The organism is Belliella kenyensis (assembly GCF_022549675.1).
Classification (GTDB): domain Bacteria; phylum Bacteroidota; class Bacteroidia; order Cytophagales; family Cyclobacteriaceae; genus Belliella; species Belliella kenyensis.
Genome location: NZ_JAKZGR010000006.1, coordinates 57,672 through 115,342, shown reverse-complemented (window position 1 = coordinate 115,342; position 57,671 = coordinate 57,672). Strand labels below are relative to the sequence as shown.

The following is a 57,671-nucleotide window of genomic DNA, read 5'->3' as shown; positions in this document are numbered from 1 at the left end:
TGTTCACCACTAGGACTACCCTACCTTTGTATTGTTCCATTGATTGCTTTTGACCTTTAATGTCCTCAGCTGTGAAATCATAAAATTTATTTTCCATAAAACTAGAAAGGTTTAGTTGTCTCAAAGAATAACAATTCATTTTAATGAAAGTTATCAATTCTTCAATTAAATATTCAAATGAAAAGCAAAATGAATCTATCTCCTCATTTTCTTAGTGAAATCTTTAAAATCATGTTCATATATTAGGGTTTTCTGTTGCATCAGCATCAAACCTAAAAAGTACCAAATGAAAAATCATAAATCCACACCACCTTACTTCTGGAAAGGCAGACATGCTGACACTCTTCAATATTGGCATCAAAAAGTACGCTGCGTGGAAGACTTCAACACAGAATTTACAATTGATAATCAATGCATTGCACTACTTGGGTATGCTGTGGATGAGGGAGTGAGAAGAAATCAAGGTCGAATCGGAGCATCATTAGGGCCTGATGGTATCAAAAGTGTGATGGGAAGTATGGCTTATCACTTACCACAGGATATTGGCATACATGATTATGGAAATATAGTTTTGGAAGATGGTGACTTAGAAGAAATGCATGCACTTACCAAAAGGACTATATGTCAACTTTTAGAAAAAGGTTATTTCCCAATCATTTTGGGTGGAGGACATGATTTGTCTTTTCCACATGGGTCAGCTTTGATGGATCATATGCAGCATTCTAACTTAAAGTTAGGTGTATTAAACCTTGACGCTCATTTCGATTTGAGACCTTTAACAAACGGAATGACCCATTCAGGTTCTCCTTTCCTTCAGCTTCATAAGTATGCTACAGAAAAAAACATCAAGCTCAAATATGCCTGCATGGGCATTCAAAGTGCTGCCAATCCTAAATCACTATTTGAATTAGCAAAAAACCACAATGTTTCTTGGTTGACATCTGATTCTTGCCATTTGTTTCACTTCGACAAGACAGTTGATTTTCTAGAAGAATTCTTAGAAGAGGTAGATAAAGTGTATCTCACCATAGATTTAGACGGCTTTTCCTCGGCATTTGCACCGGGAGTAAGTGCAAGTTCCCCCATGGGTTTTGAGCCAAGATTTGCATTTCAGGTATTGGAAATACTTGCTAAAAGTGGCAAATTAGTCAGCATGGATGTAGTAGAATACAATCCAAACTACGATATTGATCAGATTACAGCCAAGCTAGCAGCCAGATGCGTAGAATACACGCTTAGGAAAATCTATGAATGATCGGTAGACTAAGGAAATTCTTGTATTTTTGCGCCTTGAAGTTTTAAAACAAGCGCATTAATTATACTTATGTCATTAGCTACGAAATACAATCCAGAAGAAGCTGCATCAAAATGGTATGCTTACTGGATGGAAAATGGTTTTTTCTCCTCTAAAGTAGATCACAATAAAGAGCCTTATACCATAGTCATCCCTCCACCCAATGTCACTGGAGTCTTGCATATGGGACACATGCTCAACAATACCATTCAGGATGTATTGATCAGAAAAGCTAGGATGCAAGGGAAAAATGCCTGCTGGATACCAGGCACAGATCATGCTTCTATAGCTACTGAAGCCAAAGTAGTAGCAATGCTCAAAGAAAGAGGTATTGATAAAAAGTCTCTCTCTCGTGAAGATTTTTTAAAGTATGCTTGGGAATGGAAAGAAAAATATGGCGGCATCATTTTAGAGCAATTGAAAAAACTTGGAGCGTCATGTGATTGGGACAGGACCAAGTTTACCATGGATGCAGACCTCAGCAATGCAGTGATTTCCGTTTTTGTAGACCTCCACAAGAAGGGTAAAATATACCGTGGAATTCGAATGGTCAATTGGGATCCTCAAGGAAAGACCGCTCTTTCTGACGATGAGGTGATCATGAAAGAGATACAGTCTAAATTATACTATATAAAGTATCAAATCCAAGGTTCCAATGACTTCTTGACTATAGCTACCACTAGGCCTGAAACCATCATGGCTGATGTGGCTATTTGTATCAATCCTAACGATCCAAGATTCAGCCATCTCAAAGGAAAGAATGCAATCATTCCTTTAATTAATCGTGCCATCCCTATCATTGAAGATGAATATGTCGACATGGAGTTTGGTACTGGATGCTTGAAAGTAACACCTGCACATGATATCAATGATTACGAACTTGGCATCAAGCACAAGCTGGAAGTCATTGACATCCTTAACGATAACGGTACGCTCAATGAAAAAGCACAAATTCTAATCGGTGAAGACAGGTTTGTAGCTAGAAAAAAGATAGGCAAAATGCTCGATGAAGTCGGGCAACTTGAAAAAATCGAGGAATACAAATCGAACGTAGGTCACTCTGAAAGAACTGACGCTGTAGTTGAGCCTAAGCTATCTTTACAATGGTTTCTAAAAATGGAAGATATCACCAAGCCAGCATTGAGTTCCGTGATGGAAGATGTGATCCAGCTTCACCCTCCGAAATTCAAGAATATGTATCGCTCTTGGATGGAAAATGTGAGAGATTGGTGTATCTCTCGTCAGCTGTGGTGGGGACATCAGATTCCAGCTTACTATCTTCCAAATGGTGAGTATGTTGTGGCCAAAACAAAAGAAGAAGCTTTGGAAATCGCACAAAAACAACATGATGCCTCCTATACCATCTCCGATCTCATTCAAGACGAAGATGTATTAGATACTTGGTTTTCTTCTTGGCTTTGGCCAATTTCAGTATTTGACTCAGATGTATTCTCCACAGGTCAGCAAAACGAAGATCTCAAATACTTCTATCCAACCAATGACTTGGTGACAGCACCTGAGATTTTGTTCTTCTGGGTAGCTAGAATGATCATCGCAGGATATGAATATACTGGTGAGAAGCCATTTAGAAATGTATACCTCACTGGGATAGTGAGAGACAAGCAAGGCAGAAAAATGTCAAAGTCTCTAGGCAACTCTCCCGACCCACTAGAGTTGATCAAGCAATATGGGGCAGATGGGGTTCGTACAGGAATGTTGTTTTCCTCTCCTGCTGGAAATGATCTTCCATTTGATGAAAAACTAGTAGAACAAGGAAGAAATTTCGCAAACAAAATCTGGAATGCTTACCGCCTAGTAAGTGGATGGGAGATCGATCATAACCTTACTGGCAAAGAAAATGAAGCTTCTATCCAATGGTTTGAAAACAGATTCAATCAAGCACTCACGGAGATTGAAGACCATTTTGATAAATTCAGAATTTCTGATGCCTTGATGTCTACTTATAAACTGGTGTGGGACGATTTCTGCTCTTGGTATCTGGAAATGATCAAGCCTGCTTATCAAGCACCTATTGATCCTCATACTCACGCTAGAACAGTGCTGTTTTTCGAAGATATACTGAAAATCCTGCATCCTTTTATGCCTTTCCTTTCAGAAGAATTGTGGCATCAGATCAAAGAAAGAAATACGGAAGAAGCATTGATAGTTGCATCTTGGCCTAAAGCAGGTTCTTATGATTCTCAAATCATCTCTGAAGCTATTCAGGTATTCGATGTTGTATCACAAGTAAGAAACACAAGGGCTTCAAAAGGTATATCTCCGAAAGAAACTTTCTCTTTGACGATCAAAACTTCCCAACCAGATCTTTACAAAAGATTTGATATAGTTTTGAAAAAACTTGCCAACTTAGATGAAGTAAACTTTGGAGATGGCCTAGACAATGCAGTAAGCTTCGTTGTAAAAGCTGATGAATGCTTTATCCCAATGGAAGGCCAAGTCAATCCTGAAGAGGAGAGAGCAAATATCGAAAAGGAGCTTTCCTATACAAGGGGCTTTTTGAGCTCGGTAATGAAAAAACTCAGTAATGAGAGATTTGTAGCTGGTGCACCCGAGGCAGTAATCGAAAATGAAAGAAAAAAACAAGCTGATGCAGAAGCCAAAATTAAAACCTTGGAAGATGCTTTAGCGAAGCTAGGTTTATAATATTAAAAACCATCGACCTTTACAAAAACGATGACTTTAATTAAAGAAATGGTTTTTGTAAAGGTTTATATTTTTAAAAAAACATCAAATCAATAGGCTAATGACACTTATCAAATCGATAAAAGGCAAAAAACCAAAATGGGGTGAAAACTCATGGTTTGCTGATAACGCAACGATTGTAGGAGATGTAACCATGGGAGATAATTGCACTGTATGGTTCAATGCCGTAGTGAGAGGTGATGTGCATGAAATCATCATTGGCAATGACACCAATATACAAGATGGAGCTGTGATTCACTGTACTTATCAGAAAGCAGGTACCTACATTGGGAACAAAGTATCTATTGCTCACAACGCCATAGTTCACGGTTGTACAATTCACGACAATGTGCTGATTGGTATGGGAGCTATAGTAATGGATCACGCTGTGATTCATTCAGGGGCTGTAATAGCGGCAGGTGCAGTTGTATTGGCTGGAACTATTGTCGAAGCGAATTCGATTTATGCAGGTACTCCAGCCAAAAAGGTGAAAAACACAGGTCCAGAAATGCTAGAAGTAATCGAAAGAACTGCCAAAAACTACCCTATGTATGCAACCTGGTATAAGGAGACATGAGATTTGAGATTCTCATTAGCCTCACTGTTGGTCCAGATTTCGCCGCACCTGTCTACCCAAAGGTAGAGGCATATTTCAACTATATTTCGCTTTAGCTTATTTCAGTGGTAAAAATCAAGATACGAGTCACTTAAATGATCAGTCTCTCGTGAAGCAATCATATTTCGTTGCGGGCATGTTTCAACTATATATCGCTTCAGTATATTTCATTTCTCATCCTTCTTACTTTCTTCATTCTTATTTCTAATCTCAGCCCCCTCCCTTTCCCCCATAATTTTTCATTACCCTTCCACAAAATCCCCAAAAGTTATTTGATTTCATTGTCATTTTTATAGTTTTGTCAGCTATTCATTGAAAATAAAACAATCATGACATCAACTCAAACCCAAGGTTACCAATCTATTTTAGATAGAAGAGCTACAGAAGCTGCCATAGATTATATCAAAACAAGTTTTCCTAAAAGACTTTCTGAAAAACTAAACCTATTCAAGGTAAGTTGCCCAGTTGCAATCATTGATGGTACAGGCATCAATGATGATTTGAATGGAATTGAAAGACCTGTAAGATTCCCCATCAAAAATCAAGGAGATAAATCTGCTGTGGTAGTCCATTCTCTAGCTAAGTGGAAAAGATGGACGCTTTCACAATTGAGTTTTCCAAAAGGTGAAGGGATCATCACTGACATGCGTGCCTTAAGGCCTGATGAGGACTATTCTCCGATTCACTCTCTGTACGTAGACCAATGGGACTGGGAAAAATCAATAGATGCCAATGATCGCAACTTAAACTATCTCAAAAGGACTGTGGAAAGTATATATGAAACGATCAAAGAAATCGAAGTGAGCTTATTTGAACAATACCAAGGGCTCATTCCAACTTTGCCTGAAAAAATCCATATGATGCATAGCGAAGAGCTACTTCAAGACTATCCTAATGCCACTCCAAAAGAGCGAGAATATGAAGCTGCAAAAAAATATGGTGCAGTTTTTTTAATGGGGATTGGTGGTAAGCTATCCAACGGAGATGCACATGATGGAAGAGCTCCAGATTATGATGACTGGAGCAGTCAAAATGCTGATGGATACTTTGGATTAAATGGTGATATCCTTGTTTGGAATCCCGTTCTACAAAATTCATTTGAATTAAGCTCCATGGGAATAAGAGTAAATGCCGAAAGCCTTATAAATCAATTAGAAATTGCAAACGCTACTTCTAGAAAAACACTTCTTTTTCACAAATCCTTATTGGAACGAAAACTTACAGAAAGTATAGGTGGTGGAATCGGTCAATCAAGACTTTGTATGTTTTTATTGCAAAAAACACACATTGGAGAAGTTCAGGCTGGTATTTGGCCAGAAGAAATCATCACATCATGCAAGGAAAACGGAATTGATTTAATTTAAATTTTGGTGATTCTAAAGATTTACAAAAAAATATTCTCCAAATTAATTTTTATTGAAAAAACTATGCGTACCTTTGGTTTATAATTAATTCAATACAATATCATGAACACAGGAAAAGTTAAATTTTTTAATGAGTCCAAAGGATTCGGTTTTATCATCGAAGATGAGTCTTCTAAAGAGTATTTTGTACACATCTCAGGATTGGTTGACGAAATCAGAGAAGACGATGCAGTAACTTTCGACCTTAAAGAAGGTAGAAAAGGTCTTAACGCAGTGAATGTAAAATTAGCATAATACATATTCATTGACAACCAATAAAATGGCTCGAATCGAAAGATTTGAGCCATTTTTATTTTGCCCAAATCGTATTGGGATCGTAGATCAAAGTCCCAGAAACTATTTCAAGCGGAGAAGCAATATTGTTATGATACAGCTGCCCAGTGCCTAGACCTTGTGGAAGCTTGTTGTTTTTGATGGCTGTGTATTGTGCTATTGCATTGAGCCCGATATTACTTTCTAAAGCTGAGGTCATCCACCATCCAATATTCAACTCCTCAGCAATACCGATCCATTCATTGCATGATGCAAACCCTCCCAAAAGCGTAGGTTTCAAAATTACAAACTGTGGCATGATTGACTCTAACAAGCTCCGCTTATCTTCTAGACTATGAACGCCAATCAATTCCTCATCCAAAGCAATAGGTAAGGGAGACTTTTTACATAGCTCGCTCATTGCCTCCAATTGCCCTTGTCTGATCGGTTGCTCTATGCTATGCAAAGCAAACTGAGATAATATGTCCAATTTATTCATGGCTTCATGACTGCCAAAAGCCCCATTGGCATCTACGCGTAGGGTTATTTTTTCTTGCCCAAAATGCTGGCGTATATATCCTAACAATTCGCATTCTTGGACAAAATCTATAGCTCCTATTTTCATTTTGATACAGTTGTACCCTGATTGAAGCTTTTGATCAATTTGTTCAAGCATAAATGCCTTATCACCCATCCATATCAGTCCATTGATTTCAATTGCTTGCTGACCTTTTACAAAATCACTTGGGAAAATCGTACGATTGCCACCATGTAATAAATCTAAAATAGCCGTCTCGATTCCAAACCTTATGCTCGGAAGACTAGCAGGTACAAAATGCTTGACTAACTCATCAATTTCCTCAAAATTAACTGATATATTAGCCTTAGTCAATTGATCAAGCACTCTTGACAATATCATTTCAAAATCCACTAAGTCATCCAAGCTCAAATTTGGCAATGGTCCAGCCTCTCCAAGTCCTACTGTATTTTTTTTTATCTTTTCATTCACCGCTATGATATAGCTGTCTTTGTGTTTCAATACACCTCGTGAGGTTCCTGCTTCAAATTTGAAGTCAAGCGTCAACTTTTCATAACTAAACTGCAAGTTCTGTATATTCTTCATAAAATATCCTAAATTTCATTGATGAGTCATTTTAACTTAAAATCATGTATATCAATTTTTCTTGACTAAATGCATGAAATTATTTTGATTCTCATCGAGGGCGATTTTCTATCTTTTATATTTGCATTCTATTTCACACAAAGATAGCTACAAACGGAATGCATAAAGATATTATTGATAGTTTACAACTTTCCGACTACGAATATACCCTTCCTGAAGAAAAAATAGCCAAGTTTCCCTTAGAAAAAAGGGATGCTTCTAAACTACTACATTATAAAGATGGGAACATCAGCCACTTCAGCTTTGTAGAGATCAGTAAACTAATTCCCGCTGGGAGTCTGATGGTATTCAATAATACCAAGGTAATCCCCGCAAGATTAATTTTTCAAAGAGATACTGGTGCAAAAATTGAAGTATTTCTGCTTAAACCTATTTTGCCCACCACAGTGATCAATGAAGTCATGCTTCAAACAGAGTCAGTGACTTGGGAAACAATGATAGGAAATTTGAAAAAATGGAAAGATGGAGAAATCCTTTCTGGTGAAATCATTCATCATGGCACATCCATCAAACTATCTGCAAGTCTTGAAAACAGGAATAGCAAAGTGGTCAAATTTTCTTGGAATGGCAATGTCCCATTTGTAAATATCGTGGAAGCTTCGGGAGAAGTCCCTCTCCCACCCTATCTCAACCGCAAAGCTACTGAAGAAGATAAACCTAGATATCAAACCGTTTATTCAAAAAAAGAAGGAGCTGTAGCAGCACCGACCGCAGGTCTTCATTTCACAGATGAAGTCCTCCATGAATTGAAAAAAAACAAAGTGAAGCAGGATTTCCTGACGCTTCATGTGGGAGCAGGCACATTCCAACCTATCAAAGCTGAAAAAATTACTGATCATGATATGCATAGTGAGCAAATCGTCGCTACAAAACATATCATCGAACAGATAGCCATTCAGAAAGACAAAATCGTCGCCGTCGGTACTACATCAATGCGTTCCCTTGAAAGCTTATATTGGTATGGGGTGATGCTACTGCGAGGTGAGGGAGAAATATTCATGATTCCGAAACTATATCCCTACATAGACCATGATTCTCTACCTACTCGACAAGAAAGTTTTGAAGCAATATTGGAAATGATGAATTCTAAAAATTTAGAAGAAATCACTGGTAGTACAGAAATCTTCATCATGCCTGGGTATGAATTTATGGTATGTGATGGTCTAGTTACCAACTTTCACCAACCAGGCTCTACGCTTATTTTGCTTATTGCAGCATTTACTCAGGGATCTTGGAAAAAAATATATCATCAGGCTTTAGAAAAATCATATAGATTTCTAAGCTATGGAGATAGTAGCTTACTTTGGAAAGGAATTAGTTAAAGTTTAATCTTTTACCCAGTAATGACGCTTCTACTCATTACCGCCAGAGGACAATTTGTTGATGCCGTTGATAAGGTTTTGGTAATAAGTCCTACCTACAGGAACGGTATCTTTTCCCACAGTGAGCTCTCTTGGGTTGATAGCTACTATTTCATCTAATCTGACGATATAGCTTTTGTGAATTCTTATAAAATCTCCATCAGGAAGTACTGACTCAAAATCCTTCAGTATATTTCTCAAAGAATAAACACTTTCTCTAGTCACCAGTGTAGTATAATTGCCATCACCTTTCATCCAAAGAATATCATTGAATTTGACTTTTACCAAACTACCTTTGTTTCTTACAAATATGGCATCTTTGATCAATAGATTTTGATCTAAGTTTCCTTTTATGCTTTCTATTTCCCTTTCTTTTGTACCGTTTCCATTGGAACGATGATTTTCAAATAACTCTTTCATATTTCTCACCTTTGACTTACTCTTAACTTTTTCAGTCAGAAATTTGATTTTATACTTCTAACAAGCACTTAACCCTTTAAATGATAATAAGTTTTGATTTTGAATAAAAATCTTGGAATTATTTTAAAATTTTTTCACAAACTCTGACTTTAAAGCCATAGACCCAAATCCATCTATTTTACAGTCTATATTGTGATCCCCATCTGTCAGCCTTATATTTTTGACCTTTGTTCCTGCCTTGATAGGTTTAGGGGCTCCTTTTACAGGTAAATCTTTAACTATCAATACTGTATCACCATCTTTCAGCTCAGTACCATTAGCATCTTTTACTTGAAGTCCTTCCTCCGAATCTACTTCTATAATCCACTCAAAAGCACATTCAGGACATACAAATTTATCATTCAGTTCATATACAAAAGGTGAACTACATGATGGACATAAGGGCATATTTTTCATCTCGTAAAGATAACCCAGATTATTTATCACATGTAAAACTTGATCCAAAATTTCAATTTATTGATTATAATACATTTATCTGATTATACGCTTTTTTGCCAGTAACTTCAATTCATTGGCTCAATCGGTTCTTAATGGTCAATATCCATAAGTATCCAATATCAATTTATATCGGAAGTCAGATAAATCGGAATTTTGTAATGTTATTGGCAAAGTTCCGTATATCCATATACTTTTATATTGCTTCCATTCAAATTGCCGTATCTTTGCAATAATTAAATGAAAAATCTAACAAAATGTCCCATATTGATATCTATATCCAGGAACTCAAGCAAAATACCCTGACTGTAAAAGATAGATTTGGCACCTTAAGTATTGAAATACTTTATGCGAAACCCTCTCCATCAAGCTGGAGTGTTGCAGAAAACTTGGATCATTTGATTACTTTGAACAGCAGCTATTTCTCGATTTTCAAAAAATTGAAATCTGGTACTTTCCAAGCGGCATTTGTAAGCAAAATAAGTTTTTTCCCAAAGATCCTTGGAAATATGATCATGAAGTCGGTTGATGTAAACAATTCGAAGAAAGTTAAAACTTTTCCTCAATGGCAACCCAAAGTACAAGCAGATTCTAAAGTAGATATCATCAGAAAGTTCGAAAAGCATCAAGCAGAATTGATCAAATACATTAAAGAAATGGAGAATTTTATCGAAAAAGGAACTATAATCCATTCACCTGCAAACAAACTAATCGTATACTCCCTTGAGCAAGCTATTGAAATCATAATCGAACACGAAAAAAGACATATTAATCAAGCTGAGCTCGTCTGGAGTCAAATAAAAGATAAAGAAATTAAAAAAGGCTAGTCCAGTTACGGATTAGCCTTTTATGTTTCTATTCATTTTCGCAATTACTTCAATTGAGCAAGTCCATCTTTTGCAAGCTTAAAGTTTGGCTCAAGTGCTATTGCCTCTTGATAAGCTTTTCTTGCATCTTCTTTGCTCCCTTGTTCGATATATACCAATGCTTTCAAGTTCAAAGCCGCCGCTCTCATACTTATTTCTTGATTCTCAGTTTCAGAAATAGGAAATCCAAGTTTTTCCTCTGAAGACTTTGCATTTTTCACAAGCATATTGATAGAATTCATCGTCTCATCATACTTCTTCAAGCTAAACTGCAAATAAGCCGATTTATATAAGGCAAAAATATCATCTGTAAGCAAATAAAGTCTTTCGAACTGGGTCAATGATCTTTCCAATGCCCCAATTTGTTCTAAAGAATAAGCTGCAATTTCTAAAGCTTCAATGCTTCTATCGTTGATTTGTAATACATCTAGAGCAGAAATCGCCGCAGAGCTGAATTGATTTGTATCGAAATAAAGTGTCGCCAAAAGCTCTCCATATCTTGAGTTTGTAGGATTCCTCTCTAGCAATTCCATCAATTTTGTTCTTGCTACAGCCATGTCGTTGTATCTGATAGCCAACTGGTACACTCTTTGGTCTATTTCGTTTCGCTTTCTTAAAGATTCGGAAACCTCTTGTGCTGATTCTTCTTGTGCTAAAACTGGAAAAGCAGCCATCACCAACAACACCAATAGCAATCTCATTTTGTTCATCATGTTACTTTTAATCTATTTTACGTTTTAATCCCCTAAGTTCAGCTAAACGGTATAATAACTGCAAAGCTTCTTCTTTATTGTTTTGGATGGTACCTTCCAAAATGGCTTCTTTGATTTCTTCTTTCAATTCACCAATTGTTCTTGAAGGTTCGATGCCAAAAATAGACATAATTTCTTCTCCCGAAACAGGTGGCTGAAAATTTCTTACCTGATCCTTCTCTTCTACTTCCAATATCTTTTGTTCTACCTTGTCGAAATTCGCAAGATAGCGCTGTACCTTATTATTGTTTTTGGATGTCACATCCGCCCTACACAATTTCATCAAATCATCTATTGCGTCACCAGCATCAAAGAGAAGTCTTCTTACGGCAGAGTCTGTCACTTTATCACTTACCAATGCTATGGGTCTCAAATGAAGTCTGACGAGTTTTTGAACATACTTCATTCTCTCATCCATAGGCAATTTCAATCGTCTGAAAATCCCTGGTGTCATCCGGGCACCTTTGTCTTCATGACCATGAAAAGTCCAGCCTACTTTTTTATTGAATCTCTTAGTAGCAGGTTTGGCAATATCATGCATGATGGCAGCCCACCTCAGCCAAAGATCATCTGTCATTGTACAGATATTGTCTAGCACTTGCAAAGTATGGTAAAAATTATCTTTGTGAGATTTGTCCCCTACTGAATCTACTCCTTGCAACTCCACCATTTCGGGGAAAAACTCATGAAGCAACCTACTCGCAAATAAGAGTTTGAAACCGTAAGATGGCTTATTCACCATGATCATTTTGTTCAGCTCATCGATGATACGCTCTCCAGAGATAATGCCCAACCTGTGCGCATTGCCCACTATCCCTTCGAATGTATCCGCATCGATATCAAAATTGAGCTGTGTCGCAAATCTAATTGCTCTCATCATTCTCAAAGGATCATCTGAAAAGGTAACATTCGGGTCAGTGGGAGTCTTTATGATCTTCCGCTTGATATCTTTAACTCCATTAAATGGATCCACTAACTCTCCAAACCTGGCCTCATTGACGCATATTGCCATGGCATTGATTGTAAAATCTCTTCGCTCTTGATCCTCTTGGAGTGTACCATCCTCAACGATAGGCTTTCTAGAGTCCATCTTGTAGGATTCTTTCCTAGCACCAACAAATTCCACTTCCCAGTCATCTAACTTGATCATGGCCGTCCCGAAATTTTTGAAAACAGAAAGTGGTACATGAGCATCAAAACTTTCAGCTACTTTGGTGGCCAAATCTATCCCTGCGCCTACGCACACAAAATCAATATCCTTGCTGGGTCTCTCCAAAATCAAATCACGTACATATCCTCCCACGACGTATGTTTCAAGACCCATCTCATCAGCAATCCTTCCGACTCGCCTAAATATATCCTGATCTTCTAATTTTTCTTTAAAATTCATCCTTTTATAATCTTCACATCACCATCTGGACTTAGAAAAATCTCCTTCACATCTGGTCCAAAAAGCGGAAATCTTTCCTTTGTTTCAAAATCAAAGTTTCCACTTTTCACCTCAAGAAACACCACCGGTTGAGAAATAGCAAAAAGAATGTTGTTCCAGAAAGCATTTCTAATCAAGGAAAATTTAACCTTCCCCTCCTTCACAGGCCCCTGATTGAGTACTCGATTCACGGGGCTTTGGTAGATAGTTGCTTTGGTCGCAAAATCTACAATATCTAATGAAACCTCGGAAAACTGCTCTGTCAATGATCTAATTTGAAATAGATCAAATAATAGAAATACAGCCATCTCTTCATTTTCATTTGTTTTCCAATTGGAAGGAAGAGTGAGCTGAATCATCCTCCCATTACCTTCCTTGATGATGACTTGTCCCTTTGATTTTAATAATTTGGCTACTGCTGTATTCTCCACGTATTTGATTTTTTGCCAAAAATACAGCAGATTATTGGGAAATGGGATTTAATACCATAAAAAGTGCAAATGTTGAGAAATTATTGAGACTTTAGGTTCCAATTTTTATTTTGATACACTCCCAAACAGAATATTTCCTTACCTTTGTATCCCATAGGAATCAAAATAAATATTATCCGCACTATTTCTTATGGCATCTTCCACTAAGTTTATCTTTATTACCGGGGGCGTAACCTCATCACTTGGAAAAGGCATTATCGCAGCATCTTTAGCCAAATTACTCCAAGCAAGGGGCTTCAGCACCACAATTCAAAAATTCGACCCTTATCTCAATATCGATCCAGGGACACTTAATCCCTACGAGCATGGAGAATGCTATGTAACAGAAGATGGTGCTGAGACGGATCTAGATTTAGGTCATTATGAAAGATTTCTCGACACCAACACTTCTCAAGCCAACAATGTCACTACTGGAAGAATCTACAATAACGTAATCACCAAAGAACGAAAAGGCGAATACCTCGGAAAAACCGTTCAAGTCATCCCTCATATAACCGACGAAATCAAAAGAAATTTTTTTAAACTTGGCGAAGAAGGTAAATATGACGTGGTCATTACTGAGATTGGAGGATGTGTGGGGGATATCGAGTCATTACCATTTATTGAAGCGGTAAGGCAAGCCAAGTGGGACCTAGGTCAAAACAACTTTTTGGTCATTCATCTGACCTTAATACCATTCCTGGCCGCAGCTAAAGAGCTCAAAACCAAACCTACCCAGCATTCTGTAAAACAACTTCTTGAAGCAGGTATTCAGCCAGATATTTTGGTCTGTCGTACAGAGCACCACCTACCTCAAGATGTCAAAAAGAAACTTGCACTTTTCTGTAATGTGCAGTTGAATTGCGTCATTGAAGCAATGGATGCTGAAACTATCTATGACGTCCCGCTTTTGATGAAAAAAGAAAAGCTTGACGAGAGGGTAATGAGTAAGCTCAAGCTAACCTCCAAAACCAATACTGACTTAGAGCAATGGAAAGATTTCCTTGGAAGACTGAAAAATCCAACTCAAGAAGTAAACATCGGACTTGTAGGCAAGTACGTTTCCCTACCTGATGCCTATAAATCCATCATTGAGGCATTTGTTCATGCTGGTGCAGCCTCTGAATGCAAGGTAAACCTCAAACTCATCTCCTCTGAAGAGCTAAATTCTGAAGCAATTCCTAAAAAATTAGAAGAATTGGACGGGGTGATAGTAGCGCCAGGTTTTGGAGAAAGGGGTCTGGAAGGCAAAATAGAAGCTGTGAGATATGTTAGGGAAAACAACATCCCATTCTTTGGAATTTGCTTGGGAATGCAAGTAGCTGTGATCGAATACGCAAGAAATGTCTTAGGGCTTTCAGATGCCAACAGTACCGAAATGAATCCCAACACGCCTGAACCAGTCATCGGTCTCATGGAAGATCAAAAGAATGTACAGCAGATGGGCGGAACCATGAGATTAGGCTCCTATCCATGTGAGCTCAAGAAGGGAAGTAAAGCTTACCAAGCATATGGTAAATCAAAAATAAATGAAAGACATAGGCATAGATACGAGTTCAACAATGCCTATTTGAAAGTATTTGAAGAAAATGGAATGTTCCCATCTGGGATCAACCCTGAAACTGGTCTTGTAGAAATTATGGAAGTAAAAAACCATCCTTGGTTTTTGGGCGCACAGTTTCATCCAGAATACAAAAGTACAGTACTTACGCCCCACCCTCTCTTCGTTCGATTTATCAAAGCGACAATAGAAAACAAAAAGACAAAATAATCCTGCTATATTTGCGCCCAATATGCATGGTAACATCAAGGAACCTGTTACAGATCCCTTGGTGTTACCTTTGCTTTTGAATAGAAAGTTTAAGTTAAAATTATGGATAGAAATCAAGCGACAGGTTTAATCCTTTTCGCCGCAGTCATACTGGTATATTCGATTTTCTTTGCCAGTACACCTGAGCCACAAGTGCAAGATACCACAGGGGAAGTGGTGTCAGAAGTTCAAAACAAATCTCAGAATGAAGATTTTTCAGCATTTGAAGCTGAACCTGACAGTCTTCAAGACATCAAAGCTCAAATTCAATTCGGCGTATTGGCTCCTTTTGTGAAAGGTGAAGCCCAAGATATTATTTTGGAGAATGACAAAATGATTGTCACCATATCTTCTAAAGGAGCCGAAATCAAAGAAGTAGTACTCAAAGAATTCAAAAAATGGGACAAAACACCCCTAATCCTATTGGATGAAGAGTCTTCTGACCTTGTATATCAGATCAACACTACCAAAGGTCTTTTAAGTATCAATGAGCTTTACTTCAATGCTAGTTCTGGACAAAGACAAGTGGAAGAGCGTAATGTTTCCTATGTCGAATTTACTGCACAATCTGGCTCTACGACGATCAAAAGAACTTATTCCTTAACAGAGGGAAGTTATATCGTTGATAAAGGAATAGAAATGAATGGTCTAGGAAACTTCCTGGTAGATTCTAATATCAACATTCTATGGGATGACAGAATCAAAAAACAAGAAGAGGATCTCGAAGAATCAAGAAGAAAAACGAACATTAACTTCTATAAAGCCTCAGGGAAGCATGATTACCTAAGCTTAACTAAGGATTTTGCCAGTGAACAAATTTCTGAACCTGTAAAATGGGTAGGATTTAGTCAAAGATTCTTTACCACAGGTATCATAGCCGCTGGTCAATTCAATGCTGCAAGTCTGGAGCAGGTAACTCCAAACGACTCTCTTTCAGTAAAAAACATGAAAGCTAGTTTGTCCTTACCGCTCACTGATGGAAAGGCTATCTTGAGTTATTATTTTGGGCCAAACAATTATAACGTCCTCAAAAGAGTAACTCCAGGTTTCGAGGAGAATGTGGATATGGGTTACTTCTTCGTAAGCTGGGTAAACAAATATATTATTGTAAACCTATTCCAGTTTTTAGAGAAGTACTTTAGCAACTATGGAGTAATTATCATATTGATTGTATTCATTATCAAAGGATTCTTATTCCCACTGACCTACAAGTCTTATGTGGGCATGGCAAAGATGCGTGTCATCAAACCTGAAATCGATGAATTGAAGGAAAAGTACAAAGATGATCAGGTAAAACAGCAACAAGAACAAATGAAACTCTTCGGGCAGCTAGGTGTAAGCCCAATTTCTGGCTGTCTTCCTATGTTGCTCCAGATGCCATTCCTATTTGCAATGTTCTTCTTCTTCCCAAATTCCATTGAATTGAGACAAGAATCATTCTTGTGGGCACATGACTTGTCTACATATGATTCAATCATCAAGTTACCTTTTACAATTCCATTCTATGGGTCTCACGTGTCATTGTTTACATTACTCATGACTGCCTCTCAGATTGTATACACAAGGTTCAATAATCAATTGACGGCAGCTCAAGGCCCTATGAAGAACTTAGGATACATAATGCCAATAGGATTTATGTTCATACTGAACTCCTACCCTGCCGCTTTGAGTTTTTATTATTTTGTTTCTAATATGGTGACATTTGGTCAGCAAGCTTTGATCAAGCTTTTTGTAGATGATAAAAAAATCAGAGAAAAAGTCGAAGCAAGTAAGATAAAAAATGCCAATAAAAAGAAATCGAAGTTCCAAACTAGATTAGAGGAAGCAATGAAAGCTGCTGATGCTAATAAAAAGAAAAAATAGAATCATAATTAAAGACGTATATAGAAAGAGGGATTGGCTGATGCTAATCCCTCTTTCTATTTAAAGACCAATTGCCATAAGCATTAGCCTGTTCATTGTCAAATCGTTATCAATATCCACAAAGAGATGTGGAAAACAAAACATGTTGCATACAGATTAAAATGATATATTTGTAGATCAACAAAAACCGTAAAAGCAAATCAAATGATCGATATCACATTCTATGGGCATTCGGCATTCATGGTACACATCGCAGGGAAATCTATCCTATTCGATCCATTTATTAGTCCCAATCCCCTAGCATCAGAAATAAACGTGGATTCTATCAAAGCTGACTATATTTTGATAAGCCACGGTCACGAAGATCATGTAGCCGATGCTGCACAGATAGCAAAGCAGTCAGCTGCTATGTTGGTTTCTAATTTTGAAGTTGCGACTTGGTTTTCTGAACAAGGAGTAGAAAAATTCCATCCCATGAATCATGGAGGAAGTAAAGTTTTTGAATTTGGGAAAATCAAATATGTAAATGCTATTCATAGTAGTACTCTACCTGACGGAACACCAGGAGGTAATCCCGGAGGCTTCGTCATCAGACATGACAAAGGCTGTTTTTACTATGCAGGAGACACTGCTTTGACATATGACATGAAGCTTATAGGCGAAGAATTTAATATTGACTTTGCTTTTCTGCCTATAGGTGACAATTTTACCATGGGAATCGATGATGCGATCAAAGCAGCAGATTTTGTGGGTACAAATAAAATAATCGGAATGCATTTCGATACTTTTCCTTACATCGAGATAGACTTAGAGTCTGCAAAAAAAACTGCAACGAAAGCAGGAAAAGAATTGATTTTGCTTAATATTGGAGAATCTATTACCATTTGAACCTAAATAATGGGAAAAGTAATTGCTATTGCAAATCAAAAAGGTGGAGTTGGCAAGACTACCACAGCGATGAATCTAGCAGCAAGTTTGGCTGTACTAGAGTTCAAGACCCTTGTCATCGATGCTGACCCTCAAGCTAATACTACGTCTGGACTAGGGCAAGATCCCAAAGAAATCGAGACGAGCATATATGAGTGTATGGTAGATGGAATTGAAATAAGCACCATCATCACCAAAACAGATCTTGAATATTTAGACTTAGTGCCTTCTCACATAGATTTGGTAGGTGCAGAAGTAGAAATGATCAATTTGGAAAATAGGGAGGAAAAAATGAAATCAGTTATCGCATCGATCAAAGATCAATACGATTTCATAATCATAGATTGCTCTCCATCTTTGGGATTGATTACGATAAATGCCCTTACAGCAGCAAATTCAGTAATTATACCTGTACAATGTGAGTATTTTGCATTAGAAGGATTAGGGAAATTATTGAATACTATAAAAATTATCCAAACCAGATTAAACCCTGATTTGGAGATTGAAGGAATACTATTGACTATGTATGACGTAAGACTTAGGCTTTCTAATCAGGTAGTGGATGAAGTAAGACTTCATTTCAAAGGATTGGTATTCGATACCATCATACCTCGAAATGTCAGACTAAGCGAATCTCCAAGTTTTGGATTACCAGTGATTGCTTTTGATGCAGAAGGAAAAGGTGCAATGGCCTATTTGAATTTGGCTAGTGAAATTGCCACCAAAAATGGAATGGAAAAAGTAAATTGACAGCAAAACTATGGCTGATAAAAGACCACAAAAGAAGAGTGCATTAGGAAGAGGATTGGGAGCATTACTTCAAGACTCACCTCAGAAAATACAAAAAGAAGAGCTAATACCAGCGCAGAGTACTGCGGGTATATATGAAATTTCAATTTCAGAAATTCAAGTAAACCCATACCAACCACGAACGCATTTTGACAAAGATGCACTACAGGAACTTTCCGACTCCATCAAAGTCCAAGGCATCATACAGCCTATCACAGTTAGAAAATTAGCAGACAATGAATTCCAACTGATATCAGGTGAGAGAAGGTTTCAAGCTTCAAAATTAGCTGGATTGACAAAAATTCCAGCCTATGTAAGAACTGCTAATGATCAACAAATGCTGGAGATGGCATTGATTGAAAACATACAAAGAGAGAATCTTAATGCACTTGAAATAGCTCATTCTTATCAGAGATTACTTGCAGAGTGTGACCTCAAGCAGGAAGAACTTGGCGATAGGGTTGGGAAAAATAGGACTACTGTAAACAATTATCTGAGACTTCTCAAGCTGCCTCCTGATATTCAAGCTGGTATTAGAGATCAAGTCATAAGTATGGGCCATGCACGTGCATTAGTCAATATAGAAGATATTGATAAGCAGTTGGCAATCTTCAAAAAAACTGTTGAAGAAGAGCTCAGCGTACGTAAAGTTGAGGCCTTGGTAAAAGCTCTAAACAACCAAGGTGATGAGCCTGAATCAAAAAACAATGGAGGCCTAGATCCAGTGAGAAAATACGAAATAGGCAAACTCCAACAGAGACTCGCCAATCATTTTGGTTCTAAAGTACAACTGAAAGCTAATGAAAAGAACAAAGGTGAAATCAAAATCCCTTTCTCTTCTGCTTCAGACCTCAACAGAATCTTGGAAATACTTGAGATCATTTAAGCTTGTGAGGCCCTTTCCCAACAGCCAAAAAAATAAAATATATAAATTAGCAATGGTACTTTTAAAGTCCATTGCTGTTTTTGTTTTATTGCTTTCAGCAAAGACACCTTGCTTTTCACAAAATGAAGAAGAAAGCAATGAACCTTTGGAAATCAAGATAGAACTTAGGGAAAAACTACCCAAAGATCCCAAAACCGCAACTATATTGTCTGCAATTCTTCCTGGAGCAGGGCAAATCTACAATGAGAAAATATGGAAAGTTCCTATTATATATGGTGGATTTGCGACCAACCTTTATTTCATTGATTTCAATGGTAGAAGGTATCGCTTGTTTCGCCAAGAATTGAGATCCTTTGATCAGCAAGGACAAAGTGAAATATTTCCAAACCTAAACAGGGATGCACTTGTACGCAACGTCGACACCTGGAGAAGGTACAGAGACCTCAATTATATCGTGTTTGCAGCTATCCATGTTTTGAACATCGTAGACGCTCAAGTAGACGCTCACCTATCGGGATTTGATGTAAGTGATGATATCAGTATGAAGTTCGAGCCCTCCTATGAAAGCCTCTTTGCAGGAGGTAGAGTGATTGGGTTATCTTTAAAACTAAATTTCTAAACCATGAATATACTAATACTCGGATATGGAAAAATGGGTAAAATCATAAGCGAAATCGCTGAGTCCCGTGGACATTCCATAGCAGCAAAAATCAACATTGATAACAGATCGGATTTAGACCATCTAGATGCAGACTCCATAGACGTCGCTATTGAATTTTCTCAACCTGAAGCAGCTGTTGAAAATATCAAATGGGCAATCAGTAAGGGAATTCCCGTTGTATCAGGCACCACAGGATGGTTGGATCAGAAGCCCAATATCGATCAATTGACCATAGATAAAAATACAGCCTTCTTTTATGCCTCCAATTATTCAATTGGTGTCAATATCTTCTTCAAAGTCAACAAGTTTTTGGCTCAGTTGATGGGCGATCAAAAAGACTATAAAATCAGGATGGAAGAAGTTCACCATACTGAAAAAAAAGATGCTCCAAGTGGTACAGCAATTACACTTGCTGAAGGTATTTTGCAAAACATCCCCAGTCTAAAAGGCTGGAAACTGTCCGAAGAAATGATCGAAAACGAACAGATCATTCCAATTATAGCCAAGAGAATTGACCCTGCACCAGGGACACATATCATTCGCTATCAGTCACCTATAGATGACATTGAGATCACCCATACAGCACACAGCAGACAAGGTTTCGCACTTGGTGCGGTTTTGGTAGCGGAGTGGATCAAGGATAAAAAAGGTGTGCTATCAATGGATGATTTCCTATCTTTCTAAAACTTTTGAAATTTATGACTAGAGAAAAAAAGAAAAAATCAGCAACAAGAGAATGGATTGACGCATTGGTCTTTGCTGTAGTTGCTGCAAGCTTGATCAGGTGGCTATTATTAGAGCCATTTACTATCCCTACTGCATCCATGGAAAAATCCCTGCTGGTAGGTGATTTCCTTTTTGTAAGCAAAATGCACTATGGTACAAGAGTACCAAAGACACCTTTACAAATGCCGCTTACACATCAAAAAATTTGGGGTACGGATATCAATTCTTACTTGGACTGGATTGAACTTCCCTATTGGAGGTTACCAGGTTTCACTTCTGTAAAAAGAAACGATGTGGTGGTATTCAATTATCCTGCTGAATATGAATATCCAGTAGATCTCAAAACAAACTACATCAAAAGAGCGGTGGCTGTACCTGGAGATCTACTCGAAATCAAAAAGAGTCAAGTATATATCAATGGTGTGGCTGAACCAAGTCCTCCAAAACTCCAACTGTCCTATGACCTTTTGACTGATAAAAGGCTTTCTATTGACTTTTTTGAAGATAATAATATCAATAGAGACAGCTTTTATCCATTTGATAATGGTGCTGGATATTTAATCTATGCAACAGCTGATGATGTTCAAAATTTGGAAAAATCCCCTGCTGTAAATGATGTAACCCCAAGGATTGATAGAGAAGGAATGGGAGACGCCCGTGTGTTTCCTGACGGAGCATATTTTGGATGGAATAAAGACAACTACGGACCTTTGGAAATCCCCGGCAAGGGCTTTACAATTACCTTGGATGAGGAAAACATGGCCAAGTATGCTTTTACCATAGAAAAGTACGAAGGTCACAAGAATCTGGAAGTTCGCAACAACAAGCTCTTCATAGACAATCAAGAAATTACCGAATACACTTTCAAGCAAAATTATTATTTCATGATGGGTGATAATAGACACGACTCTTTGGACTCTAGGTATTGGGGATTTGTACCAGAGGATCATATCGTAGGAAAAGCATGGTTCCTGTGGCTTTCTCTAGACAAACACAAATCAATGTTCAGCAAGATCAGGTGGAATAGAATTTTCAATGGAATAAAATAAGGATGAAGGGGGAAGGATGAAGTGAGAAGGAATATGCTGAGGCGAAATAAAGTTGAAATATACCTCTACCTTTGGGTAGACAGGTGCGGCGAAATATGCTTTATTTATGCATGCTAATCCTAAACATGTAAGGCCTAAGTTATTTTAGATCTTGTGTCTTGAAACTTGAGTCCAAAAAAAAATTAAGAGGAATGCATGGTGATATGAAAGAACCAATGGTTTCATTTTAAATCAATACAAAAAAATGTATCAAACAAGAATCAGGACACAAGATAACTCTTGTGTCTTGATTCTTGTTTCTTTGATACTTGATTTTAGTCACTTGATTCTTGTTTCTTGACTCCCCTAATCATAGGAGACTTAATTAAAATCAAATTGAACGCTTTTTCACCAATTTATCTCTTCTAAGCCATTTTTAGCCAAGTATTCATTGGTTTTAGAAAAATGTCCACAACCTAAAAATCCCCTATGAGCAGATAATGGACTTGGATGTGGAGCATGTAGCTTTAAATGAATTGAATCATCAATAAACGAAGCTTTTTTTTGTGCGTAAGCACCCCACAATAAAAACACCACATGCTGTTTCCCATCGGCGATTCTTTTGATGACCGCATCTGTGAAAGTTTCCCAACCTTTCTTTTGATGAGAACCCGCTTGATGCGCCCTGACTGTCAAAGTAGCATTGAGCAAAAGAACACCTTGGTCAGCCCAGCGGGTAAGATCACCATCCGATGGCATAGGTAAGTCCAAGTCTCTATTGATTTCTTTAAATATATTCAACAAACTAGGCGGAAATGGGACACCTGGCTTGACAGAAAATGAAAGTCCATGTGCCTGATTTATTCCATGATAAGGATCTTGACCTAAGATTACGACCTTGACCCTATCAAATGGACAATGAGCAAATGCATTGAATATATCTCTCCCCTTCGGGAAAATTTCATGAGAAGCATACTCCCTTTTCACAAAATCAATTAGATCCAAAAAATAAGGCTTTTCAAACTCATCTTTTAATATTGTCTTCCAACTATCTTCGATTTTTACATCCATTGTTATTATTTTTCGTTGTCTTTTGATTAGAATGATATAGATTTGTTTCCAAGGTCTCAAACCAAACATAAATTATGGTCAGCGCCACTACAGATGGAGTTACGGTAACCGTAATAGCTTCCTATCAGCCAGAATTCTCAAGCCCCTATCAGAAGCATTACGTATTCACATACAAGGTAAAGATAGAAAACAATAGTCCTTTTACCATACAACTTCTCACCAGAAGATGGGAAATTCATGATGCAGGTGATGAGTTTAAGATAGTAGAAGGTGATGGAGTAGTTGGTCAGCAACCAGTTCTCGAGCCAGGAGAATCACACGAATATATATCAGGTTGCAATCTCAAATCAGGATTGGGTAAAATGAGAGGAAGCTACACCATGGAGAAAATACAAGATGGTTCAAGATTCCGCGTAACCATCCCAGAGTTCCAACTAATCGCCCAGATATTTAACAATTGAGTTTATTTCATAAAACACATCCTTTGATAGCCTATCTCAAATATTGGCTTTATCAAGAAGACCAGTATGCATTACAGTCTCCTTCCGTATTTGAAATTTATACAGGACTTTTAGATTTTCTCGAAAAGCAAAAAAAACAAAACCTCGAGATTGAAGAATATAGATCAAAATTATTATTGGATCATCAGGAACTGCATATCGAAGACTATGGAGCAGGTTCCAAACATCTGAAAAACAATAAGCGGAAAACTTCCAGCATTACAAAGTATAGCACGTCCAGCAGGAAATTTGCTCAGCTTTATCAATATTTTTGTCAATATACACCAGCACAACAGGTTTTGGAACTAGGGACTTGTACAGGCATCACTACAAGATATTTGTCTAAAGCTACCCATGGAATCCTCTACACTATTGAAGGATCCAAGGCTTTGTGGAAAAAGGCACAAGTACATAAAAAGGATCTAAACACCAACTTTATACTAGGTGAAATCGAAAGAATACTCCCCAAGTTGCTGATGAAAATAGAGAAATTGGATTTTGTTCTGATCGATGCTACCCATACCTATGAAGCAACATGCTCTTACTTCGGACAAATTTTACCATATACTCATACACAATCTATCATTGTAATTGCTGACATCCACTGGTCTCCATCTATGGAAAAGGCTTGGAAAGAAATCTTGAAATTTCCAGAAGTCCGTCTGTCTATGGATTTTTATGAAGCGGGAATTTTATTTTTTAATCCAAAATTACCCAAAGATAATTATGTGCTCAAGATCTAACATTCACTTTTAATTCCCATAAATTTATTTTATGGATATACGGAACTTTGCCAATGACATTACAAAATTCCGATTTATCTAACTTCAGATATAAATTGATATTGGATACTTATGGATATTGACCATTAGCAACCTGTTGAGCCAATGAATTTAAGTTACTGCCAAAAAAGCGTATAATCAGATTTATTTTTTACAAAAGGTCAAAATCAAAAGCAAGTTATTTAACCAACTTAATAAACAACTCTGATTCTTGTCTTGGTAAAATAGAGTTATAGCAAGATTCCATTATTTGTATGTCAAAGAATGGTTCAAAATAGCCAATATATTCGTCCTTACTGCCTCCAAACGGAGGGCCTACATGGGTGAAGTTTTTATTGAATAATACACCAGCCAATACTCCCCCATCTTTGAGTAATTTCGCCATCTTCTCAGCGTACATTGACCTAAGAGATGGATTCAAAGCACAAAAAAAAGTCTGCTCAATGATCAAGTCATAGCTACCCTCATGATCAAAGAAGTCCTCACAGTATAATTGATTCATTGGGAAATTTGGATAAGTTCGTTTAAAATTGTCCAAAGGCAGCAATGCAAAATCTAAAACATAAACATTTTTAAAGCCCATATTATAGGCGTATGCAGCCTCATAGGCATTTCCTGCTCCAGGTATTAATATCTTTATGTTTTTATCTGTGACTTGGTCTAAAAATTGCTTAATCGGAGTGGAAGCTTCTCCGAGATCCCAGCCTGTTTGATTTTCCTTATATCTTGCAGACCAATAGTCCTGATCGAGTGAAAGATTCATGATAAATTATTAATTTGCGCAAATATTACTTTCTATTTAAAATGAACACCAATTTAGAGAAGGATAATTCCAAAAAGTCAGAAAATGGCAAAAATATTTTAATCATCGTATTGATTATTTTGGTAATTATAAGTGGCATAAAGTTATACTATGATGCAGTAGATAGAAATAAGAAGTCAGAAGAGATCATTGTATTATCAGAAGAAAACGATGAAATCAACAAAAGGCTTGATTCTATAACTTACCAGCTTGACCTAAGGATCAAAGAAATAGAAAAACTCGGTGGGGACATAAGCTCCCTAGAGGAGATTAGAGAGCAACTCATAGCCGAAAGGAATTCAGATCGAAAAAGGTCATCTCAAGAAATTGATGCTTTGAACAAAAGAATCAATAGCTACACCTCTATGCTCCAAGAAAAAGATAAAGAAATTATCAACTTGAGAGAAATGAACCAGCAACTATTCTCCGAAAATCAAGAGTTGAAAAGCTCTCAAGCTGAGATTGAGGAAAAAGTGGTACAGTTAAACATCAAAAAAGAAGAACTCGAGGAAAAAGTAAATATCGCTGCAAGGCTCAAGGCTGAGAATATTGTAGTGGCCGCGGTCAACTCGAGAGGAAAAGAAAGAGAAGATGGTTTTCGCAACAGACAACTAGAGAGATTGAAAATTAGCTTCAATTTAGCTGATAACAAAGTAGCTCCTAAGGGTCCAAGAGATATCTATGTACAGATCATAGCTCCAAACAACCAACCAATATTTGATATTGCAAGAGGTTCAGGCACCTTTATAATCGATGGTCGAGAGGAATTTTACACGGTACATCAAGACATACTATTTGACAACACGATGCAATCGATAAGCTATTTTTATGAAAAAGGAAGCAAATATGCAGCAGGAACATACGAAGTACGCATCTATGCTGACAATTATCAAATCGGGAAAGGTAAATTTGAAGTTAAATAAAATTGGAATTTAATTTCTAAAACACTACTTTTGCGGACTGTTTAAGTAAACAATATTTAATCAAATCAAACATGTTCCAGAAAAATTATGAAACGGTATTCATACTAACTCCCGTTTTGTCTGATGTTCAGATGAAGGATACCGTAGACAAGTTTGTAAACTTGTTAAAAGAAGAGGGGGCAGAAATCGTAAATGTTGAAAATTGGGGTCTAAAAAAGATGGCTTATCCAATTCAGAAAAAAAGCACCGGTTTCTACGTATTGGTTGAATTCAAGTCACTACCAACTTTGATCAAAAAGTTTGAGCTTGAAATCAGAAGAGACGAGAAAGTAATGAGATTCTTGACGACAGTATTGGACAAGCATGCAGTTGCTTATGCTGACAAGAGAAGAAAAGGTGAATTTAATAAAAAAGCTGAAGCTAAGGAGGAGCAAGCCTAATGACACTAAGAAACGAACCAATCAACAGAGTTGAGAATAGAAAGAAATATTGCCGATTCAAAAAGAACGGTATCAAATATATCGATTACAAAGATCCTAACTTCCTTTTGAAGTTTGTGAACGAGCAAGGTAAAATCCTTCCTAGAAGATTGACCGGAAACTCTGCGAAATTCCAAAGAAAAGTGGCTAATGCTATCAAAAAAGCAAGACACTTAGCTTTATTGCCTTTCGTAGCTGATGGATTGAAATAATCCAAAACGGATCGATTATTTACAAATCAAAAAAATTAAATTATAATGGAAGTTATTCTTAAAACAGACATAAAGGATTTAGGCTACAAGAATGACCTTGTAGATGTAAAGCCTGGATACGGTAGAAACTACCTTATCCCTCAAGGGTTTGCAGTATTGGCAACAGACTCTAACAAGAGAGTTCTTGCTGAAAACATCAAGCAAGCAGCGCACAAAGCAGAAAAAGTAAAAACTGAAGCTGAGAACATCGCAGCTAAGCTTGAGTCTATTACTTTGGAAATAAAAGCTAAAATCGGTGAGTCAGGTAAGATATTTGGTAAAGTGACTACGCTTCAAATCTCTGACGCACTTTCAGCACATGGTATCGAGATCGATAGAAAGAAAATCTCTATCAATGTACCAGTACAAACAGCAGGTGAATTCGAAGCTGAAGTTGATCTACACAGAGAAGTGAAAAGCAACGTGAAATTCGCAGTTGTAGCTGAGTAATCATAGATTATTCAACAATAACAAGGGGGGGATGTTTCTATTGAAGCATCCCCCCTATTATTTTATATTCCAATGAGCTGAAGGGGACAAGGCTTCCCCCCCAAATGAGGTTTCAATTCCCATCCCTAATACAAAAACATCAACTATTCTGCTGATACAAGCTTCTCTAAGTCCTCAATTAGCTTTTTAGATACTGCTCTTGGGCTTTCCTCTCTTTTTGCTTTAAGCAACTCCAATGCTTGATTACTTTTCTCAATTACACCAACTGGGTTTTGATCATTCTCATAGCTTCTGTAGCACCATGAAAGCTCAGCATATAATTTTTCATCAAGCTTAAGTTTGTCCAGCTTTTCTAAAGTACTCAAAACGGTTTTTTCCAAATTTTTAATTGCCATGACTCAATAAATAAAAGGTTAATAATGAAATAATTATCAAATGTTAAGAACTATTTCCATATTAACAAACAAATATCCGACTATTTAATAAAAACATAATTTTCAAACGATTTCGGTTCAAATTTTTATTTCCTTTTCATGAAAATCTGCAAAATCAGTAGTAATCTATTTAAAATATTGCTTCTATGATATATTGTAGCTCTCAACCCTGCTCTAGATGGATGGAAAGCTTAGAATATAATTAATCAGTAGGAATCCATTCTAAGGTATAGTATTCAACCGATCCACTGTACATGCGGAATCTGGCTTCCATATAGGCCTGTATGAATACAGGAAGTTCAAGCAAGACTTAAAATCAGCTTGCATTTATTACTCAAGAAGGAAATTTCGAATAGGCTAATTATACTTCGAATTAGCTCTTGATTATTGATCATTTCAATAGTTAAAAGAAATCTACCCTACCTTGAATATATTTCATAAAAAAACAGCTGCTATTGATTTTTTTCTTTCTGAAATTAAGGGAATTAAGGTATTTAGCAAAAAAACTTCAATCATACACTTGCATAAAATAGAAAGTACCCCTACATTTGTGACACAATAAAGGAAAGCAGTTTCCTTTTAAGAATTACTGACCGATGGTGTAACTGGCAACACGTCTGATTTTGGTTCAGAAGAGTCTAGGTTCGAGCCCTAGTCGGTCAACAAAAACCCTGTTTACAAGCTGTAGACAGGGTTTTTTGTTTTGTTACGTACAGAATCACGTACAATTTTAGAGATCAGGGATCAGCCCTAAAAGTTGGGGAATTGAGGTCAATAGATTTCCAGGGTAAATTAAAGAATTGGAAGAAATGGATTACCTCAGTTGGTTTTTGCCTCAGAGGCTAAGGATCAGGTCTAAAAGTTGGAGAATAAAAAAATCAACCATAGAAATCAGAGAGTCTGAATTCCTCTGGTCTTAAAAAAATAACCTTACAAATATCTTCTAAGCTTTATTGTTTTTTAGCTAAAAGAATACCTTAAATTGAAACCGATTTCATTCCAATATCTATTTATTAAGCTAACACGAAGCATTTCATATACATTTATCAACTTAGCTTCTCAGAAGATCATGTGTCCGAATCTTTCCTGAAGTACTATGTTTCTCATTCAATGTTACTACAACTTTTGAATCAGAATCAGATATTAAGATTTTGAATGATGCTATAAGTAAAAAAACATTTTGAAACCGATTTCATTTTTTATATTTTGGTTGTTCAATTGAAACAATCTTTAAAAATCTAAATCTATGAACCTAAAATTCCCTAAACGACTGCTTTTATTTTCGGCAGTTCCTCTTTTGATAATGAGCTGTAATGAACAAAAGCAGCAAGAAAATGAGGAAGAGCAATCCGTTGAAATTGAAAACGAAACCAAGTTTCTAAATAAACCTTTGGTCAGTCACATGTATACAGCTGACCCTTCAGCGCATGTTTTTGATGGTAAAATCTACATCTACCCATCACACGATGTGCAGTCAGTGGTAGAAGAAGATGATTCAGGGGCGCATTTCAATATGAGAGATTATCATGTATTTAGTATGGATGATGTCAATTCAGAAGTCGTAGATCATGGAAAGGCATTGGATTTAGATGATATCAAATGGGCAAAAAGGCAACTTTGGGCTCCAGATGCAGCAAAAAAGGGCAATAAATATTATTTGTATTTTCCAGCTAAAGATCACGACGATATATTCAGACTTGGTGTGGCTGTGAGCGATAGCCCAACAGGACCTTTTACCCCGCAGCCAGAGCCGATGAAGGGTTCTTACAGTATAGACCCAGCAGTATTTCAAGATGGCAACGAATATTATATCTACTGGGGTGGAATATGGGGTGGTCAATTGCAAAAATGGAGAACTGGAGAATACCTTTCTACAGGTAGCTCTCCATACGATGACGAGCCTGAAGACGATGAGCCTGCGATCAGTCCAATGGTAGCAAAATTAAGTGGAGATATGTTAGAGTTTGGGGAGAAGCCAAGAAAAGTTTCTATTCTAGACAAAGACGGTTCCCCTATCACCGCAGGAGACCACGACCGAAGATTCTTTGAAGCAGCTTGGGTGCACAAGTATAACGACAAATATTACTTCTCTTATTCAACTGGAGATACGCATAATATTGCGTATGGTATTGGTGACTCTCCGTACGGACCTTTTACGTATCAGGGAGTCATACTGAATCCTGTACAAGGCTGGACAAATCATCACTCTATAGTTGAATTTAATGGTAAATGGTATATCTTCTATCATGACACAGAGCTTTCGGGAGAAACCTATCTGAGAAACATTAAAATGACAGAATTAGAACATCAAGCTGATGGCACAATCAAAACCATAGACGCGATTATCAAATAAGCTCACTGTTAAATTGAAAAAGCTGCATCTTGAAGGTACAGCTTTTTTTCATTTTACATTCCATCAATTTAAATTCCGCCAATCAAAACTGTTCAGATCGGCCATTTTTCCATTTTAAAAGCAGAATCCCAAAACATCCACTCAAGTTTCGTAGCTCTTTCAAATGCTAAATGCATGGATTCTTTTTGAATAGAATTAGATGAATCAGCAAGTTTATCTGTAATTGATATTGCCCTTTCTACTGAACTGGCAAATTCTTCTCCAGCGTATGTGTCTATCCATTCCTTGTATGGATTGATACTTACATCCTGCTGAAGTTCATAGATATAGTCCCCTACCCTTTTGTAAATCCAAAAACAAGGCAAAACAGCCGCCAATGCTACTTCAACACTACTATAAGCTGCATGATTCAATAAAAAATTGGTATAAAGTAAGCAGGTAGGCGTTGGCTTGACATCATCAGGTACACCCAAGGTTTTGAAATAGCCTTCGTGCAAAGCTCTCTCTACTACTATGGCACCTGTAGCAAAATTTGAGTAAGCCAATACATCATCTAAATCTCTCATTCTAGAAGAAATAGCACTCAATGCTTTACCAAATTCACCTAAATAATAGGCGTCTTGAGCCATATAAAACTTAAATTTCTCCTTGTCCAGTGTACCGTTTGCAAGTTGGGTATTAAAATCCAGGTCTAGTATTTTCTGGTAGATTGGTTGGATTCTTGCCCAAGCTTCATCACTCCACTTCATTGATGATTTGTTTTTGAGGATTGAAGAAATGATTTAGTGGTCCATTTCCGTGACCTATTTGTACAGATCTTCCTAGCAATATTGCTTGAAAAATGTAATTTCTCGCTTTAAGTACTGCTTCTTGCAATACTTCTCCTTTGGCAAGTTCTGCCGCAATCGCTGAGGATAGTGAACATCCAGTGCCATGAACATTTTTTGAAGTGATTTTTGAATTTTCGAATACGAATGATTCCCCATGCTTCAAGATTAGTAGATCTTGAATCACTTCATTATCTAAATGCCCTCCTTTTATTAATATTGCTTGATTATTGAGATCAAAAAGTTTTTTTCCAGCTTTCTTCATCAGGTCAAATGAATTGACTTCGAATCCACAAAGAAGAGCAGCCTCATCCAAATTTGGCGTAAGTAATGTTGCAATAGGCATCAAATACTCTTTGATAGAAGCAATAGTCTCTTCTTGAATTAGACGATCTCCAGAAGTAGCCACCATCACAGGATCAAATACAATAGGAATAGAAAAATTCTTCAGTCTGTTTGCCAAGGCCTCTACAACTTCAGGCCTATCCAGCATCCCGATTTTGATAGCTTTTGGTGGTATATCATCAAGAATTGCATCCAATTGATCAATAATATGCCCTACGGGGATACCGTGGATACCTCTCACACCTTTGGTATTCTGAGCTGTAGTGGCTGTCAATACAGTCATACCATAACATCCAAGAGCTGAAAAGCTCTTCAAATCTGCTTGAATCCCAGCTCCTCCACTACTATCAGAACCTGCAATACTCAGTACAGGAACATATTTTTTCTTCATTTTCATGATTTTTTAAGACCTCTATCTATTTCTTTTTTTAGTGCTTTCGCAGCATGTGCAGGATCATCTGCACTACAAATCGCAGAAACCACTGCAAGGCAATCCGCACCTGCTGCAATGATCTCAGCTGCGTTTTCTACTTTGACATTACCAATTGCCACCAACTTTTTCTCAGTCAGTTTTCTCAGCGCTTGTAAGCCCTCCAAGCCCCACACTGCCCTAGTATCACTCTTGGTGGGGGTGCTGAAAATTGGACTCACACCATAATACCACGCATCATTAGCATCCTCGGCATACAATTCTTCTAGGTAATCTAAAGATAAACCAACAGGAATCATGTCACCTACCCTATTGATCACAGTAGAAATAGACATATCAGATTGACCTACATGTATTCCATCAGCTCCTACAGCCTTGGCCACGTCTACGCTATCATTGATAATCAAAGGCACATTATACTTTTGACAAATGACCTTCAATGATTTTGCTTTGAGATAAAAAGCTTCTTCATTGAGATTTTTCTCTCGAAGCTGAATCACATCAACCCCTCCTTTGATGGCCTCTTCGACTACCCAAAAGAAATCCCGTCCCAAACATGCCGCCTCATCAGTCACCAAATAAAGTCTGTAAGGAAAAGACCTAATCATAAATCTCTAGTTTGATTTTACTCATGAGGATATCTGAAGTCAACTCATACAATGCATCATAAAAATACAATTGTAGTGTCCCAGGACCTTCTGCTTTTTCATTAGCTATATCTCCCGCCACACCCATGATACCCATAGCAGTTACTGTTGCTAGGTAGGGATCGTTCTCTCTCCCTAAGAATGCACCAATGACAGCAGTTGCGGTACATCCCATACCTGTCACCTTTGCCATCAATGGATTCCCATTGGCAATCGACACTAGTCTATCTCCATCTATGATGTAATCGATGGCTCCTGAAATACATACAACTGACCCGTATGTGTTTGATAATAGTTTTGCTCCTTCCACTGCCTCATCGGAAGAATTGGTGCTATCTACGCCTTTACTTTTGACACTCATTTTGGCCAAAGCCATGATCTCAGACGCATTACCTCTGATCACAGTAGGCTTCTTCTCCAGTAATTTCTTCAATGTCTCATTTCTATAAGAAGAAGCTCCTGCACCAACGGGGTCTAGTATCCATGGCTTCCCATACTTTTGGGCAGCAGCTACAGCCATCTCCATGCTCTCCACCCAATAGGCATCCAAGGTCCCAATATTAATCACCAAAGCATCTATGATTTGGGACATTTCTTCCATCTCCTCATGAGCATGTGCCATTATGGGAGATGAGCCTAACGCCAGTAAAGCGTTGGCTGTATTATTCATTACCACGTAGTTGGTAACAGATTGTACCAGTGAAGGATGAAGTTTAACTTTCTCGAATGTTTGAATTATTGATGCTTTCATATACTATCTTTTATGAAGAAAAAAATTAGTGCGTCAGCATCGACTAGAAACCTATACATTAGTAGTATATAGCTTACTTTTTCTTTCGTTGGTATGATCCAAATCAAGTTCAAAGGGTATGATCTCAGCCTGCTGGCACCCCTAAAGTTTTTCCAACACTAAATTAACTATTATTTTTCTAAGTTATAACCCAAAGCATTCATTTTTTGGATAGTATCTATTTTATAACCTAATACAAATAGAATTTTGTAAAAAAACCGATCAAACCAAACAAATCCTCCTCTTGACCAAAACATAACAAACTAAGAACGATATTATAATAACTTCATAAAAGTTTGTAATAATTTTATGAAGCCATTTTAATTTTCAAACAAACTCAATTAAATAACTTTTTGATAACAATATTATTTGGCAGTTTATCACATTTAAGACTACTTTTAACAACATTTATCGGAATGTAAACCGAAAAAAATTTCTTACCAAAACCAATTTTAATGAAAAAACATTTACTAATTACAGTAATCCTCCTACTGACCTTCATCTCAAGTATGAGTCAAATCATGGCTCAGACGACAGTAGTTGCAGGTTGGACCTTTGGAACTATTACGGGGAGTGAGTCCCCACTTGCAGATCAAGGAACATCCAGTAATGTGGGTGTAAGCGAAATTTCGCTTATCAATGCCAACTCTACAGGCTACGTGGCAGGTTCGCCAGGAAGAGCCATCACCTCAAACGGATGGAACAATTTTGCTTTAGAAAGATATTGGCAGGTAACCGTAAATACTTCAGGATACGAAAACCTGACACTTTCCTCAAAGCAACAATCCTCTAACACAGGACCCAAAGAATTCAAGGCTCAATTTAGCTTGGATGGTAGCTCATGGCAAGATATCCCTAATGCTGCCATTAATGTAGCCAATAACCTGACTACGGGTGTCTTGAACAAAGTCCCCTTACCGCAGGATCTGAGCAACCAAAGCTTAATCTATATCAGATGGCTCAATACCTCTGATGTTTCAGTTAATGATGGAATCACAGCTTCCACTGGAACCAATAGAATAGATGAGATTTTTATAGAAGGTGAATCCTTAGGTATCATCCTTCCAAATGCAGCAGCACCAGCCTTCAACCCTAATGGTGGTTTTTTTGATACCATTCAAGAAGTCTCTTTGAGTTCAAGTACAGTCAATGCTTCCATCTACTATACTTTGGATGGTAGTATACCTACTCTGGGAAGCACGCTCTATGTATCTCCAATTCAAATAGCTTCAACTACAACTATTGCTGCTATAGCAATTGCGGAGGGGTTTGCTGTCAGTGAGGTGACATCTGCTGAGTTTACCATTGAATTACCCTCTACCCCGACAGCTGGGATACCATATATACAAGACTTTACTCAGTTTGTAAATTTGACTAGTCCAGTGAATTCTTTTGGAGTAAATGGAGAATGGAGCTTTACTGGTGGAGTTTTAAACTATGCGGGCCTATTTGGAGCAGGTACAGCTGGTGGATTTAGAGGAGGCGACGTCATGGGATATCAGCATACTGGTACTACAGGAACATTTACAGCTTCTTTGACTCTTGAAAATACAACTGGTCAAGTTATCAATGATCTGGAAGTTTCATATTTAGGTAAATCCGCTAGGCTAGATCAGACGAGATTTCCTGAATGGACTGTAGCTATCAATGGGGAAGTCTATTCTGACTTGAGCTATAGCTCAGGTGCAGGTGAAGATATTACTGTTTCCGCAACTATTTCAGATCTCAATATTGTACCAGGCGAGCAAATCATAATCACATGGACTTCTGATAGAGGATTTAATACATCAGGAGGAAGTAGGCAGATTGGTTTGGCGCAAGTAAATGTGAGTATTCCAGTGGTGCTAGAACCTATCACTCTGATCAACTGGGACTTTACCAATCAGCCAGGAAACCAAGTTTCTACTGCTGGTACATCGCTAGCTCAAGGCGTAATTGCTCGTGATTTTGCTAGAGGGAGTGGAATCAACCCAGCAGCTGCGGGTAATTCTATCAGCTCAAATGGCTGGAATGCAGGTGACAACAGGTATTTTACTTTTGGGTTCGATATTGCTCCAGATAAATTAATCGATCTGACCTCATTACAAATCGGATCCACTTCTTCCAATACTGGCCCTAGAGATATGGCCCTAACCTACAGTGGAGATGGTTTCAATGCCCGATTGGCAGAATGGACACATACAGGAGCATTCGTAAACCAAGAGATTGACCTTACTGGCTTGCAAAACTTAAGTGGTGATGTCGAATTCCGAATCATTAGTACGAGCGATGTTTCTGCAAATGGAGGAACTGTAACCTCTGGCGGTACATCTAGGGTGACCAATTTCTTCCCTGGAGCTTTGCCAGTTTCATTTACAGGAATCATCAAAGATGCAGCTGGAGTGATCGTACCTAAGATCAATTTGACTCCTACAGAACTTAATTTTGGTGCTGTAAGTATTGCTAGTAGTGCCCCAGTCTTGACTTATGAACTGTCCGCAGAAAATCTAGAAAATGGCATTAATATAACTTCAAGTAATCCATACTTGGTTTCTAAAGATGGTATTACTTTTACATCTACTTTAACATTTAGTGTAGAAGAAATGAACAATGTACAAACCGTTTTTGTACAGTTTAGCAATGAAAATATTGGGAATTTCAATACTACTATTAGTCATCAAACCACGGGTACTCTTCCAGTTTCATTGAGCGTGAATGCCTCTGCTTTTGATCCATTCAATATTTTTGAAAATTTCAACAGTACTTGTCCTAACCTTCCAGCAGGATGGGAAGCGGTGAGTGTATTGGGAAATCAAGTTTGGGAATGTACTACTTTTGGAAGAGCTGGCACTACCCCTACTGCCTCAGCACCCTTTGGCTTGCAAATCAATGGGTTTTCAGGTGGGGCTGTATTGAATGAGGACTGGTTGATTTCTGCACCATATGATCTGACAGGCTTTGATATCCCCTTGATGTCATTCTGGAGCAGAGTAGCATTCCAAGGACCTAGACTTAAGTTATTGATATCAACAGATTATAATGGAGGAAATCCAAATAATTCAACTTGGATAGAACTAAGTGATAGATTTGCTTCTGCGGATCAGTGGACTTTCTCTGGTCAAGTAGACTTGAGTGCCTACTTGAATCAGACAATCAGAATTGCATTCCTTTACGAATCTTCTCCAGAAGCTGGAGCAGCAAGATGGACTTTGGACGATTTTGAACTTACGAGCTCAGACATTCCAGCAGAGCCATTCTTCTCCAATAACATTGGTAATGTAGATTACTGGCATTTTGGAGTAGTACCTGTAGGCAGTGTTTCTAGTAATGTGAGGAACTTCAATTTTGGACTTTCAAACCCTGTGGCAGATTTGTCAATTACCGCTGGAGAGGGATTTGAATTTTCAAAGGATGGAGTGAGTTTTGAATCTAACTTGATTTATACACTTGCAGAGCTGGGAAGTCAGCAGACAGTTCGAGTGAGATTTGCTCCACAAACAGAAGGTGCATTTGCATCCCCTATCAAATTCCTAAGTGGAAATTTAGAGCTTTCGCAAGGCTACCTGACTGGATCGACAATCAATAAAGACAAAACTTTTGATGTAGTGAATTGGAACATAGAGTGGTTTGGATCGACCAATTCTGGTCAAGGACCGACAAATGTTGATCTACAACTTCAAAATGTGAAGACTATCATTGAAGATTTGGATGCAGATGTATATGCGTTCCAAGAAATAACATCCTTGAGTAAATTTACAGAATTGGCAAATGCACTACCTGCTTATGGTATGGCTGTATCACCAGCTGCATCCGCGGGAGGTGAATATGCAGAGGAAGCACAAAAGCTTACTTATTTATTCAAACTTGCCACTGTAGATACCATTCAAACTAGGGTGCTTCTGAAAGACGTACCAGCGAGTCTATTGGTAGATTATCCATCTACTCCTGATAGATTCTGGGCTTCTGGTAGACTTCCATATTTGATGGATATCAGAGCTAATATAGATGGAAGCACTCAGAATTTCACCTTGATAAATCTTCACACAAGATCAAATGGTGGAGGAGAGAGTACAGGCAATCCACGATATGCAATGAGAAGATATGATGTGAATGTCCTAAAAGATTCCTTAGACACTTATTATGCAGATGTTCCTCTTATCATCTTAGGTGATTTTAATGATGACTTAGATGAAACAGTAGCTGATCAAACAGCCCCAACAGTAAATACCTCAGAGACATCATTCATCAATTATATAAATGATTCAATCAATTACACTCCTATTACGATTAGTTTGAGCAATGCTGGGTTACGAACTTTCCCTAGCTTTGAAAATGTGATTGATCATCAGATCATTTCCAATGAACTAGATGAATTATGGATAGTAAATTCAGAAAGAATAGTTGCACCGTATGATTTGATACCAAATTATAATTCGACTACCTCTGATCACTTACCTGTCAAAACTAGATTTATTTTCAAGTGTAATTTAGAAGCACCAGTAGTAATTCCTTCTTCTACTGATATTTGTGCAGGAAATAGTGTTACATTCGAATTGTCAGGTGGTTCATTTGCAAGTATAGCTGGATGGGAGATATCGACAGATGATGGATCATCTTGGTCCTTGATAGAAGGCTCTACTGAGCTGTATAGCATTACACTATCTGATATCACTGAAACTTCCTTGGTAAGAGCTATAGTAGATGCAGATCTTTGCGAGCCAACAGTAACGTCTGCCGCAGAGGTTCAAGTAAGCACCTTACCTCAACCATTCGTTTACTTTGAAAGCAGTAAACTCTACACTTTGGAAGGCCCATATACTTACAAATGGTATAAAAATGGTCAGTTGATTGCAACTACAAGCATTAATGAAACAAGAATCCAAGGTGCTGGTAATTACACTGTTCAAATCTCAGACGCAGGCGGATGCACTGTGACTTCAGATATATTCTCATTCCCTGTAAAAGGAAACTCAAATCAGATAAGAGTATTCCCTAACCCTGCAAGGCAAATTGTAAACGTAGAACTTCGAAAAGTAGAAGGATTACAGTTGATTGAACTTCGATCTGCTTCGGGTATTTTGATTGAGTCTCAAATCACTCAAGGAAATGGACTGGTGCAATTCAACACATCAAACTTAGCCGCAGGTATATATCTTATTTATGTGAGAGAGCAAAATGGTGCTACTTCTGTACAAAGGTTAGTCATCAGGTAAAACGCTAAAACCAAATGAGTTAAAAGGTCAGTCTTCATAAGGCTGACCTTTTTTATATTTAGACTTGTAAGCAGTTGAATGTGTTTCAGCATTTTTTCGTTTATTTGTGATGCACAAAAACTAAAAGCATGTCCCCTTTTGAAGAAATCAGGCCTTTTTACGATACAGAGGTAGATCAAGCAATAAAAGAAATCTTAATGCACCCTATGCTTAAGGAGATGATGAATTTCACTTTTCCAAATGTGAGTGATGAATATTGGAGAGATCTAATGACTCATTGTCATTCAATCAGAGATTTTCAAATCAATTTTATATATCCAGGAGTACAAAAAGTTCTGGAAAAAAGTTCTGAAGGACTTACTACAAGTGGATTTGAAAACCTTGAAAAAAATGTCTCTTATTTGTTCATTTCAAATCATAGAGATATCATTCTTGATACTTCTTTGCTGAACGCAAGTCTCTATGAACATGGATTGGCCATGACTACCTCAGCTATTGGAGACAATTTGGTTAAAAAACCATTTCTCAATTCTCTATCTAGGCTCACAAGAAATTTCAAAATAAAAAGAGGTCTTCCTGCGAGAGAACTTTTGGAAAGCTCTAAATTGACTTCTGCCTACATCAAAAACTCACTATTGAGGGAAAATAGGTCTGTATGGATTGCTCAAAGGGAAGGAAGGACCAAAGATGGTAACGATCAGACTCACAAAGGTGTATTGAAGATGATTTCTATGGCATCTGATGAAGACAATACCATTGATTATTTCAAAAAATTAAACATTGTCCCTGTATCTATTTCTTACGAATATGATCCTACTGATATGCTAAAAATGCCGGAGTTATTAGCCAAAGCAAGGTCAGAAAGCTATATAAAAGGTGAAAATGAAGATTTTATCACCTTACTTAGTGGTATCATGGGGCAAAAAAAGCGGATTCATATTCATATTGGTGAAGTGCTGAATGATAAGATTTCTGAAATTGGAAGTATGGAAAGTAATGGGAACAAGCAATTTCAGTTGATTGCAGATTTGCTTGATGAGCATATTTTAAAAGGATTCAAATTATGGCCAAGCAACTTCATAGCTCACGATTTGCTTACAAATACTTCAACTTATCAAGATAAGTATACGCATGAAGAAAAAGCACTCTTTGAAAGGAGATTTCAAAAGGGCGTCGATACTAGCAACCCAATTGCTTTCAAAAGCTACTTAGACATGTATGCTAACCCTGTCTTGAATAAAGCCAAAAGAAATTAATTTAACACCTTTATCTAACCCTCGTGTCATTTTTAAATTATATTGAATACCTCAAGTTTGAATAAAGCATTTCTAGGATTTACCTGAGAAAAGATAAAAGACCTCTTCTATAGTGGTCTTTTACTTTTTAGGTCAAATCTGATTTCATTTTCATTGATAAATAATCGGCTAGTTGATAATCCCTCTATAATTTTTTTAGCCATAGAAATCCTTTCCTTTCAAAGCTTTCCAATTGCTGATTCAATGATAAACAAATGGGAGTTTTAGACCGGTAAATGAATCGTGAAAAATGTACCCCCACTATCAGATGATTCTATTTTCATTTCTCCAGAAGCTTTGTCTACTAAGTGCTTTACCAAGGTAAGACCGAATCCAAAACCATGCTCTCCTCCTGTACCATCCGTGGATTTTGCGTTTCCATTTAAAATTTCTTCTATCCGCTTTTGGCTTATTCCAATTCCAGAATCATTCACCACAACTACAAGGTAGTTTTTCCCCTCATTTTTTTCTAAAATATCTAAATTCACAAAAACTTCACCTTTTTCCTGCGTGAACTTTATGGCATTAGATATCAAGTTACCTATGATTTGTAGAAGCTTATTTTTTGGAAAAGGTACATCTTCGACACCCTTGGTGGTAGTAACCTTAAAGAGAATCTGCTTATGCTTGGCTTGAGCACCAAACATATCCAAAAGCTTATCTTTCAAAGTTTCTAAATTATAAGAAATGCCATGATTAATCACTGGAGCATGAGCTTGCTGTTTGGGATAGTCTTGAGAAAGAATTTCATCGGCTAGCTCTAATACCGTACTTCCACTTTTTTGAATTAAATTGATAAAATCAAGTACTTCATCCAATTGATTGTCTTTGCCTTGATCTTGAATAATCTTTGCCAAGCCTATGATTCCTCCTATAGGCCCTCTGATATCATGAGCTACCTTTTTTTGATTCTGCTTGATTTCAAGCATCTTCCCTTTCAAGTCGTTTACAGCCTTGATAATTTTCAGCCTATTAACTATTTCATCAGCTATAATTTTGAGCAATTCTATTTTCTCCTGAGATAGCTCTCTTACATCATTATCCAAAACGCATAAAGCACCTAAATTAAAACCATCAACAGTGGTAAGTGGCACTCCAAAATAATAAACAAGACGCTTTTCATGAACCATATATTCTCGGTTTTCAAACCGTTGGTCTACACGTAAATCCTTGATCTCTAAAAATTCACTCTCCATCAAAGTATATTGACATACTGTATCTTCGCGAGGAGTTTGTCCTGTCCCCATTCCATATCCAGAGACAGACCATTGAGTAAATGAGTCTATGAGGTTTATCAGGGATAACTCCGTGCCTGCTACCTTAGCAGCTAGTTTCGTTAGGTCTTTGAATTGTTTCTCTAGATCAGTATAATCAAGATCAAACTCAGATAGCGATAGAATTCTATCAAACTCATTTTTAGGAATTGGGGGTTGATTAAATGACATTCTATTTGGGCGATTTTTTATGTATAAGCAACTATTTTTCAAGCACGATTAGTAAATATATAAGCAAACTTACCAGTAACTATGGGAAATGTAGATTTATAGTGACATTGATATCAGCTGCTATAGAATAGTGGTTCATAAATACCAATTGCAAACTAATTTGCTAATGAATTGATATCATTGGCAACGATACGTATAATCAATTTTTTAAATCTTAAATTAACAAATACCTGGAAACAAACGAAAAAATTCTTATAATTTAAAAAAAAATTATAAAATCATGCATCTTAGAATTCAAATCTTAGACATACAGAACTTTGTCAATGAACTATTTAAACGGCCATTTAGCTGGGTTTAAAAACTGATTAAAATAGTTCTTTTCTCATGATTGATTGGTGAATAGCATTCGAAATTATCCTCGATAGCATGGTACACTGAATGTGACCTTTCCTCTTTAATAGATCATGAATATACATAAAGATCCCCTACTACAGATTTCAAAATGTATCGAAAAGACTTTGGTAACAATGAACCTATTGAGATTAAGAAAACTTAAACTCTGCACTTTTAAGCTATTTGATAATGTATAATGATATGAAAATGAATTTGCATAGGTATGTATTTCTGCTCAAAAAAGAAAGTTGTATACTTCTAAGTGATTTGAAACATTGCTCGGTATGAAAGGAATAAGTCTATTCACCAAGAAAGAGTATACTTTTCTTTCTTTCTAAGCAAAAACTCCTAATCCCAGATTCTTTAAAATTCTTGATTTCACATCTTTGCTCAGTTCAAGGTGACCAGTATAGACATCAGTGATTTTTTCGCAATACCTTTGTCCATTTTGCCTCATTAGCAGGTTTCTCAGAGTCTTTTGGTGATAAAAAAGCTGTGCCAAATAACCTGTAAACTTCAATTCAGGCAACAATCTAACGCTGAGTGCATCGAGATAAGATTGCTCTGCTAAAGTTGGTGAATCAAAATGTTGTGCAATTGCTTTACCTGCCAAGCTACCTGAGTATAAGGCATTTGTGATACCTTCTGCTGTCAAAGGATCTGCAAAACCTGCAGCATCACCAGTAAGAAAAACATTTTGACGTACAAAGCCATCTGTCCTCGGAGATACTGGTACTTGGAAGCCATGTGCCTGTTCGGAGATAACATGCTTTATTCCTAACTTCTTTACATATTGCTGATAATGATCTCGCAAATTCACCTTGCGCTTTTCAAAAGTACCAACTCCCACAGATAAATGGTTTTTCTTAGGAAAACACCATCCATAACCTTTTGGAATGGCGTCTATATCAAACCTTGCCTCTTTTGATAGTGATTCGAAAGACTCAGTATCTACCTCAATTTCATATTCCAGAGCTGGGATTGTCTTTCTAGTCTCTTTCCATCCAGCTAGCTTCGCAGTCGGCCCCATCACTCCGTCAGCCGCTATGAGGTATTTACATGAAATAGATCCTTGAGAAGTTATCAGCTGAATATTTTCTTGAAAATCTATGCTCTTGAGTTGGTGATTTTCTAAAAGGACTGCTCCACTTTTACTTGCTTCTTTGACAATCAACTCATCAAAACTATCACGCATCACCATTGTAACGATGGGATAGTCTCGCTTTGCAACAAGAGGGTTTTCCAAATGATCAAAATAAATATAAAGCTCATTGAAAGCACTCTCTACTACATGACCAATATCAAAAGGCAACATATCCTTGCCTCTAAAAACCAGTCCACCACCACATGTCTTATATCTTGGCAAAGTCTCCTTTTCTAATATAGCAACACTTAAACCTCCCTTAGCAGCTTCTAGTGCTGCCATACCACCAGCAGGTCCAGATCCTACGATGACTACATCAAAGTTTTTCATGCCGAAAGATAGGAAAGTATTGTATTTGGAAAAAGCTGAGTTTCTTAAAATCCAATTAAAAAAGGGGCCAACTTTATGTTGAACCCCTTATTCAATTTAAATCATTCGTCACTCAACAGTAATCATTTCCTCTAGGTAACTATACATATTGGAATCAATATAGAGTTAATTATCCCACCATAAGGGTGTAAATAATGGCACTTCCTCTGGAACATTTGAACCATTTTTAGAAAGCTCTCCTACCGGATATGCCACCCTTCTTATAAACTGATTAAATTCTGCATTCAAAGGCAACCTGAAATCTTTGTACTGATAATCATGTCGTCTTGCGTCATTCCAAGCTTCAGCATTCAAGTATGTAGTTACATACTTTTCTTTGAATATAAGATTAAGTGTCAAATTCGCTTCCCCTACACTTACGATAGGATCATCGATGTATTCTTGAGCCTTGGTAGGAGCTACAAGCAGCTTTTGCATGTTTGCATTTATACCTGCTAGATAAGCAGCATAGGCTCTAGGCCTGTTGTTTGCTCTAAGCGCCGCTTCTGCTTCAATAAATTTCAACTCAGCAAATGTTACAATCCATAGTTTGGAATCCCTACTCGTCCAAGGTGAATTCACACTGATGTAGCATTCATCTTTTATCGTATTTGCGCCAGGGCCTCTATTACCTTCACCATTCCTAGTACCTACATAGACTCCATTGACAGTCAAATCTGTTATTTGCTCAATTCTCGGATCAAAAAGGCCATAGGTAGTACCATTTAGATGGTTTATAAAATTCTCAGATAGCCAACCTCCCAACAATGCATTGGCGTTACTAATAGCTACTTGAGCCCAAGGGTTTACACCTACAAATGTACCCATGCCTGCATCGTCTGTATTTGATGTGTATGAATTATCCAATGCGGCTAGGACGGCTTGAGGATTATAAGTTGGCTTTTTGGAGATTTTATTTAGCAATCTTGCTTGAAAGGCATAAGCGGTTTTCAACCACGCTTGGCGATTACCTCCATGTATCAAATCTTCATTCGCACCAAGCCTCACAGCAGAGTCTGTTTTTCTCAATTCGACGATGGCCTCAGCAAGCAATGCTAATGCTTCATTATAAACTGACTCTTCTGAATCATATTTAGGATTCAAGACCATCCCAAAAGCTTCAGAATAAGGCACGCTTCCAAAAACATCTGCAACCAACCCTAGATTGTAAGCTAACAATACATTGGCCACTCCTAGGTGTTCGGAAGAATTGACTCTTCTAGCACTTTCTCTAAAATCATAAATATCGGCCATGGCCAGATAAACTTGATCCCAAACACTCGTCGCATCTGTAATTTGATAAGTATCAATAGGAGAACTAGCTACTGGACTTGCTAAATATTGGGTATAATTACTCACTATATTTGCTACATTTCTACTTGTCAATCCAGATTTATGAGTTGCTGTAGAAAGTAATGCATTGATTGTGGGAGACTGAACCAGATTAGGGTTGTCATTCAAGTCGAAATAATCATCACAGCTAGGTAAGACACCTATTGACACAATCAGTATGCAACTGAGAAATAGTTTATTGATTTTTTTCATAATTAGAATCCTAAATTAAGTGTGAACAAAAAGCTTCTTACACCTGGGTAAGTAAATCCTGCAAACCCATCTATGTTGGATCCAGATGCAAAAGAGGAGCTCTCAGGATCAAATCCCGAATATTTCGTTAATAGAATCAAGTTGTTTCCTGTAACGCTGATATTTGCATTCCGAACAAACTTTCCTCCAAAAATGGCAGCTGGCAAATTATAGCTTAGTGATAGAGATCTAAGTCTCACCCAAGAAGCATCTTCCACAAAGTTCTCAGACACACCTCTGTAATTCAGCCTATAAAACCCGTCGCCATAGTTTCTTCCAGAAATCGGATCTATACCTTGACCTAACCATACCTCTTGGGTGTTTGGCGTACCATCGGCTAATACCCCTTCAAAAACCATATAATCATTTCTATTTTCAGTAATTTTTGAAATACCAAAAGCAGAGTAGAAATTAGCCAATTGATTGTACCTGTACTGCCCTACTCTTGCATCTATTAAGGTTGTTAAGGAAAAATCCCCATAAGCAAAAGTATTTGACCAACCGCCAATCCATTTTGGCTGAGCATTTCCTAGAATCTTTTGTACAGACACAGGCTCTCTGACAGGGAATCCATCTGCACCTATTACAATAGGTTTCGATTTGTCTACTCTAATTGGATCAGGTGTATCATCTCCATAAAATCTCTCAAACACTGTCCCATAAAGAGCTCCAAATGGCTCTCCAGGTATCAACTTCATCGTAACAGTAGCACCGACATAGCCCGATTGAGAGGCAAGTACTATCTCATTCAGGTCGTCCCTGATATCAAGTACCATATTTCTATTTGCCGCATAATTTACTTGTGTAGACCAGCTAAATTTACCCTTTTGAATAGGTGTACCTGAGACAGTCACTTCAAACCCTCGATTTCGCATAGACCCAGCATTCACAGCTGCGTTGATATAGCCTGTGGCTGTTGATACAGGGACTCTTATGATTTGATCCCTACTTACTGCATTGTAATAAGTCACATCAACATTCAACTTGTTCTTAAAAAAGCCCAATTCAATCCCCGTTTCAAAAGTTTCCGTAAATTCTGGTCTCAATCCAGGATCACCTAACAATGCTGGCCTTGTGAAACCTATAATCCCCGTTGGTAATCCAGTGTAAGAAGCAAATCCTCCACTAGTAGAATATTCTCCAGCATCCTTTCCTATCTCGGCATAGGAAAATTTAAATCTACCCTTATCCATAAATGATGGTAATTCAAAGTTTTCGGAAAACACATAACTCATACTGGCAGAAGGGTAAAAGAATGAATTGTTTGGAGCCATCAAAGAAGATGTAACATCATTTCTTCCTGTAAAAGTCAAATAAATAATATCCTTATAATCTAGGGTCAACTCCGCAAATGTCCCCATTAGTCTATATTCACTCAAACTTTGCGTGGCTTGAAGAATATTAGCATTTCTTAAGTTGAACCAATCGGGGACTGTCAAATCAGCTCCTTCCACACCTACATTTGATATTTTCCTATCATATAGCTCTTGACCAATTCTGAAAGTTCCGCTGATTCCATTATCAAAAGAATGGTTGAAACTAGCTATAAAGGTTGAATTTATAGTTCGAAATCTAGTATTATAGTCAAAAACAAAACCCCTACCTACAGCTCCAAAAGCTCCATTTTCTGAAACTAATCTTTCCCCATCCAAACCTCTAAATCCTGGAGCGGTTCTGATTCTATTTTCAGCATATGTATCCACACCTGTCCTAAAACTCAAATCTACCCAATCAGCTGGCTTGTAATTCAAATTGAACGCCCCAATGAATCTATTGACATTATCATTCATTAGGTTCGTTTTGGCTACATAAATGGGGTTATTGGTTCCACCATATGACCTCATCGTTCCGTTCTCTTCGATATAATCACGGATATTATGACGTGGTGACCAGTAGGTAAGCTGCTCATTGTATCTGTTTGCATTATATCTTTGACCACCGGAATTGGTAAAGCTCATATTCAAACCTCCAGATAACTTATCGCTAAACTTCATGTTTGTATTGAGTCTCGCTGAATAGTTTTTGAAGTCCGTACCTGGCAACATACCTTGCTGATCTAATTGGGATAAGGACGCCATGAATGTGATACTTTCAGAACCTCCTGAAAAAGATACGTTATTACGGATTTGTGTTCCTGTTCCGAAAGCGTCCTCCACATGCCTGTACAATCTTTCTGGATGTGTAGGATCAATCTCCCTTGCCTCAGCTACAGTGGGACCCCATGAAGGCCAAAAACTTTCTGGGTCATATTCATTCCTCCAACCTTGGGTATATGTATCTTGAATTTCAGGAAACTTGTTGACATTCTCAAAACCGTATGTACTTGTGATATTAACTCTTATACCACCTGATTTCCCTCTTTTTGTTGTAATCACCACTACGCCATTGGCACCTCTAAGTCCATAAAGTGCTGTAGCTGCTCCACCTTTCAATACATTGATGGATTCTATATCATCTGGGTTGAGATCAGCAGCTCTATTACTCATACCTCTTAGTCCGGCACCAGAACCGAAATTTGAAGTACTATTATCCATTAAGACTCCATCAATCACAAACAATGGCTGATTGTCTCTTGATGGATCGATTGAATTAACACCTCTTATTTGTATGTTTGATCCTTGTCCTGGAGCCCCTCCTGTACTATTTATAGATACCCCTGCAATCTTTCCTTGAAGGGCATTTACGACATTTACCTCCCTATTGACATTCAATAGGGCATTATCGACCTTTTGTGTAGAGTAACCCAGCGATTGCTCACTTTTCTCTATCCCCATGGCAGTCACTACAACCTCCGAAAGCTGCGAGAGATCTGGGGCCATAGTGACATTTATCGTACTCCTACTTTGAATTTGAATGCTCTGCCTTTGGAATCCAATGTATGAAAACTCCAAAGTTTCATTTCCTGACTGTACTTGGATGGAAAAGTTTCCATCAAGATCTGTTACAGCTCCTGAGGTCGTACCTTTTATCAAAATACTCACTCCTGGCAAGGGTTCTCCATCTTCTTTGGATGTCACCACTCCTCTTACTGTCATTTGTTGTGCTTGCAAACTCTCGATGCACAGCATGAAAATCAGTAAGCATAAAATACTCGTAAATTTTCTGATCATGTAATCTCTTTTAAAGGGTTAATAAATAGAATTAGATTGTATCAAAAATTCCTATCTTTTTAAGGTTGGAAAAATCGGCAGCTGTAGCTATTGATAAAAACAAACCTCTCACAAGATTGGATGTATTTGATATTGTGATTAGATATTTTGGGGAATAATAAAATGAATTTAACCGAAATGTGAAATTTCAGACCAACTGACATTTATCGTAACTTTATAATTGAATAAAAAAGCTACTCTATGCCGTTCAACATAAAGCTTCTCAGTAGAAAAAAGAATTAACAAATCACTATGGCTCAATTTATAATCTTTCATTTAGCATCTGAAAAACCATCAATTATTGCCGATAAATTAACCCTTTTCGATTCTTTACCTTAGAAATATACCTAATAATATAAAAAAAACGAAATTTCACCAAAAAAGACAGTAATTAAAAAAAAATAACTGCTAATCTCTTAATTGTTGTGATCAGCCCAAACCAATCCTAACTCAAGTCCTCGCAATTCAGCCAAACCTTTAAGTCTACCTATTCCTGAATATCCTGGATTGGTCGACTTCAGAAGATCATCTAGCATCTGATGTCCATGGTCTGGTCTCATTGGAAGGGATACTTTTCTATTCCTTTGTAGTTTTGACAACTCGAAGACTACTTGTTCCATGGGAACATCTCCATCCAAATGGTCTGCTTCATAAAAATTCCCTAAAGCATCTCGTCTAGTACTTCGAAGATGTATAAAATGAATTCTCTCACCAAACTCTTTGATCATTGATGGAAGGTCATTGGACTTCAAAACCCCAAATGAACCGGTGCAAAATGTCAGACCATTGCTGACGTTGGTATTTCGATCAAAAATTCTCCTGATATCCGAAGCATTACTGACAACTCTAGGTAAGCCAAAAATATCAAATGGTGGATCATCTGGATGAATTGCCATCAAAACTCCATTACTGGATGCAGTAGGAATGACTTCATCCAAAAACATGGAAAGATTTGAAGACAACTGCTGATGATCAATCCCCTTATATGCATCCAATGCCAATTGAAATTGCTCCAGACTATACCCCTCCTCCGAGCCTGGAAGCCCTTTGATTACATTGCTAACTAGCTGCTCTATGTCTTCTTCACCTAGTTTTTCCAAATAGGCTGATGCACGATCAAGCTGATCTTTGGTATAGGACTTAGCACTTCCTGGTCTTTTCAAAATAAAATGATCAAAAGCTACTACTGCATCCATCTCGAACCTCAAAGCCTTTGCGCCATTTTCCAATGTGAAAGCCAAATCAGTTCTTGTCCAATCCAAAACTGGCATAAAATTATAACAAACTATCTTGATACCTTGTGAAGCTAAGTTGATGAGGCTTTGTCTATAGTTTTCTATATAAAGCTGAAAATCTCCTTGACGGGTCTTGATGTGCTCATGCACAGGTACAGACTCTACCACCTCCCACGTAAGACCCGCAGATGCTATGATTGCCTTGCGCTCTTGAATATCTTCGACAGGCCACACTTCCCCGTTGGGGATATGATGTAATGCTGTGACCACTCCTGAGGCACCTGCTTGTCGGATATCAGACAGGGAAACAGGATCTTGAGGACCGTACCATCGCATAGTTTGCTTCATCAAATATTGCTGACTCATCTTTCAATTCTTTTATTTCACAAATCGAAGGTAGAAATATTATCCTTTCAGCAGGATTCATTAAAACAATATTGTGCAATCGTTTCCGATTTTTTTATGCATATTTAGATCTCCAGGCTAGATAAACATTAATTAGCGAACATGTCAGAGATTACCATCAAATTCTTGGCGGAAAAATTGAACCTCGCCTCCTCTACTGTCTCAAGAGCTCTAAATGATAGTCACGAAATCAGTGACAAAACCAAAAAACGTGTGTTGGATTTAGCCAAATCTCTCAATTTCCAACCCAACGCCAATGCCAGAAGTTTACGCGAACAAAAAAGTAAAACCATCGGTGTGATAGTACCAGATCGTGTAAACAATTTTTTCAATCTTGTGATCGAAGGTTTAGAATCAGTGTGCAGGGAAGAAGGATATAGTCTAATAGTATATAATTCTTACGAAGATGTAGAGCAAGAGAAAAAAATCATCTACAGCCTTCTAGGTGGAAAAGTTGATGCAGTGGTCATTTCTCTAGCGGATGAGGAAAAGGAAGTGCAACACCTAGAATGGCTACGCGAAAAAAACATCCCCATACTATTTTTTGACAGAGTAGCTCGGCATGTATCAGGTCTCAAATACACAACAAACGATTTAGAATCAGCCTATTTGGCTACCAAACACTTGTTGGACAAAGGTTGTAAAAAGGTGGCATTTCTAGGTTTGTCAAATACAAGTAGTGTTGGAAAAGCTAGGCAAGATGGATTTATCAAGGCTCATATTGAACATGGATTAGTTTATGATAAAAATCTCTTGATTGGATTTGGGCATGATGATATAGAAAACCAAAAAGTTTTAGAAAAGCTATTTTACAAAATTAATCGTCCTGATGGTGTTTTGGCTGCCGCAGAAAAGCTTGGCATAGCGACCTTACGGGCATTGCACAATTTGAGAATTAAAATTCCTGAACAAGTCAGAATAGTAAGCTTCACCAATATGCAATTTGCTGATTTATTATCTCCAGCATTGAGTACCATTGCACAACCGGCATTTGAACTAGGTAGTACCTGTGCCAAAGAACTTATACGAGGACTTAAAAGTAAAAACATCAACTTATTTGAAGAAAAAAAGATAGAACTACCATCGAAATTCACCATTAGGGATAGTTCAAAATAGTTGGAAACGATTGCATAAAAAGGTATCACTAGCTGATTTCCATTTGTCAATTTTGTCGAAATTCAAAAAATAATCATTCTGGATAATGAGCTTTGTCAGTAAACTAAAACACCCACTGATTGTGTTTAGCATGGATATCAACTGATATTCGTCTATAACAATCGATGGAGTCTTCAAATTTATAATTCTGATAAAGAAACAATAATTCATAAAAACCATTAATAGAATTCTAAATTGCAACATATGAATAGAATAAAAGGTAAAGTAGCCATAGTAACAGGTGGGTATGGGATATTGTGTGGATCTATGGCCAAAACACTTGCAGCGGCTGGCGCAAAAGTTGTGGTCATGGGAAGAAGTAAGGAAAAAGCTGAGGCATTTGCAAATGAAATCAGACAAACTGGTGGCGAAGCCATGGGAGTGCCAGCTGATGTCTTAGACAAATCTTCATTGATAGAAGCTTATAAAATCATCACTTCATCCTGGGGTACTTGTGATATACTCATCAATGGTGCTGGAGGCAATCATCCTGAAGGTATCACAGACAAGCCTCACTTAATGGAAGAAGATTTAGAAAATGAATCAGTCAAAACTTTCTTTGATCTGGACACAGTTGGTTTCAAACACGTTTTTGACTTGAATTTACTTGGAACTTTATTGCCTACTCAAGTTTTTGCTAAGGACATGGTAGGTAAAAGTGAATGTTCCATTGTAAATATTTCTTCCTTATCTGCAATCAAACCATTAACCAAAGTATCTGCTTATAGTAGTGCAAAAGCCGCAATTTCTAACTTTACGCAGTGGTTAGCTATCCATTTTTCCAAAACAGGCATAAGGGTAAATGCGATAGCACCGGGATTTTTCTTAGCAGACCAAAACAGAGCCTTATTGACTAATGAAGATGGTAGCTTGACCCCGAGAGGTCAGCAAATCATTAATCAAACACCTCTAGAAAGGTTTGGCAACCCTGAGGACTTGTCTTCAACACTTTTATGGCTCATAGATCCAACATCTGCATTCGTTACTGGCGTAGTAGTTCCAGTAGATGGTGGCTTCTCAGCATATGCTGGTGTCTAGTACATAAAACAAAAAGTCAAAAAAAGGATGTCAAATTGATATGACATCCTTTTTTATAATTATGAGTTCTGTAAATTTTTCATTTTAGTCTTCTTCTCCCTCTCCAGGAGTCGGCAATACCAGCACATATGCCCCAGGATTCAATCCAGAAGTAATCCCTAAATTCTCTCCATCTTCATCTGTAGCTTCATAAGCATAGGAAATACAATCGCCATCAGTATTTCTTTCAACGACATAAGATACAACATAGGATAGCTCTTCATTGAAGCTTATCAAGTACTCAATAGTACCATCAAGGCTCAACTCTGACATTTTTTGTGACTCAAAATAGATATCTCCAGAAGTATATTCCTTCGCTTCGAAATCAACTGATACAACTTCTCCCTCTTCATCTATGTAGGTTATAGTCACCAAATCAGCATCCCATTCAGCATCCTCCGAATAAATATTCTCACCATCTTCATCTTGAGCTATAAGACGAAAAGCATTCAAAGTCTCATCTTGACAAGGATTCTCATCTTCATTACAACTGAACAAGGCAAATGTACATGCCAAAGCGATTAATAATAGATTGGTTTTTCTCATGATTAATTTTTCTTTTGATTAGTTTGAAATTCAATTTTGAGCGCTCACTTTTACCTAGACGCTATTAATCACAAAATCGCTACAAGAAAAATTAAAATAAATCAATATAAAAACATAAATAACCCAAAATCAGTATAATTACGACTTGATTTTTTGTTTATTTTTTCTAAAAAATAGCACATGATCTGTCAAATTCAGCGTAAAAAGGGTAATGCCATTACATTTCTCAATTACAGCTATACGTTAACCTGCACCAATTAAAAATATAAAGTTACATTTTAACTATTTTAAACAATATCTATACATTTTTTTTTCATACTTGCATAAATTGCATCGATGCTTAGATGGGTAAGTTTCTACATCAAGGGCAACCTAATTCTTTAGAGTCTAAGAAATCGCAATCGATTTCGTAATTGAATCCAAAAATCATGGCAAATTCACATATAATTTTCAACCTTGTACGAGAATTAACAAAACTCAAATCTATATGACCATAAAAAAACTATATCCTATATGCTTTATTTTACTTTTGAGTCTGACCTCTCAGACTTGTGGAAATGAATCGCCAACAGTAGAAGAAGATGCGTGGGTTTCACTCTTTGATGGTGAGAGTCTTGATGGATGGAAGACTGTCATGGGAAAAGCTAATTTTGAAATAATAGATGGAGAAATAGTAGGTACTGCCGTATATGGGACACCAAATACTTTTCTGATCACAGAGGAAAGTTATGAAGATTTTATTTTGGAATTTGAGCTTAAAATCAATCATATTTCTTCCAATTCTGGTGCAATGATAAGAGGTCAATATGACGAAGCTGCAAGAGATGGACAAGGTCTCGTATATGGATATCAAATCGAAGCAGACCCAACTGAAAGGGCCTGGTCTGGAGGACTATATGATGAGGCAAGAAGAGGATGGCTATACCCGCTAGACTTAAACCCACAAGCTAAAAGTGCTTTTAATATGGGTGAATGGAATACATATAGAATAGAGGCTATTGGTAACGAAATCAAATCTTGGATCAACGGTCAAGAAGTGGCCTACGTAGTAGATGACATGGATAGTAAGGGATATATTGGCCTTCAAGTTCATGCTATCTATGATGAAGCTCATGCTGGTGAAAAGACATACTTCAGGAATATTAGAATCCAGACTGAAAACTTAAAACCTAAAGCTTTTGAAGGTAATGTGTATGTGGTAAATACTGGTTACAACACACTTACTGATTATGAAAAAGAAAATGGATGGAAACTGCTATTTGATGGAGAATCTTCCGAAGGATGGAAAGGAGCTTACAGAGCTGATTTCCCTGACAAAGGATGGCATACCAAAGATGGAATATTGATGGTAGAGGCTTCCGACGGATCTGAATCTATGAGTTTCGGTGATATTGTGACCAAAGATAAGTTTAGTACTTTTGATCTTTCTTTTGATTTTAACTTTTCAGAAGGAGCTAATAGCGGAGTTAAGTATTTTGTAACCTTATCAGAAGGAAACAAAGGATCTGCCATAGGTCTAGAATATCAAATCTTGGATGACAAGAAGCATCCAGATGCAAAAAATGGACGAGACGGAAATAGAACTTTAGCATCATTGTATGATCTAAAGACAGCCGATAAGCAGGAGAGATTTGTCAAAAAGCCCGGAGAGTGGAATCAAGGAAGAATTGTAGTATATCCTGACAATACTGTTCAGCACTACCTCAATGGTGTGAAGGTTTTAGAGTACGTAAGAGGATCTGAAGATTATAGAAAATTAGTGAGCATGAGCAAATATAAAGTTTGGGAAAACTTTGGTGAGGCAGAAGAAGGACATATCCTGCTTCAGGATCATGGAGATGAAGTGAAGTTCAAGAATATCAAAATCAAAGAGTTGAAATAACCGAAATTTCTATTGCTTTAGCTTAAAAAAATTAACCAACCACTAACAATTAATAGTTTGAATTATGGCTCTATGGAAACGTAGGGCCGTAATTTTTAAAGGGGTTTCTATCAGAAATAAATTAATCATCAAAAACATCCATTTTTTACCAGATCAGAAAATAATTCTTTTTGACATGAACAAACTACACTATTGAGAATGGAATGAAAAAATCAACAAAATTTAACATACCTCTCTGAGGAGCTTGGCGTTTATGTTTGTGATGAATCCAGAAAATAATTGTCATTCGAATCCTTATACACTCACCGCTAGTCAAAAATTTCATTGTTGAAAAATATGAAATCTACTATATTTAAATCAAACTCGTAATAACCAACTAATAATCCATTGAAAAGAAGAGATTTTATAAAAAGTAGTGCCATTTTAGGATTGGCTTCAGCAGTACCTTCCTTTGCTTTACACCATGGAATAAAAAAGCAATACACAGTAGGGATTTTGGGCTACGGTGACAGAGGAAGTGGACTTCATTCCGTATTCAACGAAATCCCTGACATGTTTAAGGTGACTGCCGTGTGTGACACGTTGAGTTTTCGTACAGATCGAATAAAGCATGCTGGAAAGAGTGCAGGAATCAAAGTTTACACTGACCATAAACAGATGGCTGCGGACAAAGATATAGACATCATTCTTATTAGCACTCCCCTATCGTTTCACTTTGAACAAGCAAAAACAGCCTTGGAGGCTGGAAAGCATGTGTATCTAGAAAAGGCTATGACCCACACAGCTGCTGAGGCAATTACTTTACAAAATCTAGCTTCCAAATATCCTAAACAAGTGATACAAATAGGCCATCAATACAGGTATTCCCCATTGTATTTCAAAGTAAAAAATTACATCCAATCAGGATATTTGGGAAAGGTCACTCAAATAGAAGTGAGGTGGGACAGGAATCACAACTGGAGAAGACATGTGCCTAGTCCCGATCTTGAAAGACTCATCAATTGGAGAATGTATCATGAGTATTCCGGTGGCTTAGCAGCAGAATTGCTCTCTCATCAAATGGATTTTATCCATTGGGCCTTTGAAACTACACCTGACAGCATTTTTGCTTCTGGTGGCATTGATTTTTTCAAAGATGGAAGAGAAACTTTTGACAATGTACAGATCCTTGCTAGATACGATGAGGCAGGGATGATTGGGAATTTTGGGGCTACCTGCTCAAATGCTCATGAAGGATATGTTTTCAAAATAAGAGGAAATAAAGGTACAGTATCTCTTTTCTTTAATGATGGATATTTCTATGCAGAAGAAGATCATATCAGAGAGCTACAAGAGGTCGATGGTGTATCTGGTGCTACCAAACTCAACTGGACAGCTGATAGAAAAGGCATCAGACTTATCGATGAACCTTTGAAAGATGGTAGCTTCTATGCGCTCACCGACTTTTACAGGTGCTTAGAAGAAAATGCCACACCTCATGCCAATGTAATGAATGGGGGAACTACTGCAATAGCCGTGGCTATGGCCAATGAATCGCTCCTTGATGGAAAATTGAAAGTTTGGGGAAGTTAATCTACCCTCTGGCCGTAATTGATCGATAGATATTCTGAAAAATATATTTCACAGGAAAGATACCATTAGAATAAGCTGTTGCCTATTTTCAATTCATTTCGATAATAAATAAGATCAGTTATTAGGGTTAATGAACAAATGCAAACATTAATTTTATCAATTGATTTTACCAAGAGACTAGCATTAGTACTTTCTAAAAAATATTTATGGATATACGGAACTTTGCCAATAACATTACAAAATTCCGATTTATCTAACTTCCGATATAAATTGATATTGGATACTTATGGATATTGACCATTAACAACCTGATGAGCCAATGAATTGAAGTTGCTGGCAAAAAAGCGTATAATCAGAAAAAATATTGTAACTGTATCACCTTGATTTACATCAATTGAAAAAATAAAATGTAATTTATATCATCTTTTTCGAAATAGCCCTATTCCCTATCCACTTCCCTCCGTCTTCGAGGTCCTCTATAACCACACTTCCCGCTCCAATAGTGCACCATTTCCCTACTTTCACATTTGGTAATATGACAGACCCAGCACCTACCAGGGTACCTTCACCTATTTGAACATTCCCACATAAAGTACAACCTGGACCAATATGGACAAAATCACCAATATAGCAATCATGGTCTATGGTAGAAGCTGTATTTAGGATGACATGATCACCTACACAACTATCCACTTTGAGCACTACCCTTTCCATCACCACACTACCTGAGCCGATTTGCGCAGAAGTTGAGATAATAGCAGAGTCGTGAATTATAGTCACAAACTGATGATTTTCATGCATTTGCCTAGCAAAGTCACATCTTACACGATTGTCCCCAATGGCAATAACCAAAGGGCTTTTATTTGGGAAGATAGGAGGAATGGGTGTTGTAACGCTCAAGCCCATCAAGGTGGTCAATTCTAGATTGTCATCATAAACTCCAACTATAGCATTCTTATCAGGGATCAAATCTATAATTGACTTAGCATGCCCAGAAGCTCCGATTATGTTAATTAATTGCATACTATTCAGTTAAAGGCTGATTTCCTTTGAATTTACCTACCGTCACATGCCCTTGTTGCGTCACTCCTTTTCCTTGTAATACATTAAAAAATGTAATCAAAAGGATTTTAACATCTAGTAAGAAGCTCACGTGATGAACATACCACACATCAAACTCAAATTTACTACACCAATCTATGGCGTTGCGACCATTTATCTGAGCCCACCCTGTGATTCCTGGCTTCACGAGATGCCTTTGTTTTTGATTCATGTCATATAATGTCAGGTATTCTACGAGTAAGGGGCGTGGACCTACCACACTCATATCTCCTACCAAAACATTGAAAAGTTGTGGCAACTCATCTAAAGACGTTCTTCTTACGATTCTACCAAATTTGGTAATTCTTTGACTATCTGGCAGTGGATTACCTAAACTATCATAAGCGTCCCTCATTGTCTTAAATTTAATTATTTGGAAAATCTGTCCATTCAAACCTGGTCTTTCTTGATAAAAAAAGGCAGATTGTCCATGATTATTGATTGAAGTCAATATCCATATAAGCAGAAAAAATGGGAAAAAAACTAAGGCAAGAAATCCTGCTAATAGGAGATCAAATATTCTTTTACCTATTCGACTATACATGGCTTTTCGATTTATCTACTAGATTCCTGATCACTGACACTACCCTTTCAATCTCTTCATCTTGAAGTTGGGGACTACTAGGTAGGCATAGGCTTTGGTCAAAGATATTTGCAGCTATTTCCCCTCCGAAATACTTGAACCCTTGGAATGACTTCTGCAAATGAAGTGGCTTCCACACAAACCTGCTCTCAATATGATTCTCCTGAAGACTTAATCTTAGCCTATCTTTATCAAAACCTGCTAAAGATGGATTTATACGTATTGTAGTGAGCCATCTATTAGAAAATGCACCTTCGGGTTCATCTAAAAATGAAATCCCACTCAGTCCTCCCAAAGCTTTTTGATATCTCAAAAACACATGCCTTCTACCAGCTATTTTTTCTTTGATGCCTTCGATTTGTGCCTTACCTATAGCTGCTTGTATATTGCCGAGTCTATAATTGTAACCTATTTCAGTATGCTCGAAATAGTGCACTTCTTCCCTTGCTTGAGAAGCTAATTTTCTAGATCGGTTCAAAAGCTCCATATCATTTGAAATCAATGC

General features: G+C 37.4%; 51 protein-coding genes, 1 tRNA gene and 1 riboswitch (2 of these 53 cut by a window edge). Of the genes, 29 read left to right on the top strand and 23 right to left on the bottom strand.

Translation table 11 applies throughout. The features are described 5' to 3' along the window. Positions 1 to 97, bottom strand: the 5' portion of a protein-coding gene (locus MM214_RS08015) for a glutathione peroxidase (protein WP_241294153.1). It extends 395 nt beyond the left edge of the window; 97 of the gene's 492 nt are visible here — the first part of the coding sequence; its start codon is at positions 95 to 97; the stop codon falls past the left edge of the window. 189 nt (positions 98 to 286) lie between these two features. On the opposite strand from MM214_RS08015, the gene hutG reads away from it, so the two are divergent. From hutG to MM214_RS07990, 5 genes are all read left to right on the top strand, one after another. After that, positions 287 to 1,255 carry a formimidoylglutamase gene (hutG, locus tag MM214_RS08010; protein ID WP_241294151.1) on the top strand — a complete coding sequence of 323 codons (969 nt, stop codon included), beginning with the start codon at positions 287 to 289 and terminating at the stop codon, positions 1,253 to 1,255. Between the two features lie 69 nt (positions 1,256 to 1,324). After that, positions 1,325 to 3,958, top strand: a complete 2,634-nt coding sequence (locus MM214_RS08005) for a valine--tRNA ligase (RefSeq protein ID WP_241294149.1) — start codon at positions 1,325 to 1,327, stop codon at positions 3,956 to 3,958. A 100-nt stretch (positions 3,959 to 4,058) separates the two neighbouring features. After that, on the top strand, positions 4,059 to 4,574 hold the full coding sequence (locus tag MM214_RS08000) for a gamma carbonic anhydrase family protein (protein ID WP_241294147.1): 516 nt from the start codon (positions 4,059 to 4,061) through the stop codon (positions 4,572 to 4,574). A gap of 368 nt (positions 4,575 to 4,942) precedes the next feature. Next, positions 4,943 to 5,977, top strand: coding sequence for an aspartate--ammonia ligase (gene asnA, locus MM214_RS07995; RefSeq protein WP_241294146.1), 1,035 nt, complete (start codon positions 4,943 to 4,945; stop codon positions 5,975 to 5,977). Between the two features lie 102 nt (positions 5,978 to 6,079). Continuing rightward, a complete protein-coding gene (locus tag MM214_RS07990) occupies positions 6,080 to 6,271 on the top strand; it encodes a cold-shock protein (RefSeq protein WP_241294145.1) in 192 nt (63 codons plus the stop codon). 55 nt (positions 6,272 to 6,326) lie between these two features. On the opposite strand, the gene MM214_RS07985 is transcribed toward MM214_RS07990, so the two are convergent. Further along, a complete protein-coding gene (locus tag MM214_RS07985) occupies positions 6,327 to 7,412 on the bottom strand; it encodes an o-succinylbenzoate synthase (protein ID WP_241294144.1) in 1,086 nt (361 codons plus the stop codon). Positions 7,413 to 7,570: 158 nt separating this feature from the next. Between MM214_RS07985 and MM214_RS07980 the strand changes: the two genes are divergently transcribed. Further along, entirely contained in the window at positions 7,571 to 8,794 is a 1,224-nt protein-coding gene (locus MM214_RS07980; protein WP_241294143.1) for an S-adenosylmethionine:tRNA ribosyltransferase-isomerase, read from the top strand. 30 nt (positions 8,795 to 8,824) lie between these two features. Here the strand turns inward: MM214_RS07980 and MM214_RS07975 are convergent, their stop codons facing one another. Then, positions 8,825 to 9,253, bottom strand: a complete 429-nt coding sequence (locus MM214_RS07975; RefSeq protein ID WP_241294142.1) for a LytR/AlgR family response regulator transcription factor — start codon at positions 9,251 to 9,253, stop codon at positions 8,825 to 8,827. A 123-nt stretch (positions 9,254 to 9,376) separates the two neighbouring features. Beyond that, the gene (locus MM214_RS07970) at positions 9,377 to 9,709 is read right to left on the bottom strand and encodes a zinc ribbon domain-containing protein YjdM (RefSeq protein ID WP_241294399.1); all 333 of its coding nucleotides are present in this window, start codon (positions 9,707 to 9,709) and stop codon (positions 9,377 to 9,379) included. A gap of 296 nt (positions 9,710 to 10,005) precedes the next feature. On the opposite strand from MM214_RS07970, the gene MM214_RS07965 reads away from it, so the two are divergent. Continuing rightward, complete coding sequence (locus tag MM214_RS07965; protein ID WP_241294141.1) at positions 10,006 to 10,575, top strand: DinB family protein; 570 nt, start codon at positions 10,006 to 10,008, stop codon at positions 10,573 to 10,575. Between the two features lie 44 nt (positions 10,576 to 10,619). Here the strand turns inward: MM214_RS07965 and MM214_RS07960 are convergent, their stop codons facing one another. From MM214_RS07960 to MM214_RS07950, 3 genes are read right to left on the bottom strand one after another with little or no spacing between them, the layout of a single operon-like run. Next, positions 10,620 to 11,327 carry a tetratricopeptide repeat protein gene (locus tag MM214_RS07960; protein WP_317208435.1) on the bottom strand — a complete coding sequence of 236 codons (708 nt, stop codon included), beginning with the start codon at positions 11,325 to 11,327 and terminating at the stop codon, positions 10,620 to 10,622. Positions 11,328 to 11,334: 7 nt separating this feature from the next. Then, complete coding sequence (locus tag MM214_RS07955) at positions 11,335 to 12,756, bottom strand: CCA tRNA nucleotidyltransferase (RefSeq protein ID WP_241294140.1); 1,422 nt, start codon at positions 12,754 to 12,756, stop codon at positions 11,335 to 11,337. Continuing rightward, positions 12,753 to 13,226 carry a hypothetical protein gene (locus tag MM214_RS07950; protein ID WP_241294138.1) on the bottom strand — a complete coding sequence of 158 codons (474 nt, stop codon included), beginning with the start codon at positions 13,224 to 13,226 and terminating at the stop codon, positions 12,753 to 12,755. The genes MM214_RS07955 and MM214_RS07950 overlap by 4 nt, the downstream gene beginning before the upstream one ends. Positions 13,227 to 13,416: 190 nt before the next feature. On the opposite strand from MM214_RS07950, the gene MM214_RS07945 reads away from it, so the two are divergent. From MM214_RS07945 to lepB, 8 genes are all read left to right on the top strand, one after another. Further along, a complete protein-coding gene (locus tag MM214_RS07945; protein WP_241294136.1) occupies positions 13,417 to 15,036 on the top strand; it encodes a CTP synthase in 1,620 nt (539 codons plus the stop codon). A 102-nt stretch (positions 15,037 to 15,138) separates the two neighbouring features. Further along, positions 15,139 to 16,938, top strand: a complete 1,800-nt coding sequence (yidC, locus tag MM214_RS07940; RefSeq protein WP_241294134.1) for a membrane protein insertase YidC — start codon at positions 15,139 to 15,141, stop codon at positions 16,936 to 16,938. A 204-nt stretch (positions 16,939 to 17,142) separates the two neighbouring features. Further along, positions 17,143 to 17,826: a metal-dependent hydrolase gene (locus tag MM214_RS07935; RefSeq protein ID WP_241294132.1), complete on the top strand. Its 684-nt coding sequence runs from the start codon at positions 17,143 to 17,145 to the stop codon at positions 17,824 to 17,826. Positions 17,827 to 17,835: 9 nt separating this feature from the next. Next, positions 17,836 to 18,615 carry a ParA family protein gene (locus tag MM214_RS07930; RefSeq protein WP_241294131.1) on the top strand — a complete coding sequence of 260 codons (780 nt, stop codon included), beginning with the start codon at positions 17,836 to 17,838 and terminating at the stop codon, positions 18,613 to 18,615. Positions 18,616 to 18,625: 10 nt separating this feature from the next. Beyond that, positions 18,626 to 19,540 carry a ParB/RepB/Spo0J family partition protein gene (locus MM214_RS07925; protein ID WP_241294130.1) on the top strand — a complete coding sequence of 305 codons (915 nt, stop codon included), beginning with the start codon at positions 18,626 to 18,628 and terminating at the stop codon, positions 19,538 to 19,540. A 52-nt stretch (positions 19,541 to 19,592) separates the two neighbouring features. Further along, a complete protein-coding gene (locus MM214_RS07920) occupies positions 19,593 to 20,159 on the top strand; it encodes a DUF5683 domain-containing protein (RefSeq protein ID WP_241294129.1) in 567 nt (188 codons plus the stop codon). Between the two features lie 3 nt (positions 20,160 to 20,162). Then, complete coding sequence (gene dapB, locus MM214_RS07915) at positions 20,163 to 20,885, top strand: 4-hydroxy-tetrahydrodipicolinate reductase (RefSeq protein ID WP_241294128.1); 723 nt, start codon at positions 20,163 to 20,165, stop codon at positions 20,883 to 20,885. Positions 20,886 to 20,899: 14 nt separating this feature from the next. Continuing rightward, positions 20,900 to 21,976 (top strand): signal peptidase I, encoded by a 1,077-nt coding sequence (gene lepB, locus MM214_RS07910; RefSeq protein ID WP_241294127.1) that lies wholly within the window; start codon positions 20,900 to 20,902, stop codon positions 21,974 to 21,976. A gap of 387 nt (positions 21,977 to 22,363) precedes the next feature. On the opposite strand, the gene ung is transcribed toward lepB, so the two are convergent. Further along, positions 22,364 to 23,026 (bottom strand): uracil-DNA glycosylase, encoded by a 663-nt coding sequence (gene ung / locus MM214_RS07905; RefSeq protein WP_241294126.1) that lies wholly within the window; start codon positions 23,024 to 23,026, stop codon positions 22,364 to 22,366. Positions 23,027 to 23,100: 74 nt separating this feature from the next. On the opposite strand from ung, the gene apaG reads away from it, so the two are divergent. Together apaG and MM214_RS07895 are read left to right on the top strand one after the other, a co-directional pair. Continuing rightward, positions 23,101 to 23,487, top strand: a complete 387-nt coding sequence (gene apaG / locus MM214_RS07900; RefSeq protein ID WP_241294125.1) for a Co2+/Mg2+ efflux protein ApaG — start codon at positions 23,101 to 23,103, stop codon at positions 23,485 to 23,487. Positions 23,488 to 23,510: 23 nt separating this feature from the next. Further along, positions 23,511 to 24,269 carry an O-methyltransferase gene (locus MM214_RS07895; protein WP_241294124.1) on the top strand — a complete coding sequence of 253 codons (759 nt, stop codon included), beginning with the start codon at positions 23,511 to 23,513 and terminating at the stop codon, positions 24,267 to 24,269. A gap of 217 nt (positions 24,270 to 24,486) precedes the next feature. Here MM214_RS07895 and MM214_RS07890 read toward each other — a convergent pair whose 3' ends face one another. Continuing rightward, positions 24,487 to 25,071, bottom strand: a complete 585-nt coding sequence (locus MM214_RS07890) for a TPMT family class I SAM-dependent methyltransferase (protein WP_241294122.1) — start codon at positions 25,069 to 25,071, stop codon at positions 24,487 to 24,489. 41 nt (positions 25,072 to 25,112) lie between these two features. Between MM214_RS07890 and MM214_RS07885 the strand changes: the two genes are divergently transcribed. The 4 genes from MM214_RS07885 (at position 25,113) to rplI (ending at position 27,213) form a co-directional block, all read left to right on the top strand. After that, entirely contained in the window at positions 25,113 to 26,033 is a 921-nt protein-coding gene (locus tag MM214_RS07885; protein WP_241294120.1) for a coiled-coil domain-containing protein, read from the top strand. 71 nt (positions 26,034 to 26,104) lie between these two features. Then, complete coding sequence (rpsF, locus tag MM214_RS07880) at positions 26,105 to 26,473, top strand: 30S ribosomal protein S6 (RefSeq protein WP_241294118.1); 369 nt, start codon at positions 26,105 to 26,107, stop codon at positions 26,471 to 26,473. Beyond that, entirely contained in the window at positions 26,473 to 26,724 is a 252-nt protein-coding gene (rpsR, locus tag MM214_RS07875; protein WP_014773610.1) for a 30S ribosomal protein S18, read from the top strand. Before rpsF ends, rpsR begins: the two co-directional genes overlap by 1 nt. Positions 26,725 to 26,769: 45 nt before the next feature. Then, the gene (rplI, locus tag MM214_RS07870; RefSeq protein WP_241294116.1) at positions 26,770 to 27,213 is read left to right on the top strand and encodes a 50S ribosomal protein L9; all 444 of its coding nucleotides are present in this window, start codon (positions 26,770 to 26,772) and stop codon (positions 27,211 to 27,213) included. A gap of 143 nt (positions 27,214 to 27,356) precedes the next feature. Here the strand turns inward: rplI and MM214_RS07865 are convergent, their stop codons facing one another. Next, on the bottom strand, positions 27,357 to 27,608 hold the full coding sequence (locus tag MM214_RS07865; RefSeq protein WP_241294114.1) for a hypothetical protein: 252 nt from the start codon (positions 27,606 to 27,608) through the stop codon (positions 27,357 to 27,359). 629 nt (positions 27,609 to 28,237) lie between these two features. Between MM214_RS07865 and MM214_RS07860 the strand changes: the two genes are divergently transcribed. Together MM214_RS07860 and MM214_RS07855 are read left to right on the top strand one after the other, a co-directional pair. Beyond that, a tRNA-Gln gene (locus tag MM214_RS07860) sits at positions 28,238 to 28,310 on the top strand. Between the two features lie 583 nt (positions 28,311 to 28,893). Beyond that, positions 28,894 to 30,000: a glycoside hydrolase family 43 protein gene (locus tag MM214_RS07855; protein WP_241294112.1), complete on the top strand. Its 1,107-nt coding sequence runs from the start codon at positions 28,894 to 28,896 to the stop codon at positions 29,998 to 30,000. 92 nt (positions 30,001 to 30,092) lie between these two features. Here the strand turns inward: MM214_RS07855 and MM214_RS07850 are convergent, their stop codons facing one another. Genes MM214_RS07850 through thiM form a run of 4 tightly spaced genes read right to left on the bottom strand, consistent with a single transcriptional unit; the run spans position 30,093 to position 33,000 of the window. Further along, on the bottom strand, positions 30,093 to 30,749 hold the full coding sequence (locus tag MM214_RS07850) for a TenA family protein (protein WP_241294110.1): 657 nt from the start codon (positions 30,747 to 30,749) through the stop codon (positions 30,093 to 30,095). Beyond that, positions 30,736 to 31,569, bottom strand: coding sequence for a bifunctional hydroxymethylpyrimidine kinase/phosphomethylpyrimidine kinase (gene thiD, locus MM214_RS07845; RefSeq protein WP_317208434.1), 834 nt, complete (start codon positions 31,567 to 31,569; stop codon positions 30,736 to 30,738). The genes MM214_RS07850 and thiD overlap by 14 nt, the downstream gene beginning before the upstream one ends. After that, on the bottom strand, positions 31,566 to 32,210 hold the full coding sequence (thiE, locus tag MM214_RS07840) for a thiamine phosphate synthase (protein WP_241294108.1): 645 nt from the start codon (positions 32,208 to 32,210) through the stop codon (positions 31,566 to 31,568). The genes thiD and thiE overlap by 4 nt, the downstream gene beginning before the upstream one ends. Continuing rightward, the gene (thiM, locus tag MM214_RS07835; protein WP_241294106.1) at positions 32,203 to 33,000 is read right to left on the bottom strand and encodes a hydroxyethylthiazole kinase; all 798 of its coding nucleotides are present in this window, start codon (positions 32,998 to 33,000) and stop codon (positions 32,203 to 32,205) included. The genes thiE and thiM overlap by 8 nt, the downstream gene beginning before the upstream one ends. 63 nt (positions 33,001 to 33,063) lie before the next feature. After that, positions 33,064 to 33,153, bottom strand: a riboswitch (TPP riboswitch). 341 nt (positions 33,154 to 33,494) lie between these two features. On the opposite strand from thiM, the gene MM214_RS07830 reads away from it, so the two are divergent. Further along, positions 33,495 to 38,231: a chitobiase/beta-hexosaminidase C-terminal domain-containing protein gene (locus tag MM214_RS07830; RefSeq protein WP_241294104.1), complete on the top strand. Its 4,737-nt coding sequence runs from the start codon at positions 33,495 to 33,497 to the stop codon at positions 38,229 to 38,231. 128 nt (positions 38,232 to 38,359) lie between these two features. Then, on the top strand, positions 38,360 to 39,487 hold the full coding sequence (locus tag MM214_RS07825) for a 1-acyl-sn-glycerol-3-phosphate acyltransferase (protein ID WP_241294102.1): 1,128 nt from the start codon (positions 38,360 to 38,362) through the stop codon (positions 39,485 to 39,487). A 263-nt stretch (positions 39,488 to 39,750) separates the two neighbouring features. On the opposite strand, the gene MM214_RS07820 is transcribed toward MM214_RS07825, so the two are convergent. The 5 genes from MM214_RS07820 to uxuA all read right to left on the bottom strand — a co-directional run bounded on the left by MM214_RS07820 (position 39,751) and on the right by uxuA (position 49,211). Next, positions 39,751 to 40,971 carry a GAF domain-containing sensor histidine kinase gene (locus MM214_RS07820; protein ID WP_241294100.1) on the bottom strand — a complete coding sequence of 407 codons (1,221 nt, stop codon included), beginning with the start codon at positions 40,969 to 40,971 and terminating at the stop codon, positions 39,751 to 39,753. Between the two features lie 727 nt (positions 40,972 to 41,698). Beyond that, complete coding sequence (locus MM214_RS07815; protein ID WP_241294098.1) at positions 41,699 to 42,838, bottom strand: geranylgeranyl reductase family protein; 1,140 nt, start codon at positions 42,836 to 42,838, stop codon at positions 41,699 to 41,701. A gap of 165 nt (positions 42,839 to 43,003) precedes the next feature. Then, entirely contained in the window at positions 43,004 to 44,422 is a 1,419-nt protein-coding gene (locus tag MM214_RS07810) for a SusD/RagB family nutrient-binding outer membrane lipoprotein (RefSeq protein WP_241294096.1), read from the bottom strand. Between the two features lie 2 nt (positions 44,423 to 44,424). After that, positions 44,425 to 47,571, bottom strand: a complete 3,147-nt coding sequence (locus tag MM214_RS07805) for a SusC/RagA family TonB-linked outer membrane protein (RefSeq protein ID WP_241294094.1) — start codon at positions 47,569 to 47,571, stop codon at positions 44,425 to 44,427. A gap of 455 nt (positions 47,572 to 48,026) precedes the next feature. Then, complete coding sequence (gene uxuA, locus MM214_RS07800) at positions 48,027 to 49,211, bottom strand: mannonate dehydratase (RefSeq protein WP_241294092.1); 1,185 nt, start codon at positions 49,209 to 49,211, stop codon at positions 48,027 to 48,029. 141 nt (positions 49,212 to 49,352) lie between these two features. Here uxuA and MM214_RS07795 point away from each other — a divergent pair, with 141 nt between their 5' ends. Both MM214_RS07795 and MM214_RS07790 read left to right on the top strand, forming a co-directional pair. Further along, on the top strand, positions 49,353 to 50,366 hold the full coding sequence (locus tag MM214_RS07795; RefSeq protein ID WP_241294090.1) for a LacI family DNA-binding transcriptional regulator: 1,014 nt from the start codon (positions 49,353 to 49,355) through the stop codon (positions 50,364 to 50,366). Positions 50,367 to 50,609: 243 nt separating this feature from the next. Further along, positions 50,610 to 51,443 carry an SDR family oxidoreductase gene (locus MM214_RS07790; RefSeq protein ID WP_241294088.1) on the top strand — a complete coding sequence of 278 codons (834 nt, stop codon included), beginning with the start codon at positions 50,610 to 50,612 and terminating at the stop codon, positions 51,441 to 51,443. 84 nt (positions 51,444 to 51,527) lie between these two features. On the opposite strand, the gene MM214_RS07785 is transcribed toward MM214_RS07790, so the two are convergent. After that, positions 51,528 to 52,028 (bottom strand): hypothetical protein, encoded by a 501-nt coding sequence (locus tag MM214_RS07785; protein WP_241294086.1) that lies wholly within the window; start codon positions 52,026 to 52,028, stop codon positions 51,528 to 51,530. Positions 52,029 to 52,515: 487 nt separating this feature from the next. Between MM214_RS07785 and MM214_RS07780 the strand changes: the two genes are divergently transcribed. Together MM214_RS07780 and MM214_RS07775 are read left to right on the top strand one after the other, a co-directional pair. Next, positions 52,516 to 53,910: a 3-keto-disaccharide hydrolase gene (locus MM214_RS07780; protein ID WP_241294084.1), complete on the top strand. Its 1,395-nt coding sequence runs from the start codon at positions 52,516 to 52,518 to the stop codon at positions 53,908 to 53,910. A 387-nt stretch (positions 53,911 to 54,297) separates the two neighbouring features. Further along, positions 54,298 to 55,482, top strand: coding sequence for a Gfo/Idh/MocA family protein (locus MM214_RS07775; protein ID WP_241294082.1), 1,185 nt, complete (start codon positions 54,298 to 54,300; stop codon positions 55,480 to 55,482). Between the two features lie 414 nt (positions 55,483 to 55,896). Here MM214_RS07775 and MM214_RS07770 read toward each other — a convergent pair whose 3' ends face one another. The 3 genes in view from MM214_RS07770 to MM214_RS07760 are tightly spaced (at most 1 nt apart) and all read right to left on the bottom strand, a layout consistent with a single transcriptional unit that may run on beyond the window. Next, complete coding sequence (locus tag MM214_RS07770; RefSeq protein WP_241294080.1) at positions 55,897 to 56,505, bottom strand: acetyltransferase; 609 nt, start codon at positions 56,503 to 56,505, stop codon at positions 55,897 to 55,899. Between the two features lies 1 nt (position 56,506). After that, positions 56,507 to 57,127, bottom strand: coding sequence for a sugar transferase (locus MM214_RS07765; protein WP_241294078.1), 621 nt, complete (start codon positions 57,125 to 57,127; stop codon positions 56,507 to 56,509). After that, positions 57,120 to 57,671, bottom strand: the final stretch of a protein-coding gene (locus MM214_RS07760) for a DegT/DnrJ/EryC1/StrS family aminotransferase (protein ID WP_241294076.1). Its footprint extends 594 nt past the window's final position; the window shows 552 of its 1,146 coding nt (coding positions 595-1,146); its start codon lies off the right edge, out of view; it ends in the stop codon at positions 57,120 to 57,122. Before MM214_RS07760 ends, MM214_RS07765 begins: the two co-directional genes overlap by 8 nt.

Bases quoted from the DNA above. Each gene is read 5' to 3' on its own strand.
- dapB (WP_241294128.1), top strand. From the start codon at position 20,163: ATGAATATACTAATACTCGGATATGGAAAAATGGGTAAAATCATAAGC.
- thiM (WP_241294106.1), bottom strand. From the start codon at position 33,000: ATGAAAGCATCAATAATTCAAACATTCGAGAAAGTTAAACTTCATCCT.
- MM214_RS07930 (WP_241294131.1), top strand. From the start codon at position 17,836: ATGGGAAAAGTAATTGCTATTGCAAATCAAAAAGGTGGAGTTGGCAAG.
- MM214_RS07855 (WP_241294112.1), top strand. From the start codon at position 28,894: ATGAACCTAAAATTCCCTAAACGACTGCTTTTATTTTCGGCAGTTCCT.
- MM214_RS07985 (WP_241294144.1), bottom strand. From the start codon at position 7,412: ATGAAGAATATACAGAACTTGCAGTTTAGTTATGAAAAGTTGACGCTT.
- MM214_RS07965 (WP_241294141.1), top strand. From the start codon at position 10,006: ATGTCCCATATTGATATCTATATCCAGGAACTCAAGCAAAATACCCTG.
- MM214_RS07925 (WP_241294130.1), top strand. From the start codon at position 18,626: ATGGCTGATAAAAGACCACAAAAGAAGAGTGCATTAGGAAGAGGATTG.
- lepB (WP_241294127.1), top strand. From the start codon at position 20,900: ATGACTAGAGAAAAAAAGAAAAAATCAGCAACAAGAGAATGGATTGAC.
- rpsR (WP_014773610.1), top strand. From the start codon at position 26,473: ATGACACTAAGAAACGAACCAATCAACAGAGTTGAGAATAGAAAGAAA.
- uxuA (WP_241294092.1), bottom strand. From the start codon at position 49,211: ATGAGTCAGCAATATTTGATGAAGCAAACTATGCGATGGTACGGTCCT.
- MM214_RS07830 (WP_241294104.1), top strand. From the start codon at position 33,495: ATGAAAAAACATTTACTAATTACAGTAATCCTCCTACTGACCTTCATC.
- MM214_RS07980 (WP_241294143.1), top strand. From the start codon at position 7,571: ATGCATAAAGATATTATTGATAGTTTACAACTTTCCGACTACGAATAT.
- MM214_RS07765 (WP_241294078.1), bottom strand. From the start codon at position 57,127: ATGTATAGTCGAATAGGTAAAAGAATATTTGATCTCCTATTAGCAGGA.
- MM214_RS07885 (WP_241294120.1), top strand. From the start codon at position 25,113: ATGAACACCAATTTAGAGAAGGATAATTCCAAAAAGTCAGAAAATGGC.
- thiE (WP_241294108.1), bottom strand. From the start codon at position 32,210: ATGATTAGGTCTTTTCCTTACAGACTTTATTTGGTGACTGATGAGGCG.
- MM214_RS08000 (WP_241294147.1), top strand. From the start codon at position 4,059: ATGACACTTATCAAATCGATAAAAGGCAAAAAACCAAAATGGGGTGAA.
- MM214_RS07795 (WP_241294090.1), top strand. From the start codon at position 49,353: ATGTCAGAGATTACCATCAAATTCTTGGCGGAAAAATTGAACCTCGCC.
- apaG (WP_241294125.1), top strand. From the start codon at position 23,101: ATGGTCAGCGCCACTACAGATGGAGTTACGGTAACCGTAATAGCTTCC.
- MM214_RS07890 (WP_241294122.1), bottom strand. From the start codon at position 25,071: ATGAATCTTTCACTCGATCAGGACTATTGGTCTGCAAGATATAAGGAA.
- MM214_RS07815 (WP_241294098.1), bottom strand. From the start codon at position 42,838: ATGAAAAACTTTGATGTAGTCATCGTAGGATCTGGACCTGCTGGTGGT.
- MM214_RS07850 (WP_241294110.1), bottom strand. From the start codon at position 30,749: ATGAAGTGGAGTGATGAAGCTTGGGCAAGAATCCAACCAATCTACCAG.
- MM214_RS07935 (WP_241294132.1), top strand. From the start codon at position 17,143: ATGATCGATATCACATTCTATGGGCATTCGGCATTCATGGTACACATC.
- MM214_RS07780 (WP_241294084.1), top strand. From the start codon at position 52,516: ATGACCATAAAAAAACTATATCCTATATGCTTTATTTTACTTTTGAGT.
- MM214_RS07975 (WP_241294142.1), bottom strand. From the start codon at position 9,253: ATGAAAGAGTTATTTGAAAATCATCGTTCCAATGGAAACGGTACAAAA.
- MM214_RS08005 (WP_241294149.1), top strand. From the start codon at position 1,325: ATGTCATTAGCTACGAAATACAATCCAGAAGAAGCTGCATCAAAATGG.
- MM214_RS07790 (WP_241294088.1), top strand. From the start codon at position 50,610: ATGAATAGAATAAAAGGTAAAGTAGCCATAGTAACAGGTGGGTATGGG.
- MM214_RS07920 (WP_241294129.1), top strand. From the start codon at position 19,593: ATGGTACTTTTAAAGTCCATTGCTGTTTTTGTTTTATTGCTTTCAGCA.
- yidC (WP_241294134.1), top strand. From the start codon at position 15,139: ATGGATAGAAATCAAGCGACAGGTTTAATCCTTTTCGCCGCAGTCATA.
- MM214_RS07960 (WP_317208435.1), bottom strand. From the start codon at position 11,327: ATGATGAACAAAATGAGATTGCTATTGGTGTTGTTGGTGATGGCTGCT.
- thiD (WP_317208434.1), bottom strand. From the start codon at position 31,569: ATGAAAATGAAGAAAAAATATGTTCCTGTACTGAGTATTGCAGGTTCT.
- MM214_RS07810 (WP_241294096.1), bottom strand. From the start codon at position 44,422: ATGAAAAAAATCAATAAACTATTTCTCAGTTGCATACTGATTGTGTCA.
- MM214_RS07770 (WP_241294080.1), bottom strand. From the start codon at position 56,505: ATGCAATTAATTAACATAATCGGAGCTTCTGGGCATGCTAAGTCAATT.
- rpsF (WP_241294118.1), top strand. From the start codon at position 26,105: ATGTTCCAGAAAAATTATGAAACGGTATTCATACTAACTCCCGTTTTG.
- MM214_RS07970 (WP_241294399.1), bottom strand. From the start codon at position 9,709: ATGAAAAATATGCCCTTATGTCCATCATGTAGTTCACCTTTTGTATAT.
- rplI (WP_241294116.1), top strand. From the start codon at position 26,770: ATGGAAGTTATTCTTAAAACAGACATAAAGGATTTAGGCTACAAGAAT.
- MM214_RS07785 (WP_241294086.1), bottom strand. From the start codon at position 52,028: ATGAGAAAAACCAATCTATTATTAATCGCTTTGGCATGTACATTTGCC.
- MM214_RS07990 (WP_241294145.1), top strand. From the start codon at position 6,080: ATGAACACAGGAAAAGTTAAATTTTTTAATGAGTCCAAAGGATTCGGT.
- MM214_RS07820 (WP_241294100.1), bottom strand. From the start codon at position 40,971: ATGTCATTTAATCAACCCCCAATTCCTAAAAATGAGTTTGATAGAATT.
- MM214_RS07865 (WP_241294114.1), bottom strand. From the start codon at position 27,608: ATGGCAATTAAAAATTTGGAAAAAACCGTTTTGAGTACTTTAGAAAAG.
- asnA (WP_241294146.1), top strand. From the start codon at position 4,943: ATGACATCAACTCAAACCCAAGGTTACCAATCTATTTTAGATAGAAGA.
- MM214_RS07805 (WP_241294094.1), bottom strand. From the start codon at position 47,571: ATGATCAGAAAATTTACGAGTATTTTATGCTTACTGATTTTCATGCTG.
- MM214_RS07955 (WP_241294140.1), bottom strand. From the start codon at position 12,756: ATGAATTTTAAAGAAAAATTAGAAGATCAGGATATATTTAGGCGAGTC.
- ung (WP_241294126.1), bottom strand. From the start codon at position 23,026: ATGGATGTAAAAATCGAAGATAGTTGGAAGACAATATTAAAAGATGAG.
- hutG (WP_241294151.1), top strand. From the start codon at position 287: ATGAAAAATCATAAATCCACACCACCTTACTTCTGGAAAGGCAGACAT.
- MM214_RS07945 (WP_241294136.1), top strand. From the start codon at position 13,417: ATGGCATCTTCCACTAAGTTTATCTTTATTACCGGGGGCGTAACCTCA.
- MM214_RS07825 (WP_241294102.1), top strand. From the start codon at position 38,360: ATGTCCCCTTTTGAAGAAATCAGGCCTTTTTACGATACAGAGGTAGAT.